Annotated in this window: 43 protein-coding genes and 2 tRNA genes; 14 read left to right on the forward strand and 31 right to left on the reverse strand. The window is 62.7% G+C overall.

What is annotated here, in order from left to right; genetic code table 11:
* The 13 genes from EN955_RS15615 to EN955_RS15675 all read right to left on the reverse strand — a co-directional run.
* The coding region (locus EN955_RS15615) for a LysM peptidoglycan-binding domain-containing protein (protein WP_127223433.1) at positions 1-1,071 on the reverse strand (1,071 nt) is incomplete at its 3' end.
* Between the two features lie 191 nt (positions 1,072-1,262).
* A complete protein-coding gene (locus EN955_RS15620; protein WP_013531300.1) occupies positions 1,263-1,922 on the reverse strand; it encodes a protein-L-isoaspartate(D-aspartate) O-methyltransferase in 660 nt (219 codons plus the stop codon).
* On the reverse strand, positions 1,919-2,677 hold the full coding sequence (gene surE / locus EN955_RS15625) for a 5'/3'-nucleotidase SurE (protein WP_024503850.1): 759 nt from the start codon (positions 2,675-2,677) through the stop codon (positions 1,919-1,921). The genes EN955_RS15620 and surE overlap by 4 nt, the downstream gene beginning before the upstream one ends.
* Positions 2,677-3,981, reverse strand: a complete 1,305-nt coding sequence (gene serS / locus EN955_RS15630) for a serine--tRNA ligase (protein WP_024503849.1) — start codon at positions 3,979-3,981, stop codon at positions 2,677-2,679. The genes surE and serS overlap by 1 nt, the downstream gene beginning before the upstream one ends.
* Before the next feature lie 345 nt (positions 3,982-4,326).
* On the reverse strand, positions 4,327-5,193 hold the full coding sequence (gene tatC / locus EN955_RS15635) for a twin-arginine translocase subunit TatC (RefSeq protein WP_013531297.1): 867 nt from the start codon (positions 5,191-5,193) through the stop codon (positions 4,327-4,329).
* Positions 5,190-5,990 (reverse strand): Sec-independent protein translocase protein TatB, encoded by an 801-nt coding sequence (gene tatB, locus EN955_RS15640; RefSeq protein WP_024503848.1) that lies wholly within the window; start codon positions 5,988-5,990, stop codon positions 5,190-5,192. The genes tatC and tatB overlap by 4 nt, the downstream gene beginning before the upstream one ends.
* A 30-nt stretch (positions 5,991-6,020) precedes the next feature.
* On the reverse strand, positions 6,021-6,242 hold the full coding sequence (locus EN955_RS15645; RefSeq protein WP_013531295.1) for a twin-arginine translocase TatA/TatE family subunit: 222 nt from the start codon (positions 6,240-6,242) through the stop codon (positions 6,021-6,023).
* Between the two features lie 170 nt (positions 6,243-6,412).
* Positions 6,413-7,180: an SMC-Scp complex subunit ScpB gene (scpB, locus tag EN955_RS15650; protein ID WP_024503847.1), complete on the reverse strand. Its 768-nt coding sequence runs from the start codon at positions 7,178-7,180 to the stop codon at positions 6,413-6,415.
* Positions 7,177-7,977, reverse strand: coding sequence for a ScpA family protein (locus EN955_RS15655; protein WP_013531293.1), 801 nt, complete (start codon positions 7,975-7,977; stop codon positions 7,177-7,179). The genes scpB and EN955_RS15655 overlap by 4 nt, the downstream gene beginning before the upstream one ends.
* 61 nt (positions 7,978-8,038) lie before the next feature.
* A complete protein-coding gene (gene nagZ, locus EN955_RS15660) occupies positions 8,039-9,058 on the reverse strand; it encodes a beta-N-acetylhexosaminidase (RefSeq protein WP_013531292.1) in 1,020 nt (339 codons plus the stop codon).
* Positions 9,059-9,191: 133 nt separating this feature from the next.
* On the reverse strand, positions 9,192-12,539 hold the full coding sequence (locus EN955_RS15665) for an SPOR domain-containing protein (RefSeq protein ID WP_024503846.1): 3,348 nt from the start codon (positions 12,537-12,539) through the stop codon (positions 9,192-9,194).
* 103 nt (positions 12,540-12,642) lie between these two features.
* Positions 12,643-14,400, reverse strand: coding sequence for an arginine--tRNA ligase (gene argS, locus EN955_RS15670; RefSeq protein ID WP_024503845.1), 1,758 nt, complete (start codon positions 14,398-14,400; stop codon positions 12,643-12,645).
* A 75-nt stretch (positions 14,401-14,475) separates the two neighbouring features.
* A complete protein-coding gene (locus EN955_RS15675) occupies positions 14,476-15,690 on the reverse strand; it encodes a deoxyguanosinetriphosphate triphosphohydrolase (protein WP_024503844.1) in 1,215 nt (404 codons plus the stop codon).
* 90 nt (positions 15,691-15,780) lie between these two features.
* Here EN955_RS15675 and erpA point away from each other — a divergent pair, with 90 nt between their 5' ends.
* The 4 genes from erpA to EN955_RS15695 all read left to right on the forward strand — a co-directional run bounded on the left by erpA (position 15,781) and on the right by EN955_RS15695 (position 17,727).
* A complete protein-coding gene (erpA, locus tag EN955_RS15680) occupies positions 15,781-16,128 on the forward strand; it encodes an iron-sulfur cluster insertion protein ErpA (RefSeq protein ID WP_013531288.1) in 348 nt (115 codons plus the stop codon).
* 1 nt (position 16,129) lies between these two features.
* Positions 16,130-16,525 (forward strand): VOC family protein, encoded by a 396-nt coding sequence (locus EN955_RS15685; protein ID WP_013531287.1) that lies wholly within the window; start codon positions 16,130-16,132, stop codon positions 16,523-16,525.
* A 17-nt stretch (positions 16,526-16,542) separates the two neighbouring features.
* Positions 16,543-17,337 carry an exodeoxyribonuclease III gene (gene xth / locus EN955_RS15690; protein ID WP_013531286.1) on the forward strand — a complete coding sequence of 265 codons (795 nt, stop codon included), beginning with the start codon at positions 16,543-16,545 and terminating at the stop codon, positions 17,335-17,337.
* A gap of 135 nt (positions 17,338-17,472) precedes the next feature.
* Positions 17,473-17,727: a hypothetical protein gene (locus tag EN955_RS15695; protein WP_244506831.1), complete on the forward strand. Its 255-nt coding sequence runs from the start codon at positions 17,473-17,475 to the stop codon at positions 17,725-17,727.
* Positions 17,728-17,777: 50 nt separating this feature from the next.
* Here EN955_RS15695 and EN955_RS15700 read toward each other — a convergent pair whose 3' ends face one another.
* The 9 genes from EN955_RS15700 to EN955_RS15740 form a co-directional block, all read right to left on the reverse strand.
* Positions 17,778-18,617, reverse strand: coding sequence for a tetratricopeptide repeat protein (locus tag EN955_RS15700; protein WP_013531284.1), 840 nt, complete (start codon positions 18,615-18,617; stop codon positions 17,778-17,780).
* Complete coding sequence (gene ilvD, locus EN955_RS15705; RefSeq protein WP_024503842.1) at positions 18,604-20,328, reverse strand: dihydroxy-acid dehydratase; 1,725 nt, start codon at positions 20,326-20,328, stop codon at positions 18,604-18,606. The genes EN955_RS15700 and ilvD overlap by 14 nt, the downstream gene beginning before the upstream one ends.
* Positions 20,329-20,634: 306 nt before the next feature.
* Positions 20,635-21,897, reverse strand: a complete 1,263-nt coding sequence (locus tag EN955_RS15710) for an OmpP1/FadL family transporter (protein WP_024503841.1) — start codon at positions 21,895-21,897, stop codon at positions 20,635-20,637.
* Between the two features lie 358 nt (positions 21,898-22,255).
* A complete protein-coding gene (locus EN955_RS15715; RefSeq protein WP_024503840.1) occupies positions 22,256-25,039 on the reverse strand; it encodes a valine--tRNA ligase in 2,784 nt (927 codons plus the stop codon).
* 219 nt (positions 25,040-25,258) lie between these two features.
* Positions 25,259-26,077, reverse strand: coding sequence for a PopZ family protein (locus tag EN955_RS15720; RefSeq protein ID WP_024503839.1), 819 nt, complete (start codon positions 26,075-26,077; stop codon positions 25,259-25,261).
* Between the two features lie 214 nt (positions 26,078-26,291).
* Complete coding sequence (locus EN955_RS15725) at positions 26,292-27,683, reverse strand: TolC family outer membrane protein (protein WP_024503838.1); 1,392 nt, start codon at positions 27,681-27,683, stop codon at positions 26,292-26,294.
* Between the two features lie 181 nt (positions 27,684-27,864).
* Complete coding sequence (locus EN955_RS15730) at positions 27,865-28,533, reverse strand: protein-L-isoaspartate O-methyltransferase (RefSeq protein WP_024503837.1); 669 nt, start codon at positions 28,531-28,533, stop codon at positions 27,865-27,867.
* A 90-nt stretch (positions 28,534-28,623) separates the two neighbouring features.
* A tRNA-Cys gene (locus EN955_RS15735) sits at positions 28,624-28,697 on the reverse strand.
* Between the two features lie 288 nt (positions 28,698-28,985).
* Positions 28,986-29,243 (reverse strand): hypothetical protein, encoded by a 258-nt coding sequence (locus EN955_RS15740; RefSeq protein WP_024503836.1) that lies wholly within the window; start codon positions 29,241-29,243, stop codon positions 28,986-28,988.
* 224 nt (positions 29,244-29,467) lie between these two features.
* Here EN955_RS15740 and EN955_RS15745 point away from each other — a divergent pair.
* Together EN955_RS15745 and EN955_RS15750 are read left to right on the forward strand one after the other, a co-directional pair.
* A tRNA-Asn gene (locus tag EN955_RS15745) sits at positions 29,468-29,542 on the forward strand.
* 413 nt (positions 29,543-29,955) lie between these two features.
* Complete coding sequence (locus EN955_RS15750; RefSeq protein ID WP_024503835.1) at positions 29,956-30,204, forward strand: hypothetical protein; 249 nt, start codon at positions 29,956-29,958, stop codon at positions 30,202-30,204.
* Between the two features lie 504 nt (positions 30,205-30,708).
* Here EN955_RS15750 and EN955_RS15755 read toward each other — a convergent pair.
* The 3 genes from EN955_RS15755 to EN955_RS15765 form a co-directional block, all read right to left on the reverse strand.
* On the reverse strand, positions 30,709-31,152 hold the full coding sequence (locus EN955_RS15755) for a DUF982 domain-containing protein (RefSeq protein WP_338039653.1): 444 nt from the start codon (positions 31,150-31,152) through the stop codon (positions 30,709-30,711).
* Entirely contained in the window at positions 31,052-31,507 is a 456-nt protein-coding gene (locus tag EN955_RS15760) for a hypothetical protein (protein ID WP_024503834.1), read from the reverse strand. The genes EN955_RS15755 and EN955_RS15760 overlap by 101 nt, the downstream gene beginning before the upstream one ends.
* 68 nt (positions 31,508-31,575) lie before the next feature.
* Positions 31,576-32,064 (reverse strand): Hsp20 family protein, encoded by a 489-nt coding sequence (locus tag EN955_RS15765; protein WP_013531273.1) that lies wholly within the window; start codon positions 32,062-32,064, stop codon positions 31,576-31,578.
* A 224-nt stretch (positions 32,065-32,288) separates the two neighbouring features.
* Between EN955_RS15765 and EN955_RS15770 the strand changes: the two genes are divergently transcribed.
* The 3 genes from EN955_RS15770 (at position 32,289) to EN955_RS15780 (ending at position 34,069) form a co-directional block, all read left to right on the forward strand.
* On the forward strand, positions 32,289-32,720 hold the full coding sequence (locus EN955_RS15770) for a cupin domain-containing protein (RefSeq protein WP_024503833.1): 432 nt from the start codon (positions 32,289-32,291) through the stop codon (positions 32,718-32,720).
* Positions 32,721-32,804: 84 nt separating this feature from the next.
* Positions 32,805-33,575, forward strand: coding sequence for a copper homeostasis protein CutC (locus EN955_RS15775; RefSeq protein WP_024503832.1), 771 nt, complete (start codon positions 32,805-32,807; stop codon positions 33,573-33,575).
* The gene (locus EN955_RS15780) at positions 33,572-34,069 is read left to right on the forward strand and encodes a GNAT family N-acetyltransferase (RefSeq protein WP_024503831.1); all 498 of its coding nucleotides are present in this window, start codon (positions 33,572-33,574) and stop codon (positions 34,067-34,069) included. The genes EN955_RS15775 and EN955_RS15780 overlap by 4 nt, the downstream gene beginning before the upstream one ends.
* Before the next feature lie 260 nt (positions 34,070-34,329).
* Here the strand turns inward: EN955_RS15780 and EN955_RS15790 are convergent, their stop codons facing one another.
* From EN955_RS15790 to EN955_RS15810, 5 genes are all read right to left on the reverse strand, one after another.
* Positions 34,330-35,709, reverse strand: coding sequence for an OFA family MFS transporter (locus tag EN955_RS15790; RefSeq protein WP_024503830.1), 1,380 nt, complete (start codon positions 35,707-35,709; stop codon positions 34,330-34,332).
* Positions 35,710-35,956: 247 nt separating this feature from the next.
* Complete coding sequence (locus EN955_RS15795) at positions 35,957-36,979, reverse strand: acyltransferase (protein WP_013531268.1); 1,023 nt, start codon at positions 36,977-36,979, stop codon at positions 35,957-35,959.
* 390 nt (positions 36,980-37,369) lie between these two features.
* Entirely contained in the window at positions 37,370-38,167 is a 798-nt protein-coding gene (locus EN955_RS15800) for a xanthine dehydrogenase family protein subunit M (RefSeq protein ID WP_024503829.1), read from the reverse strand.
* A gap of 113 nt (positions 38,168-38,280) precedes the next feature.
* Positions 38,281-40,629 (reverse strand): xanthine dehydrogenase family protein molybdopterin-binding subunit, encoded by a 2,349-nt coding sequence (locus EN955_RS15805; protein ID WP_024503828.1) that lies wholly within the window; start codon positions 40,627-40,629, stop codon positions 38,281-38,283.
* Positions 40,630-40,742: 113 nt separating this feature from the next.
* A complete protein-coding gene (locus tag EN955_RS15810; RefSeq protein WP_013531265.1) occupies positions 40,743-41,240 on the reverse strand; it encodes a (2Fe-2S)-binding protein in 498 nt (165 codons plus the stop codon).
* A 262-nt stretch (positions 41,241-41,502) separates the two neighbouring features.
* On the opposite strand from EN955_RS15810, the gene EN955_RS15815 reads away from it, so the two are divergent.
* Together EN955_RS15815 and EN955_RS15820 are read left to right on the forward strand one after the other, a co-directional pair.
* Positions 41,503-42,687 (forward strand): FIST signal transduction protein, encoded by a 1,185-nt coding sequence (locus EN955_RS15815; RefSeq protein ID WP_050580471.1) that lies wholly within the window; start codon positions 41,503-41,505, stop codon positions 42,685-42,687.
* 14 nt (positions 42,688-42,701) lie between these two features.
* Positions 42,702-44,042, forward strand: a complete 1,341-nt coding sequence (locus EN955_RS15820) for a hybrid sensor histidine kinase/response regulator (protein WP_013531263.1) — start codon at positions 42,702-42,704, stop codon at positions 44,040-44,042.
* 34 nt (positions 44,043-44,076) lie between these two features.
* Here the strand turns inward: EN955_RS15820 and EN955_RS15825 are convergent, their stop codons facing one another.
* A complete protein-coding gene (locus tag EN955_RS15825; protein ID WP_024503826.1) occupies positions 44,077-44,760 on the reverse strand; it encodes a response regulator transcription factor in 684 nt (227 codons plus the stop codon).
* Between the two features lie 175 nt (positions 44,761-44,935).
* Between EN955_RS15825 and EN955_RS15830 the strand changes: the two genes are divergently transcribed.
* The 3 genes from EN955_RS15830 to EN955_RS15840 all read left to right on the forward strand — a co-directional run.
* Complete coding sequence (locus EN955_RS15830) at positions 44,936-45,631, forward strand: fumarylacetoacetate hydrolase family protein (RefSeq protein WP_024503825.1); 696 nt, start codon at positions 44,936-44,938, stop codon at positions 45,629-45,631.
* 4 nt (positions 45,632-45,635) lie between these two features.
* Positions 45,636-46,286: a maleylacetoacetate isomerase gene (gene maiA, locus EN955_RS15835; protein WP_024503824.1), complete on the forward strand. Its 651-nt coding sequence runs from the start codon at positions 45,636-45,638 to the stop codon at positions 46,284-46,286.
* Positions 46,287-46,404: 118 nt separating this feature from the next.
* Positions 46,405-46,993 (forward strand): alcohol dehydrogenase catalytic domain-containing protein (locus EN955_RS15840; RefSeq protein WP_164769882.1); only part of this gene is annotated, 589 nt, incomplete at its 3' end.

Raw genomic sequence — 46,993 nt, forward strand, 5'->3', positions numbered from 1 at the left:
GGTGTAGGACGCCAGCGTTTCAGACGGCGTGGTCTTTGCCGCGGGCTGCGTGGTGGCCGTCGTCACCGGATCGACCTTGGCCGGCTTGGCAGCGGCGACGGTCGCGGTTCCGCCGGCCGGCACCTTCAGGGTCTGGCCGATCTTGAGCAGTCCGTCCTTCATCCCGTTGGCCTGCTTTAGAGCAACGACGCCGACGCCGGTCTTCCTGGCAATCGAAGACATCGTGTCGCCCGACTGGACCGTGTAGGTCCCGGCAGCGCCGGTCGTCTTGGCAACCTGCGGCTTGGGCTCCTTGGGCTGGTTTGCTGCGGCCGACGCGTCGACCTGAGCGGCGGGCTTGCCTTCCTTAGGCTTCGGCTGCTGCGGCAGAACGGCGACCTTGTCCGGCGCAGTGGCCGGCAGGTTGTGCTTGCCGTCTTTCGCCGGCTTGGCATCCGCGACCTTCGCCTCGCTCTTGCTGGAATAGGCATAGGCCGGGATGACCAGCTTCTGGCCGGTCTTCAGCCCCTTGGTCGCGCTCAGCCCGTTGACCTTCATGATCACGTCGGACGGCACCTTGTAGCGCTGCGCCAGGCCGCCGATCGTTTCGCCGTCCCTGACGACGATCTCGGTTGCATGCGGAGTGCCGGAAGCAGCCACGCGGGGTTCGTCAGGTTGCGAAACCTTGAAAGGCGACGCCGCCGGAGCGACGGTGCCGGTCGTGGTCCTGTCGACATGCGGTGCCGGGGCCAATGCGGTGCGCACCGGCTTCGATGCCGGCGCCTGCTGCGCTTGGGCAACGGGCGGCGGCAGCGGCCGCGTCGAGACCGGCTCGAGGCTGGAGCGGCTGACCGATTGTGTATGGCTGCCATCGATCGGAGCGGCGGCGACATCGCCCGGATAGGGCTGCTGTACGGCATCCTGCTTGTTGATGATGGCGCGCTGATTGTTGGTCGAGGATGTAAAGACGTCGTCGACGCCATTGAACCGCGAAACCTGGGAACTGCACCCCGCAGCAGCACCCGCGACCATCAGAATGGCGCAGCCTCGCGCCAGATTGCGACCGTTTGTCTTCAAAACACTGAGTTGCATCGCACTAACCCGCACATACCCGGTACAAACTAGGCATGATTAAAGCGCGTTAATGTTACTCGACGGTTAACCTCATGGAATCCGACGCAATTTTTCTTAAAATATTAGAGAGCGAGCCGTGCGAAGATTTCGGGTCAGGTCAGCCGGGGTCGAAGGCGGGCGCACGACGCGGCCGAACATCGACATCCGCGCTAGATAACAGCGGCAACACCGCGCAGGATCGGCTGCAGGCGAACGAGGCCGATGTCTTCACGCTCGAAGCGGCTGCCGACCTTGGTCAGCTTGGCCAGCACCTGTTCGCCCTCTTCGGGGCCGATCGGAGCGATGACGATACCGCCGCTCGACAACTGGTCGAGCAGGAAACGCGGCAGGCTGTCGAAGGCAGCCCAGGCGACGATGCGGTCAAATGGCCCTTCATTCGGCAGCCCGCCGGAACCATCGGCGTGGCGCACGATCACATTGCCGATGCCGAGCGCCTCGAAGCGTTGCCGCGCCTGCTCGGCGAGCGTCTTGTAGCGATCGGTGGTGATGACCCGCGCGGCCAGCCGCGACATCACCGCCGAGGTGTAGCCCGAGCCGGTGCCGATCTCGAGCACGCGGTTGCCCTGCTCGATGGTGAGTGCGGCGATCACCGCCGCCTGCATGTCGGCGCCTTCGATCGCCTCGCCGCATTCGATCGGCAGCATGCGGTCCGACCAGGCGATCTGATGGAACTGGGCCGCCAGGAAGCCGCGCCGCGGCGTCGCCTCGAAGGCCGCGATCAGCGCCTTCGGCACAGTCCCCCGGCCGCGCAGACGCAGCAGAAAGGCGGCAAAACCTTCGCGGTCGTCGATCGGGAGGCCCTGGTTCATGCGAGCGCCTTGCTCAGTTGGTCACGGATTTCATGGGCGGTAAGGTCGAGCTGCAGCGGCGTCACCGACACCAGCCGGTTGCGCAAGGCGTAGAGGTCGGTGCCTTGCTTGCCTTCGACCGGCTCGCGGCCGAAACGCAGCCAGTAGTAAGGCAGGCCGCGCCCGTCACGGCGCTCGTCGACCCACAGGGAGTGCACGAGCTTGCCCTGCGAGGTGACCACCGTGCCTGCGACTTCCTCGGGCGTGCAGTTGGGAAAATTGACGTTGAGCAGCACGCCGTCGGGCAATGGCGTCGCGACAAGTTTCTTCAGCAGCGCCGGCGCCAGCGCCTCCGTCGTCTCGTAGGGCACGACGCGATCTTCGCCGACATAGCTGTAGCCCTGGCTGAGCGCGATCGAGCGAATGCCGAGCAGCGCGCCCTCCATGGCGCCTGCAACGGTGCCGGAATAGGTGACATCGTCGGCGATGTTGGCGCCCGAATTGATGCCGGACAGGATCAGGTCGGGTGCGCCAGGCAGGATCTTCTTGACGCCCATGATGACGCAATCGGTCGGCGTGCCGCGCACGGCAAAATGCTTCTCGCCAATCTTGCGCAGCCGCAGCGGCTCCGAGATCGACAGCGAATGCGCATAGCCGGACTGGTCCTGCTCGGGCGCCACCACCCAGACATCGTCGGACAGCGTACGTGCGACGCGTTCGAGCGACGCCAGGCCCTCGGCATGAATGCCGTCGTCATTGGTCAGGAGGATACGCATTATTTCGCTTCGATCTTTTCCAGACCGCCCATGTAAGGCCGCAGCACTTCAGGAATGGTTACGCTGCCATCCTCGTTCTGGTAGTTTTCGATGACGGCGATGAGCGCGCGGCCAACGGCTGTGCCCGAGCCGTTGAGCGTGTGGACGAAGCGGTTGCCCTTGCCGTCTTTGTCCTTGTAGCGGGCGTCCATGCGGCGCGCCTGGAAATCGCCGCACACCGAGCAGGACGAGATCTCGCGATAGGCGTTCTGGCCGGGCAGCCAGACCTCGATGTCGTAGGTCTTGCGTGCGCCAAAACCCATGTCGCCGGTGCAGAGCGTCATGGTGCGGAACGGCAGGCCGAGCCGTTTCAGCACTTCCTCGGCGCATTGCGTCATCCGCTCATGCTCGGCAAGTGACGATTCCTGATCGGTGATCGACACCAGCTCGACCTTGTAGAACTGATGCTGGCGCAGCATGCCGCGCGTGTCGCGCCCGGCCGAGCCCGCTTCCGAACGGAAGCACGGTGTCAGCGCGGTGTAGCGCAGCGGCAGTTTTTCATGCGCGGTGATTTCCTCACGCACAAGGTTGGTGAGTGGGACCTCGGCGGTGGGAATCAGGCCAAGCCTGCCCTCCCCGTGCGGCGTAAAGAACAGATCTTCCTCGAACTTCGGCAATTGGTTGGTGCCGAACAAAACATCGTCCTTGACCATCAACGGCGGTATCACTTCCTCGTAGCCGTGTTCGGTCGTATGCAAGTCGAGCATGAATTGGCCGAGCGCGCGCTCCATCCGCGCCAGTCCGTTTTTCAGCACCGTAAAGCGCGAGCCCGACAGCTTTGCCGCGCGCTCGAAATCCATCATGCCGAGCGCTTCGCCGATCTCGAAGTGCTCCTTCACCCAGTTCGGCCGCGTCGGTACCTTGCCGACGATGTGCTTGACGACATTGTCGTGCTCGTCCTTGCCGACAGGCACGTCGTCGAACGGTACGTTGGGCAGCACCGCCAGCGCATCGTTCAGCGCCTTGTCGAGCTCGCGTTCGCGCGCCTCGCCGTTCTGGATGAAGACCTTGATCTCGCCGACTTCGGCTTTCAGCGTCTCGGCCAGGGCGGCATCGCCCGAACGCATGGCGTTGCCGATCTCTTTCGACGCGGCATTGCGGCGCTCCTGCTTGGTCTGTAGCTCGGTAACGTGTTCGCGCCGCGCCTCGTCCGAGGCGATCAGCCCGCCGACCGTGGACTGCGCCTCGTCAGCCGACCACGAGCGCTTCACCAGCGCCTCGACAAGGGCCTTCGGGTTGTCGCGAATCCATTTGATGTCAAGCATGGTTTGAACGCTCCGGGGTAGCATGTCGCCCAAAGTGCGCAGCGGTTTGGGACAACGACATGCTTCAAACAAAAGTGAAACGCATCGCTTTCAGTGCGATGCGTTTCAGCCAGAGGGCGTAAACCGCATCCTCGATCGATGCAAGATGGGGCATGGGGAACGCAAGCATGCGATCACGCTTTGACGCGCTTTCGGCTGAAGGCGGAGGAGAGCCTGAAATGAAAAACCCGCCTCTACGGCGGGTCGCTGGCGCAAGTCAGCACCATACCGAGAATCATAGCATAGCTGCCCTCACCAGGTCAAGAAAAAATTCCTATCGAGGCTGGCCAGACGCGGCGGCGCCGTTCAGGTGGAGGACGCGTCCGCCGGCTTCTTCTCGGCGACCTCTTCCGCCGCGTCCTGCTTCTCGCGTGCCACGCGCTGCTTTTCCTGATCGCGCTCGATCAGCCGGGCAGCCCAGATGGAGACCTCGTAGAGAAGGATGGTCGGAATGGCGAGGCCGATCTGGCTCATCGGATCGGGCGGCGTCAGCACCGCCGCGACGACGAAGGCGATGACGATCGCCCATTTGCGCTTCTCGGCCAGCCCCTTGGACGACAGCATGCCGACGCGTGTCATCAGGCTGGTCACCACCGGCAGTTGGAACACCAGGCCGAAGGAGAAGATCAGCGTCATGATCAGGCTGAGATATTCCGACACCTTTGGCAGCAGCGAAATCTGCACCTGATCGTCGGTGCCGGCCTGCTGCATGGCGAGGAAGAACCACATCACCATCGGCGTGAAGAAGAAATAGACCAGCGACGCACCCATCAGGAACAGGATTGGCGACGCGATCAGGAACGGCAGGAAGGCGTTGCGCTCGTTCTTGTAGAGGCCGGGCGCGATGAATTTGTAGATCTGCGTGGCGATCAGCGGAAAGGCGATCACCATGCCGCCGAACATGGCGAGCTTGACCTGCGTGAAGAAGAATTCCTGCGGCGCCGTGTAGATCAGCTCGACCTTGTGCGGATCGAGGCCTGCCCACTGCGTCGCCCATTTGAACGGGACGACCAGAAGGTTGAACAGCTTCTTGGCGAAGAAGAAACAGACCAGGAAGGCAACGAAGAAACCGCCCAGCGACCAGATCAGCCGCCGGCGCAGCTCGATCAGATGCTCCATCAGCGGCGCCGACGATTTCTCGATCTCGTCCTTTTCGGTGTCCGAAACGCTCACTTGGCGGCTCCAGCCGTCTTCTTGGCCGCCGGCTTCTTGGCCGCAGCAGGTTTCGGTTCGATTTTCGCCCCCGTCTTGGTCGCTACGGTCTTGGACGCGATCACCTTGGCCGCAGCGGGCGTCTTGGCCCTGGGCGTTTCAGGCATTGCCGCCGTCACCGGCTTCGCTGGCACCTTGGCCGCAGGCGTGGCCTTAGCGGTGACCGTTTTTGCAGGAGCTTTAGCGCCATTTGCCGAAGCCTTTATAGCCGGCGTCGCCCTTGACGGTGCAGGCTTGGCTGCCTTCTTCGCCGTGGACGCCTTCGGCGCCACGACGGGTGTCGTCGGCACTGATGACGTCACCACCGATTCGTCGGTCATCGCCGGGAAAATCGGCGCTGCCGGCGCTGCTTCCGGTCCGTTGACGCCGGGCATGGTCGTTGCACCGTTCTTCAGCGGCTCGGCCGCCTGCGGGGTCGAAGCGGCTGGCGTTGCCGGATCGGCTGCCGGCTTCGGCTTCATCGCCGCGTCGACGCCGGAGCGAACGTCGGCCGCGGCCTGTTCGAACGGATTGAGCTGCTTCCTGATCTCGGCCATCGGGCTCATGCCCCTGAGCTCGTCGACGGACTTCTTGACGTCGTCGAGCTCGGCTTCCTTCAGCGCCTCGTTGAACTGTTTCTGGAAATCGGATGCCATGGCGCGCAGCTTCGCCGTCGTGCGGCCGAAGGTGCGCAGCATATTGGGCAAATCCTTGGGCCCGACGACCACGATCATGACGATCGCGATGACCAGCATTTCGGTCCAGCCGACTTCAAACATGACACTCTGTTCCGACTAGAACCTTTGGGCTCAGCTCTTGCTGGCCTTTTCCTTCGCGGCCGCAACGGTCTCGTCGGCACGATGTTCGACGGTGCGCTTGTCTTCGGCAACGTCGTCGTCGGCCATGCCCTTCTTGAAGCTCTTGATGCCCTTGGCCATGTCGCCCATCAGCTCGGGAATCTTGCCGCGGCCGAACACCAAAAGCACGATCACCAGCACGATCATCCAGTGCCAAATCGAAAATGAACCCATAGCAAATCTCTCTCGAATGTTTTCCCTGGCGATGATCTATGCGTTTTCGCGTTGGGATTCAAACACAACTGCGACAGAGTTTATGAAAGGGTGGCGGATGTCACGCATTTTCGACGCGGCGGCCCCGCTACGAATCCGCGCATCCTCGACAGATCGGCCGCCAATGCCAGTCAATCTTCCGTGACGCGCGGCGTCAGCAGGCCGAGTTCCTCGAGATCGATATCGGTCAGCGCATCCTCGTCGTCGGTCAATGCATCGGGATCGGCCGGAGGCTGCGGAATGGAGAAATTCGACGGCATGCGGCCCGAAAGCAGGCCGGCCCCCTTCAGTTCCTCCATGCCGGGAAGATCGCGGATCTCTTCCAACGCGAAATGGTCGAGGAAGGTCTCCGTGGTGCCGTAGGTGACCGGGCGTCCGGGTGTCTTTCGCCGGCCGCGCATGCGCACCCATTCCGTTTCCAGCAGCGTGTCGAGCGTGCCTTTCGAGGTTTCGACGCCGCGGATGTCCTCGATCTCGGCACGCGTCACCGGCTGGTGATAGGCAATGATCGCCAGCACTTCGAGAGCCGCGCGGGAGAGCTTCCTTTGCTGGACGGTATCCCTGCTCATCAGGAAAGCCAGGTCGCCGGCGGTGCGGAACGCCCAGGCATCGCCGACACGCACCAGATTGACGCCGCGCCGCGCATAGATCTGCTGCAGCTCGGCCATGGCCAGGGCGATGTTGATGCCGTCCGGCAGGCGTGCCGCAAGCTGCTTTTCGCTGACGGGTTCGGCGCTGGCGAACACGATCGCCTCGGCCATGCGCACAGCCTCGGCCAGATGCAGCCGTTCGGCCGGGTTTTGTAGCTGCTGCTCGGCCGGATCCTGGGAAGGCGGGCCCTCTTCGGGTTCATCGCCGATCTTGAACGGGACAACCGAAGCGTTGGCGCGTTCGCTCATGATGCCACCTCGACTGCCTTGATTGTCTGCGTTCGGCCGCGCAGGTAGATCGGCGCGAACGTCTGATCCTGCCGCACATCCATCTTGCCTTCGCGCACCAGTTCCAGCGTGGCAGCGAACGAGCTCGCGATCGCCGTGCGCCGCTCCTCGGGACTGGTCATGTACGCGATCAGAAAACTCTCCATCGTCGTCCAGTCGCTCACGGCTCCCACAAGGCGGGTCAGGATGTCGCGCGCGTCCTTGAGCGACCAGACACCGCGCCTGGCGATGGTCACATTGTTGATCGCCTGCTTCTGGCGCTGCTGGGCATAGGCGGTCAAGAGATCGTAGAGCGAGGCAGAATAGGCGTTGCGCTTTTCGATGATGACCATTTCCGGCATGCCGCGCGCGAACACGTCGCGGCCGAGCCGGTTGCGGTTGACCAGACGCGCCGAGGCGTCGCGCATGGCTTCCAGCCGCTTCAGTCGGAACTGCAGCACCGCCGCCAGTTCCTCGCCGCTTTCGCCCTCGTCGCCTGGCTGCTTGGGGATCAGGAGCTTGGACTTGAGGAAGGCCAGCCATGCCGCCATCACCAGATAGTCGGCGGCAAGCTCCAGCCTGAGCGCCCTCGCCGTCTCGACAAAGGTCAGATATTGCTCGACCAGCGCCAGGATCGAAATGCGCGCCAGATCGACTTTCTGGGTGCGGGCAAGATGCAGCAGAAGATCGAGCGGACCTTCGAAGCCGGCCACGTCGACGACCAGCGACGGGTCGCCGGTGACGCGTGAATCGTCATTTTCGGCCCAGAGACGGTCCATCGGTGCGGCCTTCGCGGCCTTGCTTTCCAATGTCTCCGCCACTGCCTGTCACTTTCCCTTGCTATGCCACCGCATCGAAGTAGGTGGCGAATTCGGCGCGTATTTCGGTTTCTTCGACCGTGTCACGGTCCTTTATATAGGTCAGCGCCCGCTTGGCGCGCTCCAGCGACGTGCCCTCAAGCCCCGTGGTGCGCGATGCGATGCCGGCCATCTCCTCGAAAACGCCGTTGCAGTGAAGGACCAGATCGCAGCCCGCCGCAAGGATCGAGGCCGCCTTTGTCGGGAAATCCCCAGAAAGTGCCTTCATCGATGTGTCGTCGCTCATCAGCAGTCCGTCGAAGCCGATTTCGCGCCGGATGATCTCGTCGATGACCTTGCCGGAGGTGGTCGCCGGATTGTTAGGGTCGATCGCGCTGTAGACGACATGCGCAGTCATCGCCATCGGCAGATGGCTAAGCTCCTTGAACGGGGCGAAATCATGCCGCTGCAGATCACTGAGCGAGGCATTGACCACTGGCAGTTCAAAATGCGTGTCGGCAAAGGCACGTCCATGGCCCGGAATATGCTTCATGACCGGCAGCACGCCGCCCGATATCAGCCCTTCCGCGGCTGCACGGCCGAGCTCGATCACCGGTCGCGGGTCCTTGCCGTAGGCACGCGCGCCGATGACATCGCTGGCGCCTTCGATCGGCACGTCGAGCACCGGCAGGCAATCGGCTGTGATGCCGTAGCGTAACAGGTCGAAAGCATGCAGCCGCGCCATCAGCCAGGCCGCGCGGGCGCCGGCATCATGATCGTCGCGCCACAGCGCGCCCAGCGCGCCGCCGGCTGGATAGTTCGGCGCCAGCGGCGGCCGCAAGCGCTGCACACGGCCGCCTTCCTGATCGATGAACACCAGCGCGTCCGGACGCCCTATGCAGTCTCGCATCTCGGCGACCAGATCGCGGATCTGTTCGGTCTCGCCGATGTTGCGCGCAAACAGGATGAAGGCCCACGGGCATTCATTGCGATAGAAATTGATTTCTTCGCGGGTGAGCGATTTCCCGGCGCAGCCGAGGATCATGGATTTTGATTCGGTCATGTCGGCAGTTTAGGGCTTTGTGCGATCAAAGGGAATCGCCAGGGATTCATCCAGGGCAACGCCGGATCTGCTTTCCCCATGAAAAAAGCCGGCGCGGTGGACCGCGCCGGCTTTCAATCGGTTGACTCCGGCTTTAGCGCGAGACGAAGCAGTTGCCGCCGGCTGCCTTGTAGCTGGTGCACAAATTGATCGCGTCATTGCGTGACTGGGCCGGAACGCGCACGCGGTAGAACGTGCCTTTGCCGGCGATCTCGGCCTTGACGATGTTGGCGGTACGCCCGGCAAGCACGCTGCCATAGCGGCGCTGCAGATCCTGATAGCTGGACTGGGCGCTTTCGACGGTCGGCTGCGAGGCGATCTGCATCGACCACGAGCCACCGCCGGCCGCGGTCGATGCCGGATCGATGGACGCAACCTGATCGGGCTTGACCTCGCCGACGACATCGACCGGCTGGTCGGACGGACGCTGCGGCGCGAGCGGAACCTTTGCCGGCGTGTTGGCCGATTGGGCCTTGGCCTCGGCCTTCGGCTTGGCCACCGGCTTGAGGGCCGGCTCGTCGTCCGCCTGGGCGGCGGCAGGCGCCACGGTACCGGTCTGGTCGGCATCGGCTTGCGCCGCCGGGGCGACATGCTGCGGCGCCGGATCGACCGGCTCGGTAGCGGCCACTTGCGGAGCGGCGGGCGCCGCCGGATCTTCACGCGGCACCAGCGAACCGTCCGACTTGACCACCATGGTCCTCACCTTGCGCGGTGCAATGGCGACGACATCGGCATTTGTGCCCTTGTCTGCATCCTGCAGCACCTGCGCGATGCGGTCCTCGGACTTGGGAGCTGGCGCCGTATTGTCGGCCAAAGCAGCGCCAGCCATCGGCGCGGCATTGCCGACATCGGTTCCAGCGCCGGCTGCATTCTGGTCCGGCGAAAGATCGATGGCGCGGGCCGGGTCCTTCGCCTGCACGTCCACCGGCTCTTCGGTGTTGGTGACCAGCTTTTCCTGGACCGGCTCGGCGGGCTTGGCGCCCCTGACCGCGTCGTAGACCTTGTTGTCCTGGTTCGGCACCACGGCACCGCCCGGATTCTCCGGCTTGACCTTGATCGGCGCGTTGTCGGCCTTGACGATGACGGGCGCTTCGCTGCCGCCCTTGCCGCCAAAGGACAGCGCAAAGGCACCGAGACCGCCCGCGACCGCGACCGCGCCGACAATCGCGGCGATGAACAGGCCGCGTCCGCGCGACGGCCTTGCGGCCTCACGCTCGCCGAGACCCGGAACAGCCATCTCCTCGTCCAGTTCGGGATCGTAGTCGAGTTCATCGACGGTGAAATCATCGGCTTGGGAAGCCGGCTGGCTCCCCGGCAGGTTGTCGAGGTCGTAGCCCGAGGCGTCGGCATAACCCGTGGGCGCCGCCGCGCGGGCAGACATTTCCATCGGCCGCGCCGCATAGGTTCGCGCTTCCGGCTCATAGCCCGACTTGACCCCGTCATAGCCCGGCTTGACCCCGTCATAGCCCGGCTTGAGGCTGTCATAGCCCGGCTTGAAGCCCGCGGCATAGGAGCCATCATCGTAAGACGCGCCGGCCGCGTTGCTTGCGGGGGCGGCAGTCACCTCCACCGCGTTCATCTCGGAGAGAAGGCTGGAGAACTCGGCATCGAGATCGTCATAGCCAGGCGACGCCGGCTGGTCTTCCTCGAAGTGCAGTTCGGGGATATCGAGATCGTCCGCCAGCGCCACGACACGCTCGGGCACATCGACCGTCTCGACATCGGGCATGTCTTCGTAACGCGCCGGCTGGCGCGATTGCGGCGCCGATACTGGGGCAGCGGGAGCCAAGGTTTCGACCGGCTCGGACGAACCATAGGACGTCATGGCGGCGACTGCCGGCGCTGCGGCCATGGATGATGCCACCGAAGCGGCCGGCTGAGCGCTAAACGTAGGCTGCGTGCTGAATGACGGCTGCTGCGGAACCGGCGTCACGCGGCTCCACGAACGCGTCGGCTCTGTCGGTTGGGAACGCTCCGCAAGCCAATCGAAAGAATCCGCCGAATTGTCCCGGGGAGCGGCTTCGTCACGCGGATCAAGGCCCTGGGCCAAAGCCGCGTCCAACGCATCATCGTCGAAATCGACATCGCCAATGGTGTCCGAGTTCGGATCCTGGAGTTCATCAAGCATAAGATCGTCAATATCCGCGTCGGCCGCTTGGGCCGTGCCAACATGTCGATTTTGCTCAGGCGTGGTTTCGTCAAGATCCCAGTCGAGGTCGCCGACAAGGTCGGCCGGTTCCTCGGCAGGCTCGGCAACAGGCGGCGGGGCAGCGACAGCCGGCTGAGCCGTGACAGGCTCGCTGGCCGCCGGCGCCGTGCGGGAAGTCATGGCGCCCAGCAGCGCATTCAACTCGTCTTCCAGGCTCCGTTCGTCCGCAATCGGGGCGTGCACCGCCGGCGCGACATTGGCTTCTGGCGCCGCCGGCTGGATCGTAGCGGCAGCAACTTCGGCGACCGGCTCTTCGACCGTTTCGGCGAACGAATCTTCAAAGTTCAGGTCGAAGGCATCGTCCGACAGGCCTTCAGGGTTGGAAATCTCGCTTGTTGAGTCCGCAGCATCGGCAAGCACTTCATGCGCTTCCGGCTCGTCGAAGGCGATCGGCTCATCCGCGCGAACGTCGAAATCCATGTCGACATCGGCCATGGCATCGTCGAGGCCAGCAAAGCTCTCGTCGGAGATTGCCTGGCCGTCAAGCGCCGCCGCCTGCTCCGGCATGGCATGCTCGACGGGATCGGCGGCCATGAATGACTGTTCCGCCGCCGAATGGTCGTCGAGCATCAGATCGTCTTCAAGCGACATTGCCACCGCATCGTCGAATTCGTCATCGGAGGCAACCGGCTCGACAGAAGCGGGCGTATCGGCAGCGCTGTACAGGGCCTCTTCGGCTTCCTCATCGATCCGAAGGTCCTGGTCGAGCGAGGCGGCAAGCTCGTCCGCCATCGACTGATCGTCCTCGAAGGGGGACACGTCCTCGAGCGAACCGGCGACGGCAACGCCAATATCGGACGCGAAAGCGGGCTCGACGGACGGCACGGCTTCAGCGGCGACCGCATGGCTGGCGCCGGCGACGTGGTCGTCGATCTCAGCCATGTCCAGTTCGAAATCGTCGTCGAGCGACACCGAAAGCTCGTCGTCCATCGCGCTGGCGTCAGCCGCTTCGAATGCCGGCTCATGCACGAAAGTCGGCTCATGAGCCTGGACAACCGGAGCGGCGTCGCTGTCGTCAGCGCCGAACTCGCCCATCATTTCTTTCTCGAGATCGATATCGAAATCGCCCTCTTCGAGCCCGCGATCGGCGGCTGGGGCCTGCGGCTGGGCGGGCGATTGCGGCCTGACCGGCTGGCGCGGGTCGAATCCCATGATCCTGGTCAGTTCCGCGAACGGATCATCCTCAGCGATGTCGTTGTTGTCGGCTACTCTCAGCTGGGTTCTGTCTGCCATTATTGTTCCCGAACTCGCACTCATTCGGACGCCATGGACGTCGCGTAGGGTTGGCCCTTACCAGCGCAATGTGGGCAAAAGGTGACAGGTTATTTAGTCAAACCTAACGCATTTCAGTGGGCGCGGCGGCCCCGATCAACGTCAGGCCGGACGTCAAAACGTCCGAAACAGCCTGCACCAGCCCTAGTCTGGCATGCGTCAATTGTCGGTCGTTAACCTTAACAAAACGTAAGTCCGGATTATCCGTGCCACGGTTCCAGTGCCCGTGGAAGCTGGAAGCCAGATCATAGAGGTAAAATGCCAGCCGATGCGGCTCGAGCGCAAGGGCGGCGGACTCGATCAGCCGCGGGTATTCGGCAAGCTTGCGGATCAGGCCGATCTCGCCCTCGTCGGTCAGCAATGCCGCGGCCGACGCCAGGCTGTTGCGGTCGAAATTGGCTTCGCCCAGTTGCTCGCTCGCCTGCCGGAACACCGAATGACAGCGCGCCGAGGCGTACTGGACATAGAACACCGGATTGTCCTTGGACTGCTCGGTCACCTTGGCGAAATCGAAATCCAGCGGCGCATCGTTCTTGCGATAGAGCATCATGAAGCGGATCGCGTCGCGGCCCACCTCCTCCACCACTTCGCGCAGCGTCACGAAATCGCCCGACCGCTTCGACATACGCACCGGTTCGCCCTCGCGAAACAGCTTGACCAGATTGCACAGCAGCACGGTGAGCTTGACCTCTTCGCCGGCAATCGCCCGCGCCAGGGCTTCCAGCCGCTTGACGTAGCCGCCATGGTCGGCGCCGAGCACATAGATCAGGTCGACGAAGCCGCGATCGACCTTGTCCTTGAGATAGGCAACGTCGGCGGCGAAATAGGTGAATGAGCCGTCCGACTTGACCAGCGCCCGGTCCATGTCGTCGCCGACCGCGGTCGAGCGGAACAGCGTCTGCTCGCGGTCCTCCCAATCGTCGGGTTTCTCGCCCTTGGGCGGCGGCAGCTTGCCCTTGTAGATATGGCCCTTCAGCGTCAGATCGTTGATCGCGGAGCGGATCTTCCTGGCATTGTCGGCGTGCAGCGTGCGCTCGGAGAAGAACACGTCGTGATGCACGTTGAGCATCGCCAGGTCCTCGCGGATCATCGCCATCATCGCATCGATGGTGCGATCCTTGACGATGGCGAGCGCCTCGTCATCGGGCATCTGCAGCAGCGAGCGGCCGAATTCCGCGACCAGCGCCTGACCAACTGGCACCAGGTAATCGCCCGGATAAAGCCCGGCCGGAATCTCGCCGATGTCGTCACCCAGCGCTTCGCGGTAACGCAGGAATGCGGAACGGCCGAGCACGTCGATCTGCGAGCCGGCGTCGTTGATGACGTATTCCTTGGTCACGTCGTAACCGGCGAAGGCCATCAGATTGGCAAGTGCATCGCCGACGACAGCACCCCGGCAATGGCCGACATGCATCGGTCCGGTCGGATTGGCCGAGACATATTCGACATTGGTCTTCCTGCCGCCGCCAACCATCGAGCGGCCATAGTTGCGGCCCTCGCCGAGCAGTGCGCTCAGATGTGTCTGCCAGAAGCCGTCCTTCAGCCTGAGATTGACGAAACCGGGGCCGGCCACCTCTGTTGCCGCGACATCCTTGTCGTCGCGCAGCGCCTGCGCCAGTCTTTCGGCCAGCGCGCGCGGGTTCTGGCCGGTCGGCTTGGCCAGCACCATTGCCGCATTGGTCGCCAGGTCGCCATGGCTGTCGTCGCGCGGCGGCTCAACGGCAATGCGCGACAGGTCAGGCGAAATGCCGTCTTTGTCTTTCAGATCAAGCGCTTCGACGGCTTTTATGATTCGCGCGGTGAAATCGGCGAAGATGTTCATTTGTGTGACTCTGGGGTCTGGCTCTGGCGGCTTTGCAGCGAATCCGGCTCGTTGGCCGGCAAAATCGAGCCCGCCCTAGCCCAATTCAGGCGTATGGTCAAACAAACGCCGGTGTTCCTTGAGCGCGTAGGTGTCGGTCATACCCGCCAGGAAGTCGGCGACGCTGCGCGCCTTGATGCGATCATCGGCCCGATCCAGCCCCTCGCGCCAGCCATCCGGCATGGCGCGCGGATCGGCGAAATAGGCGTCGAACAGATCCTTGACGATCTGCTCGGCATCCGCGCGCACCCTCATAACCTCCGCGTGCCGGTAGAGGTGCTTGTACAGAAAGGCCTTCAGTTCCTTCTCCAGGGCAGCCATTTCGGCCGAGAAAACCACCATCGTCTCGCCAGCTGCCCTCACTGCATCGGCGCTCGGCGGCCTGATGCGATCGAGATTGGCGGTCGTCGACCTGATCACGTCCTCGACCATGGCCGTTATCTGCCGCCGCATCAGTTCGTGGCCGGTGCGCACGGCATCGAGGGAAGGATAGCGTTCGCGCACGCCTTTCAGGATCGTTCCCGGCAGCGAAACCGTCTCCAGCATGTCCAGCGTCAAGAGCCCTGCCCTCAACCCGTCGTCGATGTCATGCGTGTTGTAGGCGATATCGTCGGCGATCGCCGCGCATTGCGCCTCGATGCCGGCGAACCGGTCGAGTTCGAGATCGTGCAGTTGCGAATAATCACGGATCGCCTGTGGCACCGGCCCTTTCAGACCCTTGCCGTTGGCATCCGTCAGCGGCCCATTGTGCTTGACCAGGCCTTCCAGCGTTTCCCAGGTCAGGTTGAGCCCGTCGAACTCGGCGTAGCGCGCCTCCAGCCTTGTCACGATGCGCAGCGATTGTGCGTTGTGGTCGAAGCCGCCCCAGACGGCCATCTTCTCGTTGAGCGCGTCCTCGCCGGTGTGGCCGAAGGGCGTGTGGCCGAAATCATGCACCAGCGCCACCGCCTCGGCCAGATCCTCGTCGCCGCGCAGCGCCCGTGCCAGGGCGCGCGCTATCTGCGCCACTTCGATCGAATGGGTCAGCCGGGTGCGATAGTGGTCGCCTTCATGGGCGATGAAGACCTGCGTCTTGTGCTTCAGCCGCCGGAAGGCCGTCGAATGGATGATGCGGTCACGGTCCCGCTGGAATGGCGTGCGGGTCGGGCTCTCCACCTCGTCGAACAGCCGCCCGCGCGAGTTTGCCGGATCGCAGGCATAGGCGGCGCGTGGCCGATAGCCGAATCCGATGTCGCCCAACTCACTGGTCATGGCTGATGCTGCCGCGTTTGACTTAGCCAGGTTGACTTGGCCCCTCGCGCTTCATACCTATCATGTGAAACCGAAAGCAAGGTGACGCCCATGGGCGCTGATGCCAAGACTGCCATGAAAGTCGATATGACCGAGGCCGCCGCCAAGCGGATCGCCAGGATTGTCTCGAACGAAGCCGGCAAGACGGCGCTGCGCGTTTCGGTCGAAGGCGGCGGCTGCTCGGGCTTCTCCTACAAGTTCGATCTGGTCGATACGCGCAACGACGACGACGTCGCCATCGAGAAGGACGGCGCCACCGTGCTGATCGACGATTTGTCGCTGGTCTATATGGGCGGATCTGTGATCGATTTCGTCGACGATCTGATGGGCCAGTCGTTCCAGATCCGCAATCCGAACGCCGTCGCCTCCTGCGGCTGCGGCACGAGTTTCTCCATATAGAATGCCTGCCATCGGTGCGGTCCGTCAGATCGCGCTGTCGGCTGGCCGTGACCTCGACGTGACGCTGGCTTTCTGGCGCGACGTGCTTGGCATGGCCGTCCATGCACGCTTCGATCCGCCGGGCATCGCCTTCATCATGGCCGGAGAAATCAGGCTGCTGTTCACCGACGGCGTACCGGCCGGAACCGTCTATCTCGACATATCGGGCCTTGATCAGTTCCATGCCTCGGCTGCTGCCGCCGGCGTGCCCTTCACCGCGCCGCCAACGCTTGTCCATCGCGACACGGACGGCCAGTTCGGTCCAGCGGGGGAAAGCGAATGGATGGCCTTCCTAAAGGACCCGGCTGGCAATACGATCGGCCTCGTCGAACGCCATCCGCCGCAAGAGCCCAACTGAACAGCATCGAGACCGCCATGAAAATCGTCACCTGGAACATCAACGGTGTCCGCGCCCGCATCGGCAACCTGACCCATTGGCTGACCGAGAGCGCACCCGACATCGTCTGCCTGCAGGAGATCAAGACGGTCGACGAGCAGTTCCCGCGCGCCGAGATCGAGGCGCTTGGCTACAATGTCGAAACCCATGGCCAAAAGGGTTTCAACGGCGTCGCGCTGTTGTCGAAGCTGCGCTTCGACGAGGTGATCAGGGGCCTGCCCGGCGACGATGCCGATGAACAGGCGCGTTTCATCGAAGGCGTTTTCTCAACCGACAAGGGCGCCTTGCGTGTCGCCTCGCTCTATCTGCCGAACGGCAATCCGATCGATGACGAGAAGAAGTTTCCTTACAAGCTGTCCTGGATGGCGCGGCTTGAGCGCTGGGCCGAAGAACGGCTGAGACTTGAGGAGGCTCTGGTGCTCGCCGGCGACTACAACGTCATTCCCGAGCCGATCGACGCGCGGTTTCCGGAGAACTGGCTGGGCGACGCCCTGTTCCAGCCGCAGACGCGACAAGCCTTCCGCCGGCTGCTCAATCTTGGTTTCACCGAGGCGGTGCGCGCGGTCACCGACGCGCGCGACACCTATACGTTCTGGGACTATCAGGCCGGCGCCTGGCAGAAGAACAACGGCATCCGTATCGACCACCTGCTTTTGTCGCCGGAAGCCGCCAACCGATTCTCATCGGCCTCTATCGAAAAGCATGTGCGCGCTTGGGAAAAACCATCCGACCATGTCCCGGTGGCGATCGATCTCGCGCTTCAGCCGGCTTGAGAGAACCCTCGCCGGGCCCGTCTGCGCTGAACCCTCATATCGCCACATTTCGCGCCGTTCATTGCAGACCAGCATGGCGGCTGGGGTTCCATGAGCGCACGATTTCATCTTTGTCCCATTGGCCTGGCATTTGCCATGGCCGTTCCTGGTACGGCATTTGCCGACCAGGAATGCCTGGCCAATGGAAAATCCTACCAGATCGGTCAGGTCGCCTGCCTGACGGTGGCCGAGCAGAGCCATCTGGCCCGCTGCGATATGGTGCTCAACAACACCTCGTGGACGAAGATCGGGGATAGCTGCCCGGAAAACACGCTGGCGCCACACCCCCATGTCACGCCGATCTCGACGCCGGCGCCCAGCATGGTGCCGACGGAGCCGATCGCGAACTGAGCCAATCTCGCGCCTTGTGGGGGAGATCGGCAGTTCAGCCGCCAGCAAAACTACTGGTCCGCGTTGTTGCCCTTGGTGAGGATATCATCGGCCAGCGAGATCGCGGTGCGGCGGTCGGCCTCGCCGGCGGTGGCAAATGCCTCTTCCTGCATGCCGCGGATCCAGGGCTGGTCAGCGGGCGAAGCGCGTTCGAGCGCTGCCGTCATCATCGCCAGGCCGCGAACGATCTTGCCGCTCTGGAACAACAGATGGCCCAGCGTCGCCTGGGCGCCGGCATGGCCTTTCTCGGCGGCGAGTTGGAACCAGCGCCCGGCCTGCTTGACGCTGGCCTTCACCCCGCCCTCGCCCTTCAGGAACATCTGCCCCATCTCGAACTGTGCGTTCGGGTTGCGGTAGTTGGCAGCCGCGCGCATGTAGTATTCCTGGGCCGCCACCTCGTTCTCGGTGACCGGGCTGCCGGGAATGCCCGTGCGCAAATAGTCGCCAAGCGCCACCAGCGCATCGGAGACATAGCTTTCCTCGGGCGAGCCGGGCTCGACATCCTGGTCGACGATCTCGGAGAAGAACTTGAACGCCTCATAGTCGTCGCGCGCCACGCCGTCGCCCTCGGCATACATGCGGGCAAGCTTCCAGGTGGCGCCGATCTGGCCGTTTTCGGCGGCGTATTTGTAGGCCTCGGCAGCCTGCTCCTTGTGGCCGTTCTTGTAGGCGGAGAAGCCGAACTGGAAGACCGCCCAGGGGCTCGATTGCGGCTTCACCCCGGTCTTGTCGTCGAACACCTTGTCGTCGAAGGCCATGGCCTGGCCGACGGCGCCAAAGGTCGCGCCAAACGTGGCGGCCACGACCAGTGCCGAAAAGACAGATGACCTCAACAACTCAGATGTCCGCATAACAGTGTGTTTCTTTCGCACCGCCCGGATGGGTCACCGCGCCATCGCGCGCCGGCCCTACCGTCTGTGCATATTTCCATATCGCGCCCGACTGATAATCGGTCGCGCGCGCCTTCCATGTCTTTGCCCTCGCCGCCAGTTCGCTATCGGACAACGCCACATCGATCGTGCCGTTCACCGCGTCGATCGAGATCACGTCACCATCCCTGAGCAGTCCGATCGGGCCACCCACGGCTGCTTCGGGGCCGACATGGCCGATGCAGAAACCGCGCGTCGCGCCCGAGAAGCGCCCGTCGGTGATCAGCGCCACCTTGCCGCCCATGCCCTGGCCGTAGAGTGCTGCCGTCGTCGACAGCATCTCGCGCATGCCGGGGCCGCCGCGCGGTCCTTCATAGCGAATGACGAGAACCTCGCCTTCCCTGTAGTTGCGATGCGTCACCGCCTCGAAACATTCCTCTTCCGAATCGAAGCAGCGTGCCGGCCCGGAGAATTTCAACTCCGCCATGCCCGCGACCTTCACGATCGCGCCTTCGGGGGCCAGGTTTCCCTTCAAGCCCACGACACCGCCGGTTTGGGTAATGGGTCTGTTGGCCGGGCGGACCACATCCTGATGCTCATTCCAGACAACGTGCTGCATGTTTTCGGCCAAAGTGCGGCCAGTCACCGTCATGCAGTCGCCATGCAGATAGCCGTGGTCGAGCAGGGTCTTCATCAGCAGCGGAATGCCGCCGGCCTCGAACATGTCCTTGGCGACATATTTGCCGCCCGGCTTGAGGTCGGCGATGTAAGGCGTCTTCTCGAAGATCTTGGCCACGTCGAACAGATCGAACTTGATGCCGGCCTCGTGCGCGATCGCCGGCAGATGCAGTGCCGCGTTGGTCGAACCGCCGGTGGCCGAGACCACGGTCGCCGCATTCTCCAGCGCCTTCAGCGTGACGATGTCGCGCGGCCGGATATTTCTGGCGATCAGCTCCATGATCTTTTCGCCCGAGGCGAAATTGAACCGGTCGCGCATTTCATAGGGCGCCGGCGCGCCGCAGGAATAGGGCAGCGCCAGGCCGATCGCCTCGGCGACGGTCGCCATGGTGTTGGCGGTGAACTGGGCGCCGCAGGAACCGGCCGAGGGACACGCGACCTGCTCGATCTCAAGCAGTTCGTCATCGCTGATCGTGCCGACCGAGTGCTGGCCGACCGCCTCGAAAACATCCTGCACGGTGATCTGGCGGCCGCGATAGCTGCCGGGCAGGATCGAACCGCCATAGATGAAGATCGACGGCACGTTGAGCCGCACCATGGCCATCATCATGCCGGGCAGCGACTTGTCGCAGCCGGCGAGCCCAACCAGCGCGTCGTAGCAATGACCGCGCATGGTGAGCTCGACCGAATCGGCGATGACCTCGCGCGACACCAACGACGACTTCATGCCCTGGTGACCCATGGCGATGCCATCGGTGACGGTGATGGTGCAGAATTCGCGCGGCGTGCCGCTGGCGGCCGCGACGCCCTTCTTGACCACCTGCGCCTGGCGCATCAGCGAAATGTTGCAGGGCGCCGCCTCGTTCCAGCAGGAGGCGACCCCGACCAGCGGCTGCGCAATCTCGGCCGCCGACAAACCCATGGCATAGAGATAGGAACGATGCGGCGCACGCGCCGGACCGACGGTCACATAGCGGCTAGGGAGCTTAGCCTTGGAGATGACTTTGGCGTCCATACTCTTCCTTGCCCCATCTTCCCTGCAAATGGGGCGGAGCGGCCTGCCCCCTCGCCGAGCCTTTTGGCGCGTGTCCCGAGACAAGATCGAGGTGCGCCGGGTTTATGGCGGGAAATGGGCAATTTCCTCAGCCCGGCTTCCAGCGCAGGGGTTGTTCAGAAAGTGTTGCCAAAACGCCACAATCGCACGAGGCGCAAGCGGTTTGGATTACGTGCAATGCAGCTTGGATGAGACAATCGCGGGCAATGCGATCTCAAACGAAAAAAGCCGGGCAGTGCCCGGCCTTTCATGCGCAATTTCAATTCGTTACCACTTGACCTTCAATGATGTTGAAAGTGCCGTGACAAGGTCGTTGCCGAAGTCCGCAGTATAGCCATTGTCATATGTTAGGCCATCATCTGGGTTTACGGCCGTATGGATCGATCCACTGGTCAGCACTCCCACCGCGCCCCCAAGTCGAACCTCGATGTTCTGAGTTGGCGTGTAGGCCACGCCACCGCTGAGGGTCCAGGTATCGGTCTGGGCGCTCAGGCCGGTCGACGTTCCGCGATCCCACGTGATAACCGCCGCACCGCTCCACTGATCATTGAATTTGTGGCCGACGCCGCCGGAAACCGTCCAGCCATCGCGATAGAGTAGATCGAGCGAGGTAAGCCGCAATGGGCTGGTCGTCGTGCAGGATGCCGTGCCGGTGGGACAAAACGGAATGCTCTGTAGCTCGCTCCAATTCATCCACTTGATGGATCCGAATGCCAGCCAGCCAGGAGCTATGCCCGACTGAAGCTTGAGCTCTACAGAATCCGGAACCTGCGAAGAACCACTAACATTCGTCACTTTGCCCAAAAACGGATTTAAAGGATTGAGGGCCGCGGGAACCTGAGACAGATCCAGCGTTCCGTCCAAATTGTTGAGCTTGACCGCCGAATTATAGACCAAGCTGGCGCGCAGGGCGATATCCGGAATCTCATACGCAACGCCGGCTCGCCATCCCCAGCCGTCACCCTCAAGGTCAAGCCGCCCTATGCCCGCACCGGGAATGGGAGCCACCAATTGTTCTTTGAAGCCAGAAACATTCTCGTGGAACACGCCGCCGATAAAACGAAACTGTCCTTTGCCGAGATCCATTTTGTAGGAGCAGGTTCCACCCACAGCCTCGCTCTTCACCTGGGTTTCAACATTGCTGTTCGCGCCGGCCCAATTCCGACCCGGGTTGCTGGACGCACCAATCGGCTGGCCATAGTCCACGAGGCAATCGACGGGGCCCATACCCGCCTTGATGCCGACGCTCGGCACCCAATAGCTTTCGGTATCGCGAGCACTGTTGGAGAAACCCATGAGGTTAAGGGGGCCGTCGGACGGGTCGGTGTCCTTCACGTTCTTGAGGTCGCGCTGCGGCATCACATAGGTGCCGGAGACCTCACCCGTGACTTGGGCAGGATCGAACAGCAGATCGATATCGTAGCCGCCACGCTCCAGGCCGCCGGCATGTGCCGGATTCATCGCCGTCCCGATCAAAGCCAGCGAAAAGCAGCCCGCCCCCAGCAGCGCCTTCAGTCGCAGAATAGTCATGAAATGTCCTCCCCCGAATTCGAGTGCACCAAGCTAGAACCAATTCAGGTTAACGGTGCAACAACGAATTCGCGGGCGTACATGTACACACTGGCCAGCCGCATTTTCGAGGAAATGCAACCGGGTGCGGCAAGGCCGAAAAATGGTCTGTGAAGGCTGAGCGGCTCTCAAAAAACAGGGAAAACCATCCAAAAGGCTCGAAAACAGGCCTTTTTTGGGGTCCGGGAGCCCCATTGTTACATTATGGCAACAATGGGGCTAAAACTTCCGTTTACGTCAATATTAACGCAACGGAATGCTGATTTTCCAGGCGGAAAACCAGCATTTTAGAGGGGTCTAAAGTCTCGCGAATCTACCCTCAGCCGGCGTCGCGAACCCTGGCCAGCGCGATCGACAGCTTGTCCTGTGCATCGCGGTATTCGGCGAGCTTTTCACGCTCGGCATCGACGATCTCGGCCGGCGCGCTGGCCACGAACCTCTCGTTCGACAGTTTCTTGTGCAGGCGCGCGATCTCCTCGGTCACCTTGGCCAGTTCCTTCTGCAACCGTGCAGCCTCGGCGGCGAGGTCGATCAGGCTGCCAAGCGGCAGGCAGATCGTCGCCTCGTTGAGCACGATCTGCGCCGAACCCTTGGGCGCGATATCGGCAAGCGAGATGTCGCCGACCCGCGCCAGCCGCTTGATCGCCGACTCCTCGCGAACGAGGCGCTCGCGTGTCACATCGTTGGCGCCGACCACGACGAGCGGTGCGATGGCTGCCGGCGGCACGTTCATCTCCGAACGCACGGAGCGGATGCCGGAGACGAGGTCGACCAGCCAATTGATGTCGGCTGCAGCCTCGGCGTCTTCGAAGTCCGGTGACGGCCACGTGGCATGGCACAGCAGCGAGGGGCGTTGCTTGCCTTCGCCAGCGGTCTGCGCCCACAGTTCCTCGGTCATGAACGGCATCATCGGATGCAGCAGCTTGTAGATCTCGTCGAGCACGAAGGCGACGCAGGCTCGGCTTTCGGCTTTGGCCGCCTCGTCGGTTCCCATGAACACCGGCTTCAGCAGTTCCAGGTACCAGTCGCAGAACAGGTTCCAGACGAAGCGGTAGGCGGCACCCGCCGCCTCGTTGAAGCGGTATGAGGTGATGCCGTCCGTGATCTCGCGCGCCGCCCGCGTCAGTTCGGTCAGGATCCAGCGGTTGACCGCCAGTTTGGCGTCGTTGAGCCAGAAATCGTCATTGCGCGCGACCTCGTTCATCTCGGCAAAACGCGTAGCGTTCCACAGCTTGGTGCCGAAATTGCGATAGCCGGCGATGCGCGCCGGATCGAGCTTCACGTCACGGCCTTGTGCCGCCATCACCGTCAGCGTGAAGCGCAGCGCGTCGGCGCCGTATTCGTCGATAAGGTCGAGCGGATCGATGACGTTGCCTTTCGACTTCGACATCTTGGCGCCGTTCTTGTCGCGCACCAACGCATGGACATAGACGGTGTGGAATGGCTCCTCGTCCATGAAGTGCAGGCCCATCATCATCATGCGGGCGACCCAGAAGAAGATGATGTCGAAGCCTGTCACCAGCACGTCGGTCTGGTAGTAGGTCTTCAGCTCGGGCGTCTCGTCCGGCCAACCCAGCGTCGAAAACGGCCACAGCGCCGATGAGAACCAGGTGTCCAGCACATCCTCGTCGCGGGTCAGGATCTCGCCCGGCTTGAAGTTCTCCAGCTTGTCCTCGACCCAGGCCTTCCACGGTCCTTCCAGCGCCAGATAGAATTCGATCGCGGCGCTCAGCGCCTCTTCCTCGGTCTTTTCGACGAAGACGCGCCCGTCGGGCCCGTACCAGGCCGGAATCTGATGACCCCACCAGAGCTGGCGCGAGATGCACCAGGGCTGGATGTTCTCCATCCAGTCGAAATAGGTCTTTTCCCAGTTCTTCGGCACGAAGTTCGTGCGACCTTCGCGCACTGAAGCGATCGCCGGTTTGGCCAGCTCCGCCGCATTGGCATACCATTGCTCGGTCAGGAATGGCTCGATCGGCACGCCGCCGCGATCGCCATGCGGCACCGCGTGGCGATGCGGCTCGACCTTTTCGAGGAAGCCGCCCTCTTCCATCAGCTCGACGATCTTCTTACGCGCGACGAAGCGATCGAGGCCGTCGAGTTCGTCCCAGACCGCCTGGCGCTCCGGCGTCACCTCGAGACCGGCACGGAAATCCTCATTGTCCCTGAGACTTACCGCCGCCTCCGTGGTCAGGATATTGATCGCCGGCAGCTTGTGGCGCCTGCCGACCTCGAAATCGTTGAAGTCGTGCGCCGGCGTGATCTTGACCGCGCCCGAACCTTTTTCCGGATCGGAATACTCATCCGCCACCACGGGAATCCTGCGGCCAACGATCGGCAGGACGATGTTCTTGCCGACCAGATGCCGGAAGCGCTCGTCGTCGGGATGCACCGCGACGGCCGTATCGCCCAGCATCGTCTCCGGGCGCGTCGTCGCCACGGTGATGAAGGTATTCGGGTTTTCCGGGTCAAAGACCTTGCCTTCGACGGGGTAGCGGAAGTGCCAGAGATTGCCATTGACCTCCTGCTGCTCGACCTCGAGATCGGAGATCGCGGTGAGCAGCTTGGGGTCCCAGTTCACAAGACGCTTGTCCTTGTAGATCAGCCCTTCCTTGTAGAGCGTGACGAACACTTCGAGCACCGCCTTGGATAGGCCTTCGTCCATGGTGAAGCGTTCGCGTGACCAGTCGGCCGAGGCGCCGAGCCGCTTCAACTGGTTGAAGATGGCACCGCCGGATTCGGCCTTCCACTCCCACACTTTCTCGATGAACTGTTCGCGGGTCAGGTCGCGGCGATGGATCTGCTTTTCCATCAGCTGCCGCTCGACCACCATCTGCGTGGCAATGCCGGCATGGTCCATGCCCGGCTGCCACAGGACGTTCTTGCCGCGCATGCGCTCGAAGCGCACCAATATATCCTGCAGCGTGTTGTTGAGCGCGTGTCCCATATGCAGCGAGCCGGTGACGTTCGGCGGCGGGATGACGATGGTGAAGGCCTCCGCCCCCTCCTCGGCCCCGGCACCGGCGCGAAACGCGTCGGCCTCTTCCCAGACTTTGGCGATCTTCGGCTCGACGGTTTTGGCGTCGTAGGTCTTTTCAAGCATGGGAAAATGGTCCGCGCTGTCGGGAGTTTTGCTGGTCCGGTGTAAATCGGAAGGTTTTGGCCAAGTCAACCGCAAGGGCTGTCTCGGACCCTCACAACCAGATAGGCGCGGCCTTGGTCATTTCAACGGAAAGCGATCCGTCGTCCTGCCGACAACGACTTCGCCAAAAGAAACGGCGCCACGAAGGCGCCGTTTCCTCTGGGCAATCGGTATGGGGAACTACTGCGCCCCGCGCGCCACGCGCTCGATCTCCTCGCGCACCAGCCTTTCGACCAGTGTCGGCAGATTGTTATCGAGCCAATCCTGCAGCATCGGCCGCAGCATCTCTTCGGCCATCTCGTCGAATGTCTTCTTGCTGCGGCTGGCAAATGCGTCGGAAAGCTCGCCAAAGGCAGCCGCGACCTGACGGCCGGTGTGCTCGGAAACGATCGCCGGACGCGGCGCGTCGCTGGCCGCCACCGGCCGCACCACGCTTGCATCCGGACGAGACGGCTCGGTAGCCGGTTTCGCGGTCGGTTCATCCCCTGGAGCCTCCATCGACGGCTGGGCAGCCGTCTTGCGGGCTTCGCTCCGGTCTGGCACCGCCCTGGCCTGCTCGCCAACCGCGGCGATCTCGCGACGCCAATCGGCGATGGAAGCGTCGGCGACAGGACGCGATATTGGCGCTTCAGCCGTGATTGGCTCCGCTGCAACGCGGGCGCTGACCTCGGCGAGTGTCATCGATGGCCTTGCCGGGCTGGGATCGGGGCGCACCGGCGTTTCCATGCGCGCCACCACCGGCTCGGCCGGCGGCAGCTGTGACTGGACTTCCGCCAGCGTGACCGGCTTCCTGCTCTCGGGGGCGGCATGCAGGTCGGCACGGAATGCTTCCACGTCGGGGGCTGCATAGGCGCTCGACGCGCGCTCCAGATCCTGGCTCAGCTCATCGGCGTCGCCCGGCTGCTTGCGGCCGCCGTCGCTGTCCTCGATGATCCGCCTGATGGAAGCCAGTATCTCTTCCATGGAAGGTTCGCGCTGTGCGCTGCTTGCCGTTGCCATCGTCACATCCGCCGCCCTTGTGACCCCTGTTGGGTTTTCCGCTCCGGCAGAGCCGGATCGAATCATGGCCACAGCGTAACCGACGGATCGCCGCACGAGAATCCCCAATCTGGGGACTTGTGGGATTTCAACAGATTAGCGCCATCTGAACCCGAGAGCCGCAGCGCGAAAGATCCTGCTCAAACCGGGAACACGCCAGTTTAGGCCGAACGCCTCAGCGGCCGTCCGGCGTGCGCAGTCCGTACCACTTGTCCTTGACCGCGTTGTAGTGCTCTTCAGGCTTGTATTTCGCTACCTGCAAGCCAAGGCGGTCGACGGACAGACGGCCGGTCGCCTGCAGGATGGCGTAGCTCGCCACCACCACATCGTGTTCGTAACCGGCCTGGTTGATCTGGGCGGTGATGACCGTCGCCTGCGCATTGAGGACGTCGAGCGTGGTGCGCTGGCCGACATTGCGCTCTTCGATGACACCGTTCAGTGCCAGCTTCGCGGCTTCGATCACTTGCCTGTTGGCTGTCAGCTGCTGCTGCGCGGCGGTGTACTCGGTCCAGGCGGCGGTGACGGCCTGGCGCACCTGGTCGCGGCTGACATCGACCTGGATGCGGGCCTGGCTGAGTGATTCCTTGTTCTGGCGCACGATCGCCGAGGTGCGGCCACCTGAATAGATCGGGATGGTCAGCGTTGCCCCGACACTGGCCGAATTGGTCGTGCCATCCTGCGAACCGACGCCTGGCAAAGGCGAGGTATTGCGATAGGCGCTCGAAACGCCGGCGGAAGCCGAGAGCTGCGGCAACAGCGCGCCTTCGGCCGACTTCACCGAAAACGCGGCGGCGTCGACCAGATGCTGCGTGGCAAGGATGGCCGGATGCTCGTTCGAGGCCACCCCGACGGCGGCGGCGAGGCTCGACGGCAACAGCTTTGCCACCGGCGAAGCGCCCTTGAGTTTGCCCGGCTCGTCGCCAACGATCTGGCGATAGAGCGCCGCACTTGCCAGCGCCTGCGCCCGGGCAGCACTCAGCGACGCCACCGCGGCGGCGCGCGAAGCGTCGGCCTGGGCGACATCGGTGCGCGTGCCTTCGCCAACTTCGAAGCGCGAACGCGCCGCGCGAGCCGTTTCGGTCAGGAACTGCAGGTTCTGCTCGGTCAGCACGGCGACCTGCCGGTCGCGAATCACGTTCATATACGCTTGCGCCGCGCTGAACAGGATGCCCTCTTCGGTGTTGCGCAGGCTTTCGACCGAAGCCCGGACCTGCGCTTCGGCGGCAGCGACATTGTTCCTGGTCTGAAAGCCGTCGAACAGCGTCTGGTCGATCTGAACGCCAAAATTGCCGGTGGTCAGCCGCACGCTTGAGTCGGTGCCGTTGAGATGGCTGCTCGAATAATCGATATCCGCCGAGCCGGTGACAACCGGGCGGTAGCCCGACTTGGCGATGGCGACACCCTCATCGGTGACGCGAACGCCGGCACGGGCCGAATTCAGTGAAGAATTGTACTGGTAGGCCTTTGCAAGCGCGCCGGAGATGGTTTCGGCTGAAGCGGCCAGTGGGGACAGCATGGTCGCCGAAACGAGGACGGCGGTGAAAAGTGACTTGCGTAAAGACGGCACGGTTAAACCCTCATTCGTTTTCCATGGGAACCGCGCCGCGCCTGCTTCTCTCATAGATCAGCCGGCGCCGCGTGTTCGTGTTCCCTGCTGCTCACCCCCAAAGTGCCCCCAGTTTGGCATCAGCAGCGATCGTTCAAATGCAAGCGACCATGACAAAGCCTCTGCTGCAAGGCCAAATCATTCAGAATTCGAAAGCACGAATGCGTTCAAACCCCGGTAGTGGCTTAATTGCCGCATTAAATGCACGTCTTCCGGTTACAACCCCCCCGGCCTTGAAAAAGAGACGGGCCACGCCGGAATTGCCCTGCCCTTCGACGGCGACGAGTCGGCCGCCTTCGGCAAGCTGGTCGAGCAACGGGGCCGGCACTTCCGCGACACTGCCACCGATAAAGATAACATCATAAGGCGCCTTGGCGGCATGCCCCTGCGGCAACGCGCCCTGGACGACGGTCACATTGCCGCAGCCAAGCGACGAAAGCGTCGATCTGGCGGTTTCCGCCAGCGCCGAATCGTTTTCGAGCGCCACTACGGACCCGGCCAGCCGCGACAGGATGGCCGAGGCGTAGCCCGTTCCGCAACCGACATCGAGCACCGAATCGGTCGGGTTGATCTCGGCCAGCTGGATAAGCTTGGCCAACGGCGACGCTTCCATCAGGTAGCGCGAACCGTCCGCGCCGGCTGCAATGCGGATGTCCTCGTCGATATAGGCGAGATCGCGCTGGGCGGCGCCGACAAACATCTCTCTTGGGACGACAAGCATTGCATCGAGCAGCGGCGCGCTGGTCACATCTGTGGTGCGGACCTGGCCGTCGACCATCTTGACGCGTAGTTCGGAGAAATCAGCGCTCATGTCCCAACCAGTCCGCTTGCCGCGCCAGAACCGCGGTCCATTGTGTCAGGAACTTCAGGCCCCTGCGCTGCCGCGCGGGGGCCCGGGCATTGGAGGCCTCGCCCGGAATCGAACCGGGGTGCAAGGATTTGCAGTCCTCTGCGTAACCACTCCGCCACGAGGCCTCATTGCTCCCGGCGTTCCACCCGGTTCCAATAGGTTGCGGCGAAAATGCCGTCAAGCGGCCACCTTGCATTCCGAACGGTTTCCTCGCGTCAGTCCGGACGGCGTCCGGCAAATCATCGGACTGCTTTATTAGCGGACAGTTAAGCATAGCCTGATGGGAGAAGAAACGCATCCTGTCGCCGCATGACAGGGCAAGGCTTGCCTCGGCCGCGGCTGTTCTCAAGCAGATCCGTGAGGCACTGGAAGAGCACGCCGCCCACTGAAACACCACCTTGCGCTATCGGCGGTCAATCGGGCCGGCGACGCCGTTCCCACCAGACGACAAAGCGACGCCGGTGACGGCGGACCATGGCGAATTCATAGGACAGCACCAGCAATCCGAGCGGAACCATCCAGAAGCCGAGGATCGGCAGGAAACCGAGGATGCCGCCGATGGTCAGCAGGATGCCGATCGTGATTCTGAGCCCGCGCGAGCGCGGCATTTTGAACTCGCGCCCGAAAACGGAGATTTTGCGCGCCGGCATCTGGTTGTCTTGTGCTGTCATCGTCTCGAAAGATTGACCCGTTTCGATCGTTCGCAAGCATGCTCAAACCAAAGCCGCCGCCGCGCTTTCGGTTCCATATCCCTGCCAAGACGGCTAATATGAGGGCATCCTTCGACGATTGCGAGAAAGGCCTGCGCGAAAAAGCCTCGGAAAAATGTGAAAAGCTTCTTTGCAAAGCCGAAAAGGGCAGCTATAGGCTGCGCCACTCACATAAGAGCCTCCGTTCCCCGGTAGCTCAGTGGTAGAGCAACCGGCTGTTAACCGGTTGGTCGCTGGTTCGAATCCGGCCCGGGGAGCCAAATTCTTCAAAGCGTTGAGACGGTCAGGTCGCCCATAGGGGCTGATCTATGGCATGTCTGGAAAACCGCAGTCAGCAGGTTGATTCTCAATTTGACCCAGCGCCGCTATGCAGCGCGCTTCGATCACGGCGATCTCATCACCGCGATCTCATCAGGATTTCATCTCTTGTCGCCGTTCGGGTTGGGTGCCGGTGCCTCTCGCACATCTCGTGGTGGCGGGTCGACATGTTCAAGCTCTGGCGGGGCTTCTTTGTCCCGACGTCGGACAGGTAGCTTCTCCGGTTCGGGCTTCGATGGTGGTTCTTTGATCTTGCTCGGCATAATCGAGTTAACCGCACTGCCGGTCCCTTGTTCCCGCAGCAAGCCGAAAACCTGAATGGGGGAACCGGGAGCGCCAAAAAGCGTTTTCTCGCATGCTCAAGAAGATCGCCCTTGCCGCCGTGCTGGTCCAGGTTGCCGCGGTTTCGGCTCTCATCACTCAGACGGTCCTCTTCGCGTCCACGGCCACACAGGCCGCCAACGCGCAGCCCGGCGACGTAGTCGCTGTCACTGCCGACAAGGAACCGGACAAGGCGGCGCAGCCTGCTGGTGCCGACCAATGCCCAACCCGGCTTGTGACGAGCAAGGTTTTCACGAGCAACGTAATTACGGCGCAACGATAGTTCGCCATCGATGCCGGCCATCCGTCGATCCCCCCAATTTAAGTCAGGGCAGTGTGCTTGAAAGCGCAATGATTCCTGTTACTTGCGGCATGGGGCGAGTGCGTTTGGGTTGGGCAAGAATTGGGTATGACTTCATCGAATATGGAATGCCTGCGCTGTCATGGCAGCGGCAGGATTTTCGACTGCTCCAAATGGTATGCGTCAAACGGGCACTGCTGCCCGCAGGGAACCCATCGGGGTGGCTGCCCCGGAAAGACGGGGGCCTGCACGGAATGCGACGGCCTGGGGACAATGGCGGAGCCTCCGCTGAGGGCCGTGGCATAATCTGCGATAGTGTCGCATGCCGCTGATGGCGACGCGGACGCGCCCGCCAAAAAACCGTACTAACGGCTCGAACAACAACCGCCCGCAAAAGGTGAGCTGGCAGGGCAGCTCACCTTGTAGCGATGCGGAAACGACGACCATGCAGCCGAACCATCCTGATGGCGCCGCCCCTTATCAAGGCTAAGCGGTTACCCCACCACGACCTGACCTTGTGCCGTCCATCCAAGGGAATTGGGCAAGCGGGTCCTGCAAGATTTTGACGGATCTTGCGAAGCCGGCGACGGCATCGCGCGCCACCGTCAGCGGAACCTGGCCGTCGTGAGCACGCTGGCAAGCTCGAAAGGCCGTTTCGAAAATCGGACCTCGCCGTTCCCTTGGCCACTCCTCAAAGAAGTCGAACGCATCGTCGAGGCACCCTATTTCTTGAACGAACTCGCCATTCTTGACCAGGACCGGTCGGTCGAACGTCCTGTAACTCATGTGATCCTCCATTCCGCACGTGGGTTGTTGCTGGCTTGGGTCATCATGCGATTGCATGCTCCGGCTCGGCCAACATGCCGCCGCCTCCACGCCCGGGCGGCACCGTTGCAAAGGCCGGGATTGGCGGCGGATCATCATCGTCATCTCGCCAGGGGCGCCGCATCCAACCGAGCCGGCTCTTCTTGCGGCGTCGGTCGAAAGACAGGCTGACGGTTCCCAACTCCTTTGAAACACGCGGTTCCCGCCCGGTTTCGTCCAGAAGGCGGAGTGCGCGAAGTATGTCGCTGACTTCCACGATGGCGCCGTTGTCCAATTGCCGCAACGCGGGATTGTCAGGAACCGCATGAACGTCGGAAGCCCAGAAAGCGAGCAAAGCCCGCTTTGCACCGATCGTCATCGTCTCCTCGTTCAGCACATCATCCGGCGTCCGCAATCCGGCGGATTCCGCGGCAAGATTTTTCGGTTCAGGTTGGTGAAAACTGTAAGTGTCGGTTCTCATCTCCATTCTCCGCGATCTGTGCCTCCCGGCCGAACCGGGAGGCGGACCGTAGATTTAGGTCCAGGGAATCAGGCGACCTCGCGTTGAGGCTCCGCATCCGAATCGATCAACTGCTTCTTGCCGGGTTGCTCGAGCGAAACCGCTTTGGCTTCGGACCCTATCTCAATGCGCCGAGGCTTGAGTTCCTCGGGCACTTCGCGGACCAGGTCCACTGACAGCAAGCCATTCTCGAGGTTGGCCGCCTTGACCTTTACGTGGTCGGCAAGTTTGAACACCTGCTTGAAGTTGCCCGTCGCCAAGCCGCGATGAAGGACCTCCCGATTTTCCTGGTCGGGTTTCCTTTGGCCGACGACAGACAATTCGGGGCCGTTCTGCATGAGTTCGACCTCATCGAGAGCGAAGCCGGCGATAGCCATCGTAATGCGATAGTCGTTCTCGCCGGTCTTCTCGATATTGTAGGGAGGCCAGTCGGAGCGTACGCTTTTTTCGAGCATATCGAAGAGACGGTCGAAGCCGACCGTTGTGCGGTAAAGAGGGGTATAATCAGAGCTTCTCATAGCCATATCCTCCGTGAAGCAACATGGATTACGAGGCTGTCGCAGCGTCGCTGCGACGCCAGTATGTCGAGCCGAAGCCTCGACGGAAAACGATCTGGTAATCGTGTTTTTTTCCTTCAAGAGGGGCGACAAAAATATTTTTGGCCGGCAGGCAGGTGCCCAAGGCGCTGCCTTGCGTGCTGGTGGCCACTGCGCGATGTTGACGCCAGGGGTGGATGCGAATCATGCGAAAAATTTTGATGTCAGGACTGCTGCTCGCGGCAGCCTTTTCCGCGAACCCGGCCCACGCGCTGGACAGCAGCGGCACGCCTGTCGTCGTGACCCCTCTTGCGTCGCGCACGACGACCGCGTCCGGCCAACCGATCACGCTGCCGCAGAAGAACGTGCAGGTGCTGGTCTCGACCTACGACATCGCGCCGGGCGCGACCTTGCCGGTCCACAGGCACCCTTTCCCGCGCTATGCCTATGTCCAGGCCGGCACGCTGAAGGTCACCAATGTCGAGACCGGCGACAGCAACACCTACAAGGCCGGCGATTTCATCATCGAAATGATCGGCCAGTGGCATCAGGCCACCAATATCGGTGATATCGAGGTGAAGCTTCTGGTGATCGATCAGGTCGAGCAAGGCGCCAAGAACACGGAATTGCGCCAATAACCGCGAAATCCGTGCCCGGCGCGAAAGTCTGTTCGCGCTTTCGCAGCAACCGGCGCGGTGGTAGGGCTGGCCGGGAATCATGGAATGGATCGCCCCTTGACCAAAGCTCTCCGCCTGCCGCTGATCGAAATCTGTGTCGAAGGCATTGACGGCCTTCTCGCGGCGCAAGCCGTCGGCGCCGACCGGATCGAACTGTGCGCCAGCCTCGTCGAAGGCGGCATCACGCCAAGCCTCGGCACGATCCGCGCCGCCATCGAGCAGGCAAACGTGCCGTTTCACGTCATGGTGCGGCCGCGCGGCGGCGATTTTCTCTACAGTGAGACCGAATATGCCTCGATGCTGGCAGATGTCTCGGCACTGCGCGAACTCGGCGTGCCCGGCGTGGTGTTTGGCTGCCTGAACGCCGATGGCACCATGGACGAGGCGCGCATGAGCGAACTGACGCAGGCCGCCGGCCCCTTGAACGTCACCTGCCATCGCGCCTTCGACATGACGCGCGAGCCGGCCGAGGCGCTCGAATCGCTGATCCGCAGCAAGGTCGGCCGCGTGCTGACCAGCGGCCAGCGTGACACTGCCATCGAAGGCTTGCCGCTGTTGGCGGATCTGGTGCGGCAGGCCGGCGACCGCATCGTCATCCTCGGCTGCGGCGGACTGGATTTGCACAACATTGCCGAAGTGCGCAGCAGAACCGGCCTGTCCGAAATGCATTTTGCCGCCCTCAAGGATGTGCCGAGTGCCATGGACTACCGCAATCCCCATGTCGGCATGGGTGGTTCCGATCTCGATCGCGAGTACCGCAACACGCTGACCGACACAGCGCTGGTGGCGGCAACGATCGCGGCAGCCAAGGCATGACCTCGAGCCCTGCCCCGATAGCCCGTGTATCGGCCCAAGACGAAGCGGCGATCCTGGCGCTCAACAACGAGCATGCCGCCGAACTGTCGTGGCTGGAGGCTGAGCGGCTGTCCTTCCTGCTTGGCGAAGCATTTTACACCAGGCGCATCGGCGATCTCGAAGCCTTCATCATGACCTTCGACCAGGACGCCCGCTACGACAGCCCGAATTTCCTGTGGTTCCGCCAACGCTACGAGCGCTTCGTCTATGTCGACCGGGTCGTCGTGGCGGCGCACGCACGCGGCCGCGGCCACGCCCGCCGGCTCTATCAGGACCTGTTCGGCCATGTTGAGCGCGCCGGCCACACGCTGGTCACCTGCGAAGTCAACACCGCCCCGCCGAACCCCGCCTCGGATGCCTTTCACGCCGCGCTCGGCTTCGTCGAGGCCGGCGGCGCCGTCATCCATGGCGGCAAGAAAGCGGTGCGCTATTACGCCAGGCAGATCAGCGCCTGACAGACCAGGCAGATCCGCGCACGAAGACGAGGACTACTGGAACAGGGCTGTCGCACTCACCAGCGTCATCCAGAACCCCCAGACCAACGGGATGCCGACCAGCAGCCAGGCCAGCGTGAGTTTGATCGAATTCTCGTTGTCTTGCGCCATGGTCGGTCTCCTCAGAGCTGATCCCGAAAAGTGGACTCCGGTTTTCGGAAAAGATCATGCTCAAACAATAAGATAGAGCCCATCCCGATTCTATCGGGATGGAACTGACTCTAAGCCACCGCTGGTTCGGTCTTCATGTGGAAGCGCGCATTGACGGGCCGCATCATCAGGTTGAGCAGGAGGCCGACAACCAGCAGGCCGGCCATGATGTACATGGTGACCGTGTAGGCGTCGGCCTTCGCAACGCCGCTGTCGATCTGGTACTGCCGGATATAATTCACCAGCACCGGGCCAAGCACGCCCGCCACCGACCACGCGGTCAGCAATCGGCCGTGGATGGCGCCGACGTAACGCACGCCGAAGACGTCGCGCAGGTAAGCGGGAATGGTGGCGAAGCCGCCGCCATACATGCTGAGGATGATCCCGTAGAACAGCACGAACAGGAAAACGCTGCCGGTCTGGCCGGTCCACGGCACCGCCGCATAGAGGACGACGCCCAGCGCGAAGAAGATGGCATAAGTTGTCTTGCGGCCGATATAATCGCTGGTCGAGGCCCAGAAGAAGCGGCCGAGCATGTTGAAGATCGACAGCAGGCCGACGAAGCCGGCGGCAGCGGCAGGCGTGATGCGTCCCGGAAACATCTCCTGGCTCATCGCCGAGGCCTGGCCGAGCACGCCGATCCCTGCCGTCACATTAAGGCACAGCACGCCCCACAGCAGCCAGAACTGCGGCGTCTTCAACGCATCGTCGAGATGGACATTGGACGTCGTCACCATCGCATTCTGTGCCGCCGGCGGCGTCCATCCGGCAGGCCTCCAGCCCTCCGGCTGCACCCTGACGATAACGGCGCCGATCAGCATGAAGACGAAATAGACGATGCCCAGCACCAGGAAGGTTTCGGCGACGCCGATGTGCTCAGGCGTCGAAAACAGCTTCATCAGATAAACCGACAGCGGCGAGGCGATGAAGGCGCCGCCGCCGAAGCCCATGATCGCCATGCCGGTTGCCATGCCCGGCCGGTCCGGAAACCAGGTGATCAGCGTCTTGACCGGCGAGATATAGCCGAGGCCGAGACCGATGCCGCCCAGCACGCCGTAGCCGAGATAGATGATCCACAACTGGTGCAGATAGACGCCGAGCGCCGAGACAATGAAGCCGCCGCCGAAACAGCAGGCAGAAGCGACCATGGCTTTGCGCGGACCGACGCGATCCAGCCAGCCACCGCCGAACGCCGCCGCAATGCCCAGGAACAGGATCGCGATCGAGAAAATCCAGCCGAGGCCGGTCAATTTCCAGTCGTCGGGCGCCGAGTCGGTGATGCCGATCAGCTTAGACATCGGCAAGTTGAAAACGCTGAACGCATAGGCCTGGCCGATGCAAAGGTGGATGCAGAGCGCCGCCGGCGGCACCATCCACCTGCTGAAGCCAGGCTCGGCGACGGTGCGTGAGCGGTCGAGCCAGCCGCCCGCCCTTTCCCCGGTCGTATCCATTCCATCCTCCCAGATGCGTCTTCGAACCATCTTCTCAGATGTGTCCTGCGAACAAACTAGGCGGGTAAGCCGGCGAGGCAATAAGGAATGCCTGCCATACGACCAATGTCTAATGAGACTGGTCCATATCGGAAAGCAGGTCATTGCTTTCCCGAAAGTTAGATTAGAAACAATTAATTGACTGTCTGCTTACGAAGCGCGATCCCTCCACCTGCACTCACGATCATCTGGCCGGGCACGACGGCATTCACCAGTTGCGGTTGAGCCATTCGCGCGCCGGGCGCTCTATGAGGTAGTAGCTGCAGGCCGCGCAAGCGAAGACCGCGGCCAGCATCGGTATCGGCGCGCTGCCTTGCTCATAGACGAATTTGTAGAACGGCTGCTGCCATAAATAGAGCGAGTACGACCACAGCCCCAGCGTCGCCATCGGCCAGGACGACAGCAATCCGGAAAAATACCGTGGGCTGAAATCGAGTGCGTTGACGGCCAGAGCCAGCAGCGGCACCGCGAAGAGATAGTGCATCGGCGTCGGCACCCGATCCAGGAACAGGACAACGGCACAGACCGTCGCCACCAGGGCCACATGCTTGCCTCTCAAAAACGCCGGCAGCCTGCCGTCGGCCTTGAGCAGGCAGATCGAAGCCGACAGCAGGATCGACGCGATGTGCACATCCGTGCGCCAATAAGTGGTTTCGTAGTCCATCCCCAAGACCCAGTACGAAACCGCGCCATTGGCCATGGCCAGCAAGGCCAGCGCCAGGAGCAGCACGACCACGCGAGAGCGACTTGAGACGATGACGCTGATCAGCGCCAGGATGATGTAGGCGTGCTCCTCGATGCAGAGCGACCAGATATGGTCGAGCGCCCCTGCCCGAGCCACGAGAATGCCGGCATAATTGTAGGTGAATGTCAGCGCCGTCAGCGCGGCCTTCCATTTGAAGGCGAGGAACGTGCCGGAGAGCGCGATCATCGCGACGACTACGAAGACCAGAAGAGCCGGATAGATGCGGGAGAAGCGGCGTTTGAAGAATTTTTTCAGCGGGTAGCGTTCGATGAACAGGATCTCGCCCATCAACCGGCCGCTGAGCACGAAGAAGAATTCGACGCCCAGCACGCCAAGATTGATTCCCGGAACCGGAAAGAAATGGCCGATCAGAACCAGCGCGATCGAAAGCCCGCGCCAGCCGTCGAGATAGGCCAGTCTTGTTCTGGTTGATCTGTCGGCGGCGGATCGGGACGGAACGACATGCGTCGCGGAAATGTCGGTCATGCCGATCCTCTCGCAATAGGTATGCGAAGGGTACGACGGTACATTTCGAACCCAGCTCGCATTCCCGCCCAGTCCATATTGCAGTGCAATATGAATTTGTGCAAGTGCGAGATTGCTGCCGGATCAGGTCCGGGCGATGTATCGGCCGGAATTGCTTCAAGCAGTGCGGCGGCCATGCCAGCAGCAACTGAACGGATGCAGGCCGCCGCACGACAAAAAAGGGGCCACGGAGGCCCCCTTTCCTTGTCTGCGACTGATCGAAACTCGCCCTGGCGAGTCATATGGTGGTGGTTTCGAGAACCGGAGCGGAGCGTACTTTTGGTACGTGAGCACCGGAAGCACAGAAAACGCCATCAGATGGCCGCCGGAGTAGAGTTTCCAAACAGTTTCTCAGGCGTTGGCTGCCGCAACCGCGCGCTTGGCCATCACCGCGATCAGATTGGCGCGATAATCGGCCGAGGCATGGATGTCGGTCATCAGATTCTTCGCCGGCACTTTCACACCTTCCAGTGCCGAGGCCGCGAAATTCTTGGCCAATGCTGCCTCGATCTCCTTCGAGCGGAAGACGCCGTCATCGCCGGCTCCAGTGACGGCGACGCTGACGCCATCCTTGCCCTTGGCAACGAACACGCCGACGATGGCGTAGCGCGATGCCGGATTGCGGAACTTTTCATAGGCCGCCTTGGCCGGCGCGGTGAAGGTGACCGCGGTGACGATCTCGCCTTCCTTCAACGAGGTCTCGAACAGACCCTTGAAGAATTTGTCGGCATCGATCTCGCGCTTGTTGGTGATAATGGTGGCGCCCAGCGCCAGCAGCGCCGCCGGATAATCGGCCGCCGGGTCGTTGTTGGCGATCGAGCCGCCGATCGTCCCCTTGTGGCGCACCGCCGGATCGCCGATCAGTGACGCCAGATGGGCAATCGCCGGACAGGCCTTCTTCAGCTTCTCGTCATTGGCAACGGCGTGATGCGTGGTGGCGGCGCCGATGGTGACGGTCTTGCCCGACACCTTGACGCCCTGCAGCTCCGCGATCCGCGACAGGTCGACAAGGTCGGACGGCGCGGCAAGCCGCGTCTTCATCGCCGGGATCAGCGTCATACCGCCCGAAAGCAGCTTGGCGTCGCCTGTCTTGACCAGCTTGGCAGCATCGGCGACCGAGGCGGCGCGGTGATAGTTGACTGCGTACATGGAATTCTCCCTTGGGTGAATGGGCGAATAGGGAGTAGCGAATAGCGAATAGGATCTATCCAGTCGCACCGCCTTCTCTTCCCTATTCGCTACTCCCTATTCGCTATTCGCTTTCAGTGTTTCGTCGCGCGGATCGCGGCCCAGACGGTGGACGGCGAAGCCGGCATGGCAAGATCGTTGCTGCCGATGGCGTCGGTGAGGGCGTTGATCACCGCCGGCGGCGAGCCGATGGCGCCGGCCTCGCCGCAGCCCTTGATCCCCAACGGATTGCCCGGGCATGGCGTGTTCGAGGTCGAGACCTTGAACGACGGCAGATCGCCGGCGCGCGGCATGGTGTAGTCCATGTAGCTCGCGGTCAAAAGCTGGCCGCTATTGTCATAATGGGCGCCTTCGAGCAGCGCCTGGCCGATGCCTTGCGCCAGCCCCCCATGCACCTGACCCTCGACGATCATCGGGTTGATGATGTTGCCGAAATCGTCGGCAGCGACGAACTGGACGATCTCGGTGACGCCGGTTTCCGGGTCGACCTCGACCTCGCAGATATAGCAGCCCGCCGGGAAGGTGAAATTCGACGGATCGTAGAACGCCGTCTCCTTCAGCCCGGGCTCCATGCCGCCCGGCAGATTGTGGGCAGTGTAGGCGGCCAGCGCCATCTGGAACCACGGCACGTTCTTGTCGGTGCCGGCGACCTTCAGCGCGCCATTCTCGATGACGATATCGCCTTCGTCGGCCTCGAGCAGGTGTGCCGCGATCTTCTTGGCCTTGGCCTCGACCTTGTCGAGCGCCTTGACGATGGCCGACATGCCGACTGCACCCGAGCGCGAGCCATAGGTGCCCATGCCCATCTGCACCTTGTCGGTATCGCCATGCACGATCGAGATCGAATCGAGCGGTACGCCGAAGCGCTCGTTGACCAGTTGCGCGAAGGTCGTCTCATGGCCCTGGCCGTGGCTGTGCGAGCCAGTCAGCACCTCGATCGTGCCGACCGCGTTGACGCGCACTTCCGCCGATTCCCAAAGGCCGACACCGGCGCCGAGCGAGCCGACGGCAGCAGACGGCGCGATGCCGCAGGCTTCGATGTAGCAACTCATGCCAATGCCGCGCAGCAGCCCCTTCTTGGCGGCGGCGGCCTTGCGCTTGGCAAAGCCGGCATAATCCGACGCCTTCATTGCCGCATCGAGCGAAGCGGCATAGTCGCCGGCATCATAGCACATGATGACCGGCGTCTGATGCGGAAACGCTGTGACGAAGTTCTTGCGCCGCAGCTCGGCCGGCGAGACGCCGAACTGGCGGGCCGCCGTCTCCATCATGCGCTCCATGACGAAGGTCGCTTCCGGCCGCCCTGCCCCGCGATACGCATCGACGGGCGCGGTGTTGGTATAGATCGCCTTCACATTGGCGTGGATGGCCGGGATATTGTACTGGCCCGACAGCAGCGTCGCATAGAGGTAGGTAGGCGTCGCCGACGAAAACAGCGACATATAGGCGCCGAGATTGGCCTGGGTTTCGACCTTCAGGCCGAGGATCCTGTGGTCCTTGTCGAAGGCCATTTCAGCATGGGTGTGATGGTCGCGGCCATGCGCGTCGGTCAGAAAACTCTCGGTCCGGTCAGCCACCCATTTGACCGGCACCCCGGTCTTCTTCGACGCCCACAGGCAGACGATCTCTTCGGGATAGATGTAGATCTTCGAGCCGAAACCGCCGCCGACATCGGGCGCAATCACGCGCAGCTTGTTTTCCGGCGCGACATTGTAGAAGGCGCTCATCACCAGCCGCGCCACATGCGGGTTCTGCGAGGTCGTCCAGCAGGTGTAGTGATCCTCGGCCTTGTCGTAATGGCCAAGTGCGGCGCGCGGCTCCATGGCGTTAGGCACCAGCCGGTTGTTGATGATGTCCATCTTGACCACATGGGCTGCCTTCCCGAAGGCCGCTTCCGTGTCGTCGGCATTGCCGATGTCCCAGTCGAAGATCAGATTGTTGTCCGCTTCGGGGTGGATCTGCGGCGCACCCTTGTCCATCGCCTTGGAGGCGTCGACGACGGCCTTCAACTCCTTGTAGGTGATCTCGACCGCCTCGGCGGCGTCACGCGCTTGCCCCTTGGTCTCGGCGACGACAATGACGACGGCGTCACCGACATAACGGACCCGGTCGAAGGCGAGTGGCGACCATGCCCCCATCTTCATCGGCGAGCCGTCCTTGGAGTGGATCATCCAGCCGCAGATGAGATTGCCGATGCCATCGGCCTTGAGTTCCTTGCCGGTCAGCACGCCGATGACGCCGGGCATGCCTTGGGCCTTCTTCACATCGATCTTCTTGATCTGCGCATGCGCGTGCGGACTGCGCACGAAGGCGGCGTGCTTCATGCCGGGAACCACCATGTCGTCGACATAGCGGCCGGCGCCCGTGATGAATCGTTTGTCTTCCTTGCGCGCGACCCGAGCGCCAACACCTTCAATGCCCATCAGAAATTCCTCCCGAGATTGTAGGGGAGTAGGTGAGTAGGGCAGTACGGCAGTAGGGAAAAATTGGCTCCGATTCCCTACTGCCCTACTGCCTTATTGCCCTACTGCCTCGTTCAAGCCGCTTGTTTCGCCTTACCCTTCGACCCCTTCATCGTCGTCGATGCGGCGAGGATCGCCTTGACGATGTTGTGGTAGCCGGTGCAGCGGCAGATGTTGCCGTCGAGCTCGGCACGCACCGTCGCCTCGTCGAGCCCTTCGGGGTGGCGACCGATCATGTCGGTCGCCGTCATGATCATGCCCGGCGTGCAGAAGCCGCACTGCAGCCCGTGATGTTCCTTGAAGGCGGCCTGCACCGGATGCAGGTCGGCGCCATTGGCCAGGCCCTCGATCGTCAACACGGTCGAGCCGGAGGCCTGCACCGCGAGCATCGTACAGGATTTGACCGCCTTGCCGTCGACGTGGACGACGCAGGCACCGCATTGCGAGGTGTCGCAACCGACATGCGTGCCGGTAAGGCCGAGATTTTCCCGCAGGAAGTGAACCAGAAGTGTTCGGTCCTCGGCAGCACCGCTGACCCGCTTTCCGTTCACCATCAACGAAACGTCCGACATGGTCCCTCCCTGGGTATCAACCTTGGTCATCACGTTGCCAACGCGGCGTTGGCGCATCGGCCATGCGTTATTGGTACACCGCACATCGGACAAAAAACAGCACGTCGCAAACGCGGCACATTGTACTTTCGGTCATGGCCGCGCCCAAACATGCGGTGCCGGTGGCCCCATTGCCAAACCGCCGATTGAAGGCAACAATGTCGGTCGACGCCCGCGCGCCAGAAGCATTTAAAACAGCCGCGCACAAAAAGCGTCGGAGGAAATGCGGAGAACATCGCTGGCCAATTCACAGACGCGCTATGCATGCGGCCTGTCGGCGCTCACCACGGACGAGCCCGACATGGAGGCGTTCGCCAAGGCGATCGCACTGGAAGCAGCCGCCATCGACGCGGGCTTTGCCCTGCTGTTCTTTTCCCAGAGCCTGGTCGAAGCCAGCGCCCTTTCCCAGGCGCTCATGACCCACGCGCCGGCGCTCCACCACGCCGGCTGCTCGACTGCCGGCGAGATCACGCCGCAAGGTCTCGAGGATGGTCATGTGCTGGCCATGCTGCTTCCGTCCCCCGCGTTTACCGCCGTCAGCGTGATGGTCGAAAATCTGTCCTCGTCGGGTATGGACAGGATCACCGGCGAGGTCGAGACCCTGCGGCGATCGCTGCGCGCACGCCTCGGTTGCGATCGGACCAAAGGCACTTTCGCGCTCTGCTTCATCGACGGGCTCTCCTATGCCGAAGAAGCGGTGAGTTCAGCCATCCACTGGGGTCTCGATGACATTCCGCTGCTTGGCGGCTCCGCCGGCGACGATCTGAAATTCGAGACGACGCGCCTGATCTCGAACGGCAAGGTCACCTCCGACAGCGCCATCATCGTGCTGATATCGACCGAAATTCCCTTCCATGTCTTCAAGACCGACAATTTCGTTCCCACCGATGAGAAACTGGTGGTGACGGCTTCCGATCCAGATCACCGCATCGTGCGCGAGTTCAACGCCACCAATGCGGCGCAGGAATATGCCGCGTCCGTCGGTATCGTCGCGCAGATGCTGACGCCACTGAGCTTCGCCTCGCATCCCGTGGTGGTGAAGGTGGGCGGACAATATTATTGCCGGTCGATCCAGAAGATGCATGCCGACGGCTCGCTGTCGTTCTTCTGCGCCATAGACGATGGCGTCGTGCTGTCGATCGCTCAGCCCAAGGACATGGTCGAATCGACGCGCGCCGCCCTGCGCGACGTCGAGGAGAGGCTTGGCGGTATCGACATGATCCTCGGCTTCGACTGCGTGCTGCGCCGGCTGGACGCACGCAATCGGCAGGTGTTTCGCGAGATCTCGGAACTCTACCGGGTCAACAATGTCATCGGCTTCGGCACCTATGGCGAACAGTACCGGTCGATGCATCTGAACCAGACTTTCACCGGCATCGCCTTCGGCGAGCGCCAGGCGGCGGAATAGGACGGCGCAACAAGATGCCGCTGAGGGACATAAACGATCTTGAAAAGCTGAAGAAGATCAACGCGGCACTGGTCAGCCGCGTCGAGCGCTCGATGGACCAGCAAGGCAACGCCTTTTCGCTGTTCCAGACCACGATCTCGCTGGAAAACCGGGTGCGTACACGTACCGAGGAACTTCACTCGACCTTGCGGCGGCTGGAGCAGTCGAACATTGACCTCAGTGCCGCCAAGGAAAACGCCGAACTGGCGAACCTGTCAAAAACCCGTTTCCTCGCCGCTGCCAGTCACGATGTGCTGCAGCCGCTGAATGCCGCCCACCTTTCGGTTTCGGCGCTCGCCGAAGTTCAGACCAGCGACGAGGGCAAGAAACTGGTGCGGCAGGTCGAGCGCTCGCTGGAGACGATGGAGGACCTGCTGCGAACCCTGCTCGACATCTCCAAGCTCGATGCCGGCGTGGTGCAGCCCGACATCAGCGACGTCAGCCTGGAGGCGCTGTTCTCGTCGCTCCGCTCGGATTTCCTGCCAGTGGCGGAGATGAAAGGCCTGTCGCTGAAATTCCGGCCGGTCCATGCCGTGGTCCGCTCCGACCGCACGCTGCTGCGCCGTATCCTGCAGAACATTCTCTCCAACGCGCTGGGCTATACACGCTCGGGCGGCGTGCTTGTCGGCACCAGGCATCGCGGCGACACCATCCGCATCGACGTCGCCGACACGGGCTGCGGCATTCCCGACGACCAGCGCGAGGCGGTGTTCGAGGAGTTCCACCGCGGCACCTCGCCGGCCAATGCCGAACTGGACGGTGGCGGTCTCGGGCTCGGGCTCGCCATCGTGCGCCGCATGGCCAGCGCGCTCGGTCATCCCGTGACATTCTCGTCGAAGGTCGGACGCGGCACGATCTTCCACATCGATGTACCCGTCGGCATCGGTGCGCCAGCCGATGCCATCGCCAGCGTTGCCGACATGGAACGGCCGCGCGGCTATGGCCTGTTCGGCACCAAGGTGCTGCTGGTCGAGAACGATATCGAAGTGCTGCAGGCCATGACCTTCCTCCTCGAACGCTGGCAATGCCTGGTGCGGGCCGCGACCTCGACCGACGATGCGCTCGACATGCTTGGCGACACCGACTGGGTGCCCGACATCGTCATTGCCGACCAGCATCTCGACGGCGGCGATCTCGGCACCACGACCATCGCCGAAGTCCGCGACTATCTCGGCCGCGCCGTGCCGGCGCTGATCGTCACCGCCGACAGTTCGGAAGCGGTCGCCAAAGCCGCCCGCTCCGGCGGCATCGAACTGATGCGCAAGCCACTGAAGCCGGCCCAACTAAGGGCGCTGCTGGCGCATTTGCTGGCTTAGCTTCATACCCTCCCCTTGAACGGCAGGGTAAAGCTCAAAACCCAGCCTGATCGCGAAACAACTCCGCATTGTCCAGCTTCGACACCTCGATCACCGCTTGCGTGCGGCTGTAGACATTGAGTTTGCGCAGGATCTCCGAGACATGCGCCTTCACCGTGGTCTCTCCCACCTGCAGCTCATAGGCGATCTGCTTGTTGAGCAGGCCCTGGCGCAGCATCTGCAGCACGCGCAGTTGCTGCGGCGTTAGCGTCGACAGGCGCTGCACCATGTCGGCGCGGTCGGCGCTGTCGGCGTCCGGCGGCCGGCCTTCATAGGTCTCCGGCACATAGATCGCGCCTTCCATCACCGAGCGGATGGCTGCGGCGAGGTCGCTCTTGCGCGCCGATTTCGGGATGAAGCCGGCAGCGCCATAGGACAGCGCTTCGGAAATGATCTTCGGCTCCTCGTAACCAGAGACGATCACCACGGGCAGGCGCGGATAGCGGGTCCGGAGTTGCAGCAGGCCGTCAAAACCGTGCACGTCGGGCATCGAGAGGTCGAGAAGCGCGAGGTCGAACGGCTTGGCATCGGCCAGAAGATCGAGCGCCTCGGTGATCGAGCGCGCCTCCACCGTGTCGACTTCCGGATAGGCCATCTGCACGGCGCTGTGCAGCGCCTCACGAAACAGCGGATGGTCGTCGATGATCAGAAACCGGGCGCGATCGTGGGTTGCGGTCATGGGGTTCATTTCAGTTCGTGAGCGATTAGAATAACCTCTCCACCATGGCCAGATTATTGCCAAATAGTATATCGCCATCTCCGGCGGAAAGTGCCGCCGGCACTTTCTCGACCAAATCGCCTTGTCCAGGCCCCCAAATCGGTCGAATGTTCCGGCAACCAAGCAGAGACCCTTGATGACAGAATTCGTCCTTCCCCTGCCCGCAACCGCATCGGTGGCCGTTGCCGGCTCGTCCGATCGTTTTGCGGTGCGCCGTATCTACTGCGTCGGCCGCAACTACGCGGCGCATGCCCGCGAATTCGGCAATGACGAGCGTGATCCGCCCTTCTTCTTCACCAAGCCGGCCGACGCGGTGGTCGATTCCGGCACCGCTATCCCCTACCCGCCGCTGACGGCCAATCTGCACCACGAGATCGAACTGGTGGCCGCGATCGGCAAAGCCGGCTTCCGCATTCCCCGCGACAAGGCGCTGGACCATGTCTGGGGCTACGGCGTCGGCATCGACCTCACCCGCCGCGACCTGCAGGACGAGGCCAAGAAGGCCGCCCGGCCCTGGGACTGGTCGAAGGCCTTCGACCGCTCCGCCCCTTGCAGCCCGTTGGTGCAAGCGCACGAATCCGGCCACCCACAGAAGGGCCGCATCTGGCTCGCCGTCAACGGCAAGGTCAGGCAGGATGCCGACCTCGCCGAACTGATCTGGCCGATACCGGATATCGTGTCGATCTGCAGCGAGGCGATGGAGCTCGAGCCCGGCGACCTGATCTTCACCGGTACGCCAGCAGGCGTCGGCGCGGTTGGCCCCGGCGACACGATGACCGGCGGCGTCGACGGCATCGGCACCATCGAAATAACCATCGGCCAGCCGAAGTGAGCGCATGAGCAAACTCGTCCTGCACAACTACTATCGCTCCTCCACCTCCTACCGGGTGCGGATCGCGCTGGAGATGAAGGGGCTGAGCTACGACTATATCCCGCATCATCTGCGCCATGGCGAGCACCTCGAACCAGCCTATCTCGCGGTCAATCCGCAAGGGCTGGTGCCGGCGCTGGTGCTCGGCGACGGCACGCTGCTGACGCAATCGCTGGCGATCATCGAATTCCTCGACGAGACCAGCCCGGAACCACCGCTATTGCCAGGGGATGCGGCCGGTCGGGCACGGGTCAGAATGCTGGCGCAGATGATCGCCTGCGACATCCACCCGGTGAACAATCTGCGCGTGCTGACCTCGCTGCGCACGCTGTTCGGCGCCGGCGACGAGGACGTCGTCAACTGGTTCCGCCACTGGGTGAACGAGGGCTTTCAGCCGCTTGAAAAGATCCTGGCCTTGTCGGCGGAGACCGGAACATTCTGCCATGGCGACGCGCCGGGTCTGGCTGACATCTGCCTCGCCGCACAGATTGCCAGCAATGCCCGCTTTGGCGTCGATCTGACGCCCTACCCGACGATCGCGCGCATCAACGCCGCCTGCATGGCGCTGCCGGCCTTCCAGAAAGCGGCGCCCCAGAACCAGATCGACGCGGAATAAGGCGTCATCTGCGTAGCGTCGGCACCGGAACAGTATGGCTGGCGGAATCGATTTTCGCTTGACCGGATAGGGAATCGGCTATCGTTTCCCGCAGGCCGTGTGAAAGGTGGTGTTGCCGATGAAAGCCGTCGTCTTCGAGAAATTCGGCGAAGCGCCGAGGATCCAGACCGTTCCTGATCCGAAGCCGGCAGCCGATGGCGTCGTCATCAAGGTCGAGGCGACCGGTCTGTGCCGCAGCGACTGGCATGGCTGGATGGGTCATGACGAAGGCATCACGCTGCCGCACGTGCCGGGCCACGAACTTGCCGGCATCGTCGTCGCCGCGGGCAAGCAGGTCACGCGCTGGAAGGCCGGCGAGCGCGTCACAGTGCCCTTCGCCGTCGGCTGCGGCCGCTGCTTCGAGTGTAATTCGGGCAATCACCAGGTCTGCGAGCACCAGACACAGCCTGGCTTCACCGGCTGGGGCTCGTTTGCCGAATATGTCGCCATCGAACATGCCGACACCAATCTTGTGCGCCTGCCCGACGAGATGGAATTCGCCACCGCCGCCAGCCTCGGCTGCCGCTTCGTCACTTCGTTTCGAGCCATTGTCGACCAGGGCCGGGTGAAGCCGGGCGAATGGGTCGCGGTGCATGGCTGCGGCGGCGTCGGCCTGTCGGCGATTATGATTGCCAGCGCCATGGGCGCCAATGTCATCGCCATCGATC

The organism is Mesorhizobium sp. M7A.F.Ca.CA.001.04.2.1 (assembly GCF_003998485.1).
In the GTDB taxonomy this organism is placed as follows: domain Bacteria; phylum Pseudomonadota; class Alphaproteobacteria; order Rhizobiales; family Rhizobiaceae; genus Mesorhizobium; species Mesorhizobium ciceri.

What these genes read in the sequence shown, in the direction of transcription:
- surE (WP_024503850.1), bottom strand. Translation starts at nt 2,677, where the DNA reads ATGCGTATCCTCCTGACCAATGACGACGGCATTCATGCCGAGGGCCTG.
- scpB (WP_024503847.1), bottom strand. Translation starts at nt 7,180, where the DNA reads ATGAGCGAACGCGCCAACGCTTCGGTTGTCCCGTTCAAGATCGGCGAT.
- EN955_RS15655 (WP_013531293.1), bottom strand. Translation starts at nt 7,977, where the DNA reads ATGGACCGTCTCTGGGCCGAAAATGACGATTCACGCGTCACCGGCGAC.
- EN955_RS15825 (WP_024503826.1), bottom strand. Translation starts at nt 44,760, where the DNA reads ATGACCGCAACCCACGATCGCGCCCGGTTTCTGATCATCGACGACCAT.
- EN955_RS15830 (WP_024503825.1), top strand. Translation starts at nt 44,936, where the DNA reads ATGACAGAATTCGTCCTTCCCCTGCCCGCAACCGCATCGGTGGCCGTT.
- EN955_RS15720 (WP_024503839.1), bottom strand. Translation starts at nt 26,077, where the DNA reads ATGGCAACGGCAAGCAGCGCACAGCGCGAACCTTCCATGGAAGAGATA.
- EN955_RS15795 (WP_013531268.1), bottom strand. Translation starts at nt 36,979, where the DNA reads ATGACCGACATTTCCGCGACGCATGTCGTTCCGTCCCGATCCGCCGCC.
- xth (WP_013531286.1), top strand. Translation starts at nt 16,543, where the DNA reads ATGAAAATCGTCACCTGGAACATCAACGGTGTCCGCGCCCGCATCGGC.
- serS (WP_024503849.1), bottom strand. Translation starts at nt 3,981, where the DNA reads ATGCTTGACATCAAATGGATTCGCGACAACCCGAAGGCCCTTGTCGAG.
- EN955_RS15820 (WP_013531263.1), top strand. Translation starts at nt 42,702, where the DNA reads ATGCCGCTGAGGGACATAAACGATCTTGAAAAGCTGAAGAAGATCAAC.
- EN955_RS15700 (WP_013531284.1), bottom strand. Translation starts at nt 18,617, where the DNA reads ATGCGGACATCTGAGTTGTTGAGGTCATCTGTCTTTTCGGCACTGGTC.
- EN955_RS15710 (WP_024503841.1), bottom strand. Translation starts at nt 21,897, where the DNA reads ATGACTATTCTGCGACTGAAGGCGCTGCTGGGGGCGGGCTGCTTTTCG.
- ilvD (WP_024503842.1), bottom strand. Translation starts at nt 20,328, where the DNA reads ATGGACGCCAAAGTCATCTCCAAGGCTAAGCTCCCTAGCCGCTATGTG.
- EN955_RS15665 (WP_024503846.1), bottom strand. Translation starts at nt 12,539, where the DNA reads ATGGCAGACAGAACCCAGCTGAGAGTAGCCGACAACAACGACATCGCT.
- EN955_RS15620 (WP_013531300.1), bottom strand. Translation starts at nt 1,922, where the DNA reads ATGAACCAGGGCCTCCCGATCGACGACCGCGAAGGTTTTGCCGCCTTT.
- EN955_RS15780 (WP_024503831.1), top strand. Translation starts at nt 33,572, where the DNA reads ATGACCTCGAGCCCTGCCCCGATAGCCCGTGTATCGGCCCAAGACGAA.
- EN955_RS15695 (WP_244506831.1), top strand. Translation starts at nt 17,473, where the DNA reads ATGGCCGTTCCTGGTACGGCATTTGCCGACCAGGAATGCCTGGCCAAT.
- EN955_RS15685 (WP_013531287.1), top strand. Translation starts at nt 16,130, where the DNA reads ATGCCTGCCATCGGTGCGGTCCGTCAGATCGCGCTGTCGGCTGGCCGT.
- maiA (WP_024503824.1), top strand. Translation starts at nt 45,636, where the DNA reads ATGAGCAAACTCGTCCTGCACAACTACTATCGCTCCTCCACCTCCTAC.
- argS (WP_024503845.1), bottom strand. Translation starts at nt 14,400, where the DNA reads ATGAACATCTTCGCCGATTTCACCGCGCGAATCATAAAAGCCGTCGAA.
- EN955_RS15715 (WP_024503840.1), bottom strand. Translation starts at nt 25,039, where the DNA reads ATGCTTGAAAAGACCTACGACGCCAAAACCGTCGAGCCGAAGATCGCC.
- EN955_RS15790 (WP_024503830.1), bottom strand. Translation starts at nt 35,709, where the DNA reads ATGGATACGACCGGGGAAAGGGCGGGCGGCTGGCTCGACCGCTCACGC.
- erpA (WP_013531288.1), top strand. Translation starts at nt 15,781, where the DNA reads ATGGGCGCTGATGCCAAGACTGCCATGAAAGTCGATATGACCGAGGCC.
- EN955_RS15775 (WP_024503832.1), top strand. Translation starts at nt 32,805, where the DNA reads ATGGATCGCCCCTTGACCAAAGCTCTCCGCCTGCCGCTGATCGAAATC.
- EN955_RS15675 (WP_024503844.1), bottom strand. Translation starts at nt 15,690, where the DNA reads ATGACCAGTGAGTTGGGCGACATCGGATTCGGCTATCGGCCACGCGCC.
- EN955_RS15800 (WP_024503829.1), bottom strand. Translation starts at nt 38,167, where the DNA reads ATGTACGCAGTCAACTATCACCGCGCCGCCTCGGTCGCCGATGCTGCC.
- EN955_RS15805 (WP_024503828.1), bottom strand. Translation starts at nt 40,629, where the DNA reads ATGGGCATTGAAGGTGTTGGCGCTCGGGTCGCGCGCAAGGAAGACAAA.
- EN955_RS15810 (WP_013531265.1), bottom strand. Translation starts at nt 41,240, where the DNA reads ATGTCGGACGTTTCGTTGATGGTGAACGGAAAGCGGGTCAGCGGTGCT.
- EN955_RS15815 (WP_050580471.1), top strand. Translation starts at nt 41,503, where the DNA reads ATGCGGAGAACATCGCTGGCCAATTCACAGACGCGCTATGCATGCGGC.
- EN955_RS15765 (WP_013531273.1), bottom strand. Translation starts at nt 32,064, where the DNA reads ATGAGAAGCTCTGATTATACCCCTCTTTACCGCACAACGGTCGGCTTC.
- EN955_RS15770 (WP_024503833.1), top strand. Translation starts at nt 32,289, where the DNA reads ATGCGAAAAATTTTGATGTCAGGACTGCTGCTCGCGGCAGCCTTTTCC.
- nagZ (WP_013531292.1), bottom strand. Translation starts at nt 9,058, where the DNA reads ATGACCGAATCAAAATCCATGATCCTCGGCTGCGCCGGGAAATCGCTC.
- EN955_RS15760 (WP_024503834.1), bottom strand. Translation starts at nt 31,507, where the DNA reads ATGAGAACCGACACTTACAGTTTTCACCAACCTGAACCGAAAAATCTT.
- EN955_RS15750 (WP_024503835.1), top strand. Translation starts at nt 29,956, where the DNA reads ATGCTCAAGAAGATCGCCCTTGCCGCCGTGCTGGTCCAGGTTGCCGCG.
- tatB (WP_024503848.1), bottom strand. Translation starts at nt 5,990, where the DNA reads ATGTTTGAAGTCGGCTGGACCGAAATGCTGGTCATCGCGATCGTCATG.
- EN955_RS15730 (WP_024503837.1), bottom strand. Translation starts at nt 28,533, where the DNA reads ATGAGCGCTGATTTCTCCGAACTACGCGTCAAGATGGTCGACGGCCAG.
- EN955_RS15645 (WP_013531295.1), bottom strand. Translation starts at nt 6,242, where the DNA reads ATGGGTTCATTTTCGATTTGGCACTGGATGATCGTGCTGGTGATCGTG.
- EN955_RS15755 (WP_338039653.1), bottom strand. Translation starts at nt 31,152, where the DNA reads ATGACGATGATGATCCGCCGCCAATCCCGGCCTTTGCAACGGTGCCGC.
- EN955_RS15740 (WP_024503836.1), bottom strand. Translation starts at nt 29,243, where the DNA reads ATGACAGCACAAGACAACCAGATGCCGGCGCGCAAAATCTCCGTTTTC.